The organism is Mycolicibacter arupensis, from assembly GCF_002086515.1.
GTDB classification, from domain to species: Bacteria; Actinomycetota; Actinomycetes; order Mycobacteriales; family Mycobacteriaceae; genus Mycobacterium; species Mycobacterium arupense.
On the sequence record NZ_MVHH01000005.1, the window covers coordinates 55,216 to 112,886 of the forward strand.

Here is a 57,671-nt window from a genome sequence, read left to right on the forward strand (position 1 = left end):
CAACCGCGGCCAACGTGTCGCGTACCCGCACTCCGCCCTGTAGGGCAATTTCGGTGGCGCGTGCGATGGTGGGGCCGTCCATCCCCGGGTCGGAGTACGGCACACCGACTTCGATCAGGTCACAACCGGCGTCGACCAGGGCGGTCAGCGCGGCGATCGAGCCCGGTACGTCCGGATAACCGGTCGGTAGGTACCCGATCAGTGCAGCGCGGCCTTCGGCCCGGCACGCGTCGAACAGCGGGGCCAGCCGATCGCCGGCGTGGGAGCTCACGAAGCTCCCCCCGTCTCGTCGAGCAGCCCGAACCACTTGGCCGCGGTCTCTACATCTTTGTCTCCGCGGCCGGACACGTTGACCACGATCACCTTTCCGGGCCCCAGCTCAGCGGCTAGCTTCAGGGCGCCGGCCACCGCGTGCGCGGACTCGATCGCGGGAATGATCCCCTCAGTGCGACAAAGGATTCCGAAGGCGTCCATTGCCTCGGTATCGGTGATCGGTCGGTACTCGGCGCGGCCGGTCTCACGCAGCCAGGCGTGTTCGGGACCCACCCCCGGATAGTCCAGGCCGGCCGAGATCGAGTGCGACTCGATGGTCTGGCCGTCGTCGTCCTGCAGCAGATAGGAGAACGAACCCTGGAAGGCACCCGGTGATCCGCCCGCGAAGGTCGCCGCGTGCCGCCCGGTGTCCACGCCGTCGCCGCCGGCTTCGAAACCGACAAGGCGAACCGCAGGGTCGTCGATGAACGCGTGGAAGATGCCGATGGCGTTGGAGCCGCCGCCCACGCACGCCACCACCGCGTCGGGCAGCCCACCGGCCATCTGCTGGATCTGCACCCGTGTCTCCAGCCCGACGATCCGCTGGAAATCGCGAACCATGGCCGGGAACGGGTGCGGCCCGGCTGCGGTGCCGAAGCAGTAGTAGGTGCGGTCGGCGTTGGTGACCCAGTCGCGGAAGGCCTCGTTGATGGCGTCTTTGAGGGTTTGCGAACCTGATTCGACCGAGACCACTTCGGCGCCGAGCAGCCGCATCCGAGCCACGTTCAGTGCCTGGCGACGGGTGTCGACGGCGCCCATGTAGATCACGCACTCAAGCCCGAGCAGCGCGCAGGCGGTGGCGGTGGCAACGCCGTGCTGGCCGGCACCGGTCTCGGCGATCACCCGGGTTTTACCCATGTACCGGGCCAACAGCGCCTGACCCAGCACGTTGTTGATCTTGTGAGAACCGGTGTGGTTCAAGTCTTCCCGCTTCAAAAAGATGCGGGCTCCCCCGGCGTGCGCAGTCAGGCGCTCGGCCTCATACAGCGGTGAGGGCCGACCGGTGTAGTGCGTCTGCAGGTTGTCGAGGGTGTCCAGGAACTCCCGGTCGTTGCGCACTTTGTCGTACGCCGCGGTGACCTCTTCGATGACCGCCATCAGCGCTTCGGCGACGTAGCGGCCTCCGTAGACGCCGAAGTGCCCGCGGGCATCGGGCTCGTGACGGGACGGCTCGGCAATTCCGGCGCTGGCACGCGGGAAGCTCGAGTTCGGGGTGTCTGACATCTAGCGGGCCGGCTTCGGGCAGGACGGATGCTTACCCGCACTGACCAAATCGGCAACGGCGGCCCGCGGATCACCACTGGTGACCAGTCCCTCGCCAACCAGGACGGCGTCCGCACCGGCACCGGCGTACGCCAGCAGGTCGGCGGTCCCGCGCACCCCGGACTCGGCGATCTTGACCACCTCGGTGGGCAGTCCGGGCGCGATGCGCGCGAAGCAGTCGCGGTCGACCTCCAGCGTGGTCAGGTCACGCGCGTTGACGCCGATCACCTTGGCCCCGGCGGTCAGTGCCCGGTCAGCCTCTTGCTCGGTGTGCACCTCGACCAGAGCGGTCATGCCCAGCGACTCGGTGCGGTCCAGCATCGATTCCAATGCCTGTTGCTCCAGTGCCGCCACGATCAGCAGCAGCATGTCCGCGCCGTGCGCGCGGGCCTCATGAATCTGGTACGGCCGCACGATGAAGTCCTTGCGCAGCACCGGAATTGACACGGCGGCACGCACGGCGTCCAGGTCGGCCAGCGACCCGTTGAACCGGCGCTGCTCGGTCAAGACACTGATAGCCCGGGCCCCGCCGTCGGCATACGCGCTGGCCAGATCCGCCGGGTCGGCGATGGGTGCCAGCTGACCCTTGGACGGGCTGGCCCGCTTGACTTCTGCGATCACCGCGATGCCGGGCTCACGCAGCGCCGCCATCACGTCGCGAGGTGGTGGCATGGCCTCGGCGGCGGCTTTGACCTCCGCCAGGGGCACGGCAGCCTCTCGGACGGCAAGGTCGGCGCAGACTCCTTCGATGATGGAGTCGAGGACGGATGCCGAAGTCATGCCTGCCGTTTCCTCTCCTGCGTCCGAGCGGACCTTCGTCGAAGACCTTTATCGAAGGGTAACGACTGTCGCTGCCCGCGGTGTCACCGGCCCTCGCCGTCCGGGCCGGTAGCCCGGTCATCCGGATCGCCGGTGGGGTCGCGGCCCTCGTTGAGGGCATCCCACATAATTCGCTCCGAGATCTCCGGGTCATCCTTGCCCCCGAGTTCGAGCTCTTGCGCCCGCGCGCGGCGCGCAGCGGGCGCGGCGTATCTGGTGACGGCGCCAGCGCGATGGGAGGCAGTACGCATCAACAGGACCGCCGCGGCCAGTGTGCACAGGGCTGCGGCCAGGCTCACCACCGCTCCGGTGAGATGGCGCTGCGTGCTCAGCAGCGACGTCAGCGGGACCTCGGCGATGTCCAGGGCCCGCAACGTGACATCGCGGACCACCCACACGCTGATGGCCAGATAGCCGCTCGCCAGGCTGACCACGGCCAGGACCACCGCCAACACCCGCAATTGCCAGCCGCGCACCGCCATGGCCGCCACAGCGGCAGCCAGACACAGCAGCGCCAGGGGCACCAGCGCCGTCGACCACTGCGCCCCGCTGACCGTGATCTGTTTGGGCTGCCCAAGCCCGTCGGATGAGTCGATCACCACCCAGGGCAGGCGCGACGCGCCCCAGAGGCCGCCGGCGGCCACCACCAGCAGCAGCTGAGCCGCCCGCAACGCGCGGTTGTGAGGACGGCCTTCGCCCTCAGCCATCGGTCCCCGGCGGCAACAGCGATTCAGCGGCCGCGATCGCCGCCAGCACCGCGCGGGCCTTGTTGGAGGCCTCGGTGTATTCGTAGGGGCCGTTGGAATCGGCGACGACGCCGCCACCGGCCTGGACATAGGCCGTCTCATCGCGCATCAGAGCGGTGCGGATGGCGATCGCGAAGTCAGCGTTGCCCGCGAAGTCCAGATAGCCCACGACACCGCCGTAGAGGCCGCGACGGGTCTTCTCGACCTCCTCGATCAGCTCCATGGCTCGTACTTTGGGCGCCCCGGACAAGGTGCCGGCCGGAAAGCACGCCGTCACCGCATCCAGTGCGGTCCGGTCCTGAGCCAGCTCTCCGGTCACCGTGGACACCAAGTGCATGACGTGGCTGTAGCGCTCGATGTGGCTGTAGTCCGAGACCCGCACGGTGCCTGGAATGCATACCCGGCCCAGGTCGTTGCGGCCCAGGTCGACCAGCATGAGGTGCTCGGCGATCTCCTTCTCGTCGTTCAGCAGATCCTTGGCCAGCAGCTGGTCTTCCTCCTCGGTGGCACCCCGCCACCGGGTTCCCGCGATCGGGTGCGTGGTGGCGCGACCGTCCTGAACGGTCACCAACGCCTCGGGACTGGAACCCACAATCGAAAACGCCAGATCGCCGGCGTCGTCGGGGACCTGCAGCAGGTACATGTAGGGGCTCGGATTGGACACCCGCAGCATTCGGTAGACATCGAGCGGGTCTGCCGAGGTCGTCATCTCGAAACGCTGCGAGGGAACCACCTGAAAGGCCTCACCGGCCTCGATCTCCCCGACCAGCCGCTCGACGATCTCCCCGTATTCCTCGGGGGTGCGCTGTTCGCGGTAGACCGGCGCGGGCCGCTCGAAGGTGGCCACACTGGACTCCAGCGGCTGCGCCAGCGCCGCGGTCATCACGTCCAGCCGCGCGATCGCGTCGTCGTAGGCGGCATCGACGCGTTCGCTGGTGCCGTTCCAGTTCACCGCGTTGGCGATCAGGGTGATGGTGCCCTCGTGGTGGTCGACGGCGGCCATATCGGTGGCCAGCAACAACAGCATGTCGGGCAGCGCCAAGTCGTCAATGGCCAGCTCCGGCAGGCGCTCGAGCCGGCGCACCATGTCGTAGGCGAAAAAGCCCACCAGCCCGCTCGACAGCGGTGGCAGCCCTGGGATGGCGGCCGTCTCCAACAGGGTCAGCGTGTCGCGCAGGGCCTGGAGCGGGTCTCCCCCGGTGGGTGCGCCCTGTGGGGCCGCTCCCAGCCACACCGCGTTGCCCTCGCGCACCGTCAGCGCCGACGTAGTGCCTGCGCCGATGAACGACCATCGTGACCACGATCGCCCGTTCTCGGCCGACTCCAGCAGGAAGGTGCCGGGGCGATTGGCCGCCAGCTTGCGGTATGCCGACAGCGGCGTCTCGGCGTCCGCCAGCACCTTGCGAGTTACCGGGACCACCCGGTGCTCAGCCGCCAGTGCACGGAAGTCCTCCCGGGAGGTGACCCCGGCCCTAGAAGTGCTCGTGGTTTGCACGCCCACATCTTCCCAGAACCAGCGCCGGGGGCACGCTCAGCCCTATCCCCGCCACCACGTCGGTTGCCGGAGTAGCCTGGCCGCCATGAAAACCGGTGACACCGTGGCCGACTTCGAGCTCCCCGATCAGACTGGGGCCCCGCGCCGGCTCAGCGAACTGTTGACCCAGGGGCCGGTGGTGCTGTTCTTCTACCCGGCGGCCATGACGCCGGGCTGCACCAAGGAGGCCTGCCACTTCCGCGACCTGGCCGGCGAGTTCGCCGCCGTCGGGGCCACCCGGGTCGGCATCAGCGCCGACGCGGTGGCCAAGCAGGCCAAGTTCGCCGAACAACAGGGTTTCGACTATCCCCTGCTCTCCGACGCCGACGGTGCGGTGGCCACCCAGTTCGGTGTCAAGCGAGGCATGCTGGGCCGGCTCATCCCGGTGAAGCGGACCACCTTCGTCATCGACACCGATAGCAGGGTGCTGGACGTGATCTCCAGTGAGTTCTCCATGGACGCCCATGCCGACAAGGCTCTGGAGGTGCTGCGCGCGCGACGTACTGCCTAGCGGCAGAGGGTCATTCGGGGTTGCGAAACGTGTAGACCTGGTACTGAAGAAGTCCGAGCCGGGACAACCGGTTCATCCACCGGGTACCGACGAGCATGGTCTTGCGAATGTCCGCTGACTCGTGCGCGCGGAAGAATTTCAGCAGGAACGGGTACGTGGGAAATGTCTGTTTCCGGATGTTGCGCGAGGACTCGAGGCGTAGTCCGGCGCGTGTGCCCATGCTCTTGTAGGACCGCAACGGGACACTGCCGAGCGTCCCGTAGGACTTGGCGATCCGGCTGCGGATCGCCATCCAGATCGGAGTCTTGCCGAAGAACATCGCGATCGGCACGAAGTCCGACACGGCTAGGTAGCCGCCTGGCTTGAGTACTCGCGCGGCCTCGACGAGGAACTTCTCCCGAGACGGGAAGTGGAAGATACATTCGACGGCCAGGATTCGATCAAAAGAGTTGTCCTCGAACGGCAACCGGCACGCGTCACCTTCGAACCAGGCGATGGTGTTGCCGGCGGCAGGTGTGCTCACGGCTGCAGCGGCGGACAGCTGGCGCGGGTCGATATTCAGGCCAGTGAGAGCCATGTCGGAATGCGTGGCATTGATCTGCCGGATGGTCCCGCCGAATCCGCTGCCCACATCCAGCAGCGTCTGCCCGTCTGCGACCCTTCCGGCCCCCAGGAGCACCCCGTTCATCAGCTCCATGGCTGCGACGTAGTCGGCCAGGGTGCCATCGGCGCTGTTGGGTGTCTCCCAGTAGCCCCAGTGCACTTGGTCTTCCCACAGTTGGCTCAGTTCGCCACGGGCAGGACGATCATCGATCAGGAGGTCGAAGTAAGGCAGCTCGGGCATCCGCGGCCGGTATCACGGATTACATTTGCTCCGTGAGTTAGAGGATCGGCCACCATCCTCAATAAGCTGCAACTAATAGGCGCCAAGGTTAATTTAATTAATTTGCTGGTGGGGGCTCACTCTGGGCCGGACGCCGCGTTCGCAAGCAGCTGCTGGAATCGTCAAGCACCCACACCGGAGATTTGCTCAGCGACCAGGCTCAGGCCTGCTCCGAGTCTGATCGCTTGACCACGCTCATCCGGTCGCGGCGGATGGCGGATTCGATCCGGCTCTGGATCTCACTGAGCGCACCGACCACGTCCCCGCGAACGTGAATCAGCTGCATGACCTCGGCATCGGTGCGCTCCATGATCAGCTTGGCTTCACGCTCTGCGGTGGCGATCAGCGCTGCCGCCTTGAGCCGGCTGTCCTTTTCGGTGTTGGCAATCTGGGTCTGCGCCTGTTCCCACGCCGCACTCACCTGCTTGGACAGCTCGCGCTCGCTCTCGCGTCGACGGCGCTCGCTCTCGCGGCGCCGCCGCTCGTCTTCATCAGCGAGTCGCTGCGCTGACTCCCGGCGCGCACGCTCGGCTTCCTCGGTCTCACTGATCAGGCGAGCGCATTCGGCCTGCGCGGCCACCAGCAGCTCTTCGGCCTCGGCTTTGGCCTCGGTCAGGATCTGCTCGCGGCGCAGCGAGGTCGACTCCTGAAGTTCGGCCAACGCGGCACTGGCTGCTGCGCGGTCCTGGCGAGCGGCCTCGAGCTCGTCGCGCAGGTGGCGGGTGAGCGCTTCGGCCTCTTCTTCCGCCATGGCCTTGGTGCGCCGCGCCTCATCGGAGGCGACCCGCATCATGCGTGCGATTCGGTCGGACATGCCCTCCACCGAATCAATCGGGCCGGACAGCCGGGCGATGTCACCGCGCAGCGCCTCAATCTCAGCGCGCAGCCGGGTCCGGTCGTCGTCGGTGTTGGCAAGGTCGCGCTGGGCCTCCGAGAGCTGACCCTCAAGGGCTGGGATGCGCCCTTTGAGAGTGTCGAGCTCTTGGTGCAATTGCTGGATGTAGTCCGTCACCTGGCTGCGATCGAGGCCGCGGAGTTGTGTGGTGAAGGTGGGGAGTTCTGGTTCGTACACGGAAAGCGCTGTGCTCATGGTCGAAGACTCCTAGCGGGGTTCTGTTTCATCGGGGAGTTGGGGGTCTGCAGTGGTCGGCACCAGCAGATTCGTCGGCAGGAGCTGCTGAAGCCGGGCATCCCAGGCCTCGTCGCGCTCCGAGTCGCGAACCCGGTGCGAGGCTACGGTCACTGCCCGCACCTGGCCGATCGGCTCGGCGGCCTGGTCCAGCTCGTTGAACTTGATGTAGAAGTCCCGCAGCTGTTCGGTGATGATCGAGCGGACCTTCATGAGTTCCTGCAGCTTGGCCTGGGCAGCCGCCTGCTGCGCTTCGATATCAAGCCGAACCTGGGCCAGCAGCTCCGCCGCTGTCCGCTCGGCCTCGCGAACTATGTCGGCAGCCTCGTGGCTGGCCTGCTGACGCAGGCTTGCAAAGCCTGCCTCGACTTGGCTGGCCTGCTCCTCCAGGCAGGCGCGCATCGCGACCACAGTCTCATGTTCCTTTTGTGCCTCCGCGAGGATTTCGGAGGCGCGGTCATGAGCGTCGTTGCGAATCCGTTCGGCTTCGGCTGCCGCCGACGAGAGGATCGACGTCAGCTGATCACTGAGGTCGGCAATGTCTCCGGGGATTGCTCGCGCGAGTTCGGTGTACTGCGCCGAGGTGGTCGCGAGCTCATGCCGGGACTTATCGACTTGATCTCCGAGGGTGGCGATCCGTGCCTCGCTGCGGTGGATCAGTGCAGACAGCTCGGAGAGTTCCTGCTCTTGAGCCTCGGTATGGCGATAGTTCAACCGCTCCATGTCCGCAGAAATGCGCGCGTAGATGGCGGCGGCCTGGACGTCAACGCGCTGACTCATGATCTTCGCTTGGTCCGCCGTCACGCGTGACACTATATAGCGATTAATTGACGTTAAGGAAGATTAATTCTTCGGCTTCCTGTAAGTCGCTGCAGCACTGAAGATTTCACGCTGGACTAGCACGTTCATTCGGCGATTGCGTCAGCGCCAACGGCCGAACATTCACATGGTGAAGCGATTAGCGCGAGGCCGCAGCTGGATTTGTGAACAGCGATTCGGCCGGGGCGCCGGCCAATTGCGTGAAGGGGTCAGGCCCGGTGCCACCCGGCCACGGCCACCGAATCAGTCCGCGGGGCCCAGTAACAGGTCGGCGTCGAAGCAGCTGTGGTCGCCGGTGTGGCAGGCGCCCCCAGCCTGATCGACCGTCAGCAGAACGGTGTCGCCGTCGCAGTCCAAGCGCACCGAACGGACGTACTGAGTGTGGCCGGACGTCGCGCCCTTGATCCACTGCTCATTGCGCGAGCGCGAAAAATAGGTCGCCTCACGGGTTTCCAGAGTGCGGGCCAGCGCATCGTCGTCCATCCAGGCGACCATGAGCACGTCGCCGCTGCCCTGTTCCTGAACCACCGCGGCAAACAACCCGTCGGCATTGCGCTTGAGGCGGGCAGCGATAGCCGGATCCAGTTGTGTCATCGTCGGCCGCCCCTCCTCATCGCACCACGATGCCCTCGGCCGACATCGCAGCCTTCACCTGGCCGATGGTCAGCTCCCGGAAATGAAACACACTGGCGGCCAAGACCGCATCGGCACCTGCAGCCACCGCGGGCGCGAAATGCTCAGCCGCACCGGCTCCCCCGCTGGCGATCACCGGCACGCTCACCGCGGCGCGAACCGCACGCAACATGGCCAGATCGAATCCCGCCTTGGTGCCGTCGGCATCCATCGAATTCAGCAGGATCTCCCCCACGCCGAGTTCGACGCCCCGGACCGCCCACTCGACGGCATCAATGCCCGTTCCCTGCCGGCCGCCGTGGGTGGTGACCTCCCATCCGGAGGCGGTCGGCGCCGAACCGGCGGGGACCGTACGGGCGTCGACCGAAAGGACAATGCACTGCGAACCGAACTGACGGGACAGTTCTCCCAAGAGTTCCGGACGGGCGATGGCAGCGGTGTTCACCGACACCTTGTCCGCGCCGGCCCGCAGCAGTACATCGACGTCGGCTACCGTGCGCACCCCGCCACCCACGGTGAGCGGAATGAAGACCTGATCGGCGGTGCGCGCCACCACCTCAAGCATGGTGGCGCGACCCGATGACGATGCCGTGACATCGAGGAAGGTCAGCTCGTCGGCACCCTCGGCGTCATAGGCCGCGGCCAACTCGACCGGGTCGCCGGCATCGCGCAGGTTCGCGAAGTTGACACCCTTGACAACCCGGCCTCCGTCGACGTCCAGACACGGAATGACCCGTACCGCCACATCGCTGTGCTTGTGGATCGGTTCCATTATCAGTAGTCCCCCGGTGCGCCGACTTGCTTGAGGATGTCCACGATCTGTTCGTGCACGCCCGGTGCGGCGACCAGCGTTGATTCCGATCGCGCCGTCCACGGTTCTCCGGACAGATCGGAGACGACACCGCCGGCCGCGCGCACCATGGCCACTCCGGCGGCGTGGTCCCAGATGTGGTCGCCGAAACTGATTGCACCGCCCAGTGTTCCGTCTGCGACGTAGGCCAGGTCGATCCCGGTGGCACCGTGCATCCGGGTCCGTGAGGTCACCCGAGTCAGGCCTTCGAGCACCGCGAGTCGGTAACGACCGGGCAGTCTGCCTCGCCACTCCACGTTGAAAGTGCCGATCCCCACCAGGGAGTGGGCAAGGTCGGCGGTCTGCAGCCGCGGCTGGGGTACCCCGTTGCGGATCAATGGTCCACCGGCAAAAGCGGTGTAGCGCTGGCCGGCGAACGGCAGCCACGTCAGCCCGGCGACCGGTTCGCCGTCGCACAGCAGTCCGAGCAGCATGGCAGCCATCGGCGATCCCGCCGCGTAGTTGAAAGTCCCGTCGATGGGGTCAAGCACCCAGACCAACGGGGAATCGATCGGGGGGCCGCCGAATTCCTCGCCGTGCACTCCGATTCCGGTGGCGGACACCAGGGCCTCGGTGATCTGCCGTTCCAGGGCCAGGTCGACCTCGGTGGCGAAGTCATTGCCGCCCTTGCGGACAGCCGAGTCGGCGCGGTGGCCGGCCAGGAACGGCTCCGCCGCGACATCGAGAATCTCCGACGCGGTTGCTACCAGCGCCTTAAGATCCGCGGTGTCCAGCGCCATGCCGGCCCTAGCCCCGCACCGTGGACAGCGCCTCGGGAAGAGTGAACCGGCCCGCGTACAGGGCCTTTCCGACGATCGCGCCCTCCACGCCCCGGTCCACCAGCGTGGCGATCGCCCGCAGGTCATCGAGGCTCGACACGCCGCCCGAGGCGATCACCGGGGCATCAGTGCGGTCAGCGACCGCACCGAGCAGCTCCAGGTTGGGCCCGCCCAGCGTGCCGTCCTTGGTCACATCGGTGACCACGTAGCGCGAACAGCCTTCCCGGTCAAGACGTTCCAGCACCGGCCACAGGTCACCGCCGTCGGTCTCCCAACCGCGGCCCCGCAGCCGGTGGGCACCTTCGGGGTGGCTGGGGTCGATCTGCACATCCAGCCCGACCGCCACCTTCTCGCCGTACTCGGCGATGGCACGCGCGCACCACTGCGGGTTCTCCAACGCCGCGGTGCCCAGGTTCACCCGGGCGCAGCCGGTCGCCAGCGCCGCCTTGAGCGACTCATCGTCACGGATCCCACCGGACAGCTCCACCTTGACGTCAAGGCGGCCCACCACATCAGCGAGCAGCTCGCGGTTGGAACCACGGCCGAAGGCGGCATCGAGGTCCACCAGGTGGATCCATTCCGCTCCGTCGCGCTGCCAGCCCAGCGCGGCGTCCAGCGCAGATCCGTACTCGGTCTCGCTGCCGGCTTTGCCTTGCACCAGACGCACCGCCCGGCCGTCCACCACATCGACGGCGGGCAGCAGAATCAACGCATTGCTCACAGACGTACTCACAGTGCCTCCACCCAATTGCTCAACAGCGTCGCCCCGGCATCCCCACTCTTTTCGGGGTGAAACTGGGTGGCGGCCAACGGCCCATCCTCGACAGCCGCCACGAACGGTACCTGATGGGTCGCCCAGGTCACCAAAGCCTCCGGACGGCCTTCCCAGCGCTGCGCGGCGTACGAGTGCACAAAGTAGAACCGGGTGTCGGCATCCAAGCCGGCAAACAACGTGCTGCCGGGTGCGGCATCGACGAGGTTCCACCCCATGTGCGGGATCACCGGGGCGTCCAGCCGGGTGACCGCGCCAGGCCACTGGCCGCAGCCGACGGTGTCCACCCCGAACTCGACACCGTGGGCGAACATGATCTGCATGCCGACGCACACTCCGAGAACCGGCCGGCCTGCCTGCACGCGTTCGGCAATGATCTTGTCTCCGTTGACCTCGCGCAGGCCACGCATGCATGCCTCGTACGCGCCGACACCCGGCACCAGTAGACCGTCGGCATTGGCGGCGGCGTCGGGGTCGGCGGTCACCTCAACGTCGGCACCCACCCGCTGCAGGGCACGCTGGGCCGAGCGCAGGTTTCCCGATCCGTAATCCAGGATGACCACCGTGGGCCTGGCAGAGCTGCTCACAGGGCACCCTTGGTGGACGGCACGCCGGTCACCCGGGGGTCGAACTCCACAGCCTCGCGCAGCGCGCGGGCAACGGCCTTGTACTGGGCCTCGGTGATGTGGTGCGGATCACGGCCGTAGAGCACCCGAACATGCAGCGCGATGCGCGCATTGGACGCCAGAGTCTCAAACACGTGCCGATTGATCACGGTGTGATAGGGCGCCTGGGTGCCGGCGATCGTGGTGTGCACCAAGTGGTCCGGCTCGCCGGTGTGCACACAGTAGGGCCGGCCCGACACGTCGACGGCAGCGTGCGCCAACGTCTCATCCATCGGGATGAAGGCATCGCCGAATCGGCGGATGCCCCTCTTGTCCCCCAGTGCCTCACCCAGCGCCTGCCCGAGGACGATCGCGGTGTCCTCAACGGTGTGGTGAGCCTCGATCTCGACGTCGCCGCGGGCCCGCACGCTCAGGTCGAAACTGGCGTGACTGCCCAATGCGGTCAGCATGTGGTCGAAGAAGGGCACCCCGGTGTCGATGTCGACGATGCCGGTTCCGTCCAGATCGAGTTCGACCGTGATGTCGGATTCGCGGGTGGCACGTTCCACCCGGGCGCGGCGATTGCCGGTCATGATGCTCCTCGTGACGGTTGGGCGAGTTCAGTGACCGCGAGCTGGCGGCTGGCGGCAAGCAGGGCGTCGTTCTCTTCCGGCAGTCCGGTGGTGGCCCGCAGGTAGCCGGGAATGCCGACGTCGCGGATCAGCACACCGGCGTCCAAGTAGCGTTGCCAGGTCGCGGGCGCATCGGTGAACTGACCGAAAAGCACGAAGTTGGCGTCACTGGGAATGACACGGAAACCCATGGTGGACAAAGACTCCGAGACACGGTCGCGCTCGGCGATCAATTTGGCGACGCTGCCGAGGGTGTCGTCGGCGTGCCGGAGTGCGGCCCGGGCAGCGACCTGTGTCAGCACCGACAGGTGATAAGGCAGGCGTACCAGCAGCATCGCTTCGATGACGGCCGGAGCCGCGATCAGGTAGCCCAGCCGGCCACCGGCGAACGCGAACGCCTTGCTCATGGTCCGGCTGACGATCAGCGTGGCCGGGTAGTCGTCGATCAGCGCGATCGCACTGGGCTCAGACGAGAACTCGCCGTAGGCCTCGTCCACGATCACGATCCCCGGCGCGGCATCCAGCAGGCTGCGCAGGTCGGCGAGCGAGACGCTCTGCCCGGAAGGGTTGTTCGGCGAGGTGACGAACACCACGTCGGGCCGGTGCTCGGCGATGGCGGCTCGGGCTACCCCGATGTCCAGGCCGAAGTCGGAGGTCCGGTTGGCCGCCAGCCAGCGCGTCTGGGTGCCGTCGGAGATGATCGGATGCATCGAGTAGGACGGCACGAATCCGAGGGCACTGCGTCCGGGACCACCGAATGCCTGCAGCAATTGCTGCAGGATCTCATTGGAGCCGTTGGCCGCCCACACGTTGTCCGGCCCCACCGCGACCCCGGTCTGGGCAGTCAGATAGGCCGCCAGATCGGCGCGCAACGCCACCGCGTCACGGTCGGGGTAACGGTGCAACTCCGCGGCGGCCTCCCGCACCGAACGCGCCACATCGTCGACGAGTGCGGCGCTGGGCGGGTGCGGGTTCTCGTTGGTGTTGAGCCGAACCGGAACCTCCAGCTGCGGCGCACCGTAAGCCGACTTGCCGCGCAGGTCGTCGCGCAAGGGCAGGTCCGCCAGCGTGATCCGCCCACCCTGCGCGGAGTCGATGGCGCTCACTGCTCGAACCTCCGCCGGACCGCTTCGCCGTGCGCCGGCAGGTCTTCTGCGGTGGCCAAGGCGATCACGCTGCCGCTGACATCCTTGAGTGCGGCCTCGGTGTAGTCGACGACGTGGATCCCACGCAGAAAGGTCTGCACGGACAACCCGCTGGAATACCGCGCACTACCGGCGGTGGGCAGCACGTGATTGGAACCGGCGCAGTAGTCACCGAGACTCACCGGCGCGTAGGGACCGACGAAGATCGCCCCGGCGCAGCGGATCCGGGAGGCCACCTCCGCGGGGTCGGCGGTCTGGATCTCCAGGTGCTCGGCGGCGTAGGCGTTGACCACCCGGATGCCGGCGTCCAGGTCGTCGACCAGAACGATCGCCGACTGCGGTCCAGACAGTGCCGTGGTGACCCGCTCGCGGTGCACGGTGGTCTGCAGCTGGGTGATCACCTCGCGGGCCGTGGCATCGGCCAGCTCGGGGCTGGTGGTGACCAGCACGCTGGCGGCCATCTCGTCGTGCTCAGCCTGGCTGATCAGGTCCGCTGCCACGTGGGCAGGGTTCGCGGTGTTGTCGGCCAGGATCGCGATCTCGGTGGGGCCGGCCTCGGCATCGATCCCGACCTGTGACCGGCACAGCCGCTTGGCCGCGGTGACGTAGATGTTCCCGGGTCCGGTGATCATGTCCACCGGGGCCAGCTCGCCCTGATCGATGTCGGTGCCTCCGTAGGCCAACAGCGCCACCGCCTGAGCGCCGCCCACCGCCCAGACCTCATCGACGCCGAGCAGCCGGGCTGCGGCCAGGATCGTGGGGTGCGGCAGGCCGGCAAAGGCCTCCTGAGGGGGGCTGGCGATCACCAAGGACGCGACGCCGGCGATCTGGGCCGGAACGACATTCATGACGACACTGGACGGGTAGACCGCATTGCCGCCGGGGACGTACAGGCCCACGCGTTCGACCGGCAGCCAGCGTTCGGTGACGGTGGCACCCGGGGCCAACGTGGTGGTGGTGTCGGTGCGCCGCTGGTCGGTGTGGACCAGCCGGGCCCGGGTGATCGCCACCTCCAAAGCGGCGCGCACGACGGGGTCCAGCTCGGCCAGGGCGGTGTCGAGCGCCGCAGCCGGCACCCTGACGGTGGCCGGGCGCACCCGATCGAACGATTCGCCGAACTCCAGTGCCGCGGCGGCCCCGCGCTCCGCGACCGCCTCGACGATCGGCCGCACCCGCGGCAGTACCGCCTCCACGTCCACACCTCCACGCGGCAGCACGGAGCGCAGTCGTGCCCGCGAGAGATTCGACGAAGAGGCCGACTGGTTGGTGCCGCGCAGGTCGATGCGTGCCATCAGGCCGGTGTTCACGCCGTCCATTGTCCCAGAGGGGCTCAAGTCAATATCGCAGCGCCGGGATAGCGCCGCGATGACGCGCTGTCGGGGGGCTCACCATTAGGGTGGTGCGCAGTGTGACGTCGGTGAACACCGATTTTTCGACGTTACCGCCACGCCCCACTGAGGAACGGAGTTGCCATGGCAGCCGACGACCCGTCCACGCTGCCGGCGATATTCCCGGCATGGGTGGACCGCCTGCAGATCAAGTACTTCAACCCGGTGGTCAAGCCGCTGTCTAAGTTCCTGCCGGGCACGTCGTTGATCACCCACCGGGGACGCAAGTCCGGCAAGACCTTCCAGACGGTCGTGACGAGCTACCGCAAGGACAACACCCTCGCGATCGCGCTCGGGCATGGCAAGACCGACTGGGTCAAAAACGTGATGGCTGCGGGCGAGGCGGACATCAGACTGTTCCGCACGGAACTTCACCTGGTGAACCCGCGGATCCTGCCGGCCGGCTCGGGCGACACCTCACTGCCGTTCCTGCTGCGGGTGCAGAACCGCAAGGTGGCGGTGCTGGTCACCGACATCGCCTGACAGCGGCCTCACATGTCCAGGCCGATGTCGAGCACTCGCACCGAATGTGTCAGGGCTCCCACGGCCAAGTAGTCGACGCCGGTGGCGGCGTAGGCCGCCGCGCTCTCAAGGCTGAGGCCACCGGAGGACTCCAGCAGCACGCCGGGGGCGCGGGCATCGCGCCGTTGCACCGCCATCTGGGTCTCCCAGACCTCGAAGTTGTCCAGCAGCACCAGTTCGGGCGCCTCAGCCAGCACCTCGTCGAACTGCTCGAGCGAATCCACTTCGACTTCGCAGGGCACCTCGGGCGAAGCCGCTCGGACGGCCCGCAGCGCCGCGGCCACCGAGCCTGCCGCGGCCACGTGATTGTCCTTGATCAGGGCGGCATCGCCCAGGCCCATGCGGTGGTTCACCCCGCCGCCGACGCGCACCGCGTACTTCTGCAGCACCCGCAGGCCCGGCAACGTCTTGCGGGTGTCGCGGATCCGCGCCGAGGTGCCCTCCACCGCATCGACCCAGGCCGCCGTGGCGGTGGCGATACCGGACAGATGGCAGACCAGGTTGAGCATGGTGCGCTCGGCGGTCAACAGGCCGCGAGTGTCGGCGGCCAGACTCAACACCGCCGCACCCCCGGGAACCCGGGAACCGTCGGCCACCCGATCCAGCACCCGATAACCGTCGGCGCCCAGCACCTCGTCGAGTACCAGCAGGGCCAAGTCCACCCCGGCGATCACCCCGGGCACCCGGGTGACCATGGCGGCTTCAGCGGTGACACCGGCAGGCACCGTCGCCGCGGTGGTGACGTCGGGTCCGTAGCGAAGATCTTCGTCCAGGGCACGGGAAATGACCTGGCGCGCCTCGGCGAGCTCGGTCTCGGACAGCATCACTTGACTCCCGCGGGTGTCTCGAGCGCGACGACCCCGTCGCGCAGCCGGATGGTGGAACTGCGAGCCTGCGCCGGATCTGCGCCCGGGTATTCGGACCGGTGGTGGCAGCCCCGGCTCTCGGATCGTGCCGACGCCGCCGCCACCACCACCGTGGCAACGGCTGTCAGGGCGGCATCCTCGACGCCGGCCCGATCAGTGACCGGGCGCGCGGCGGCGCTGGTGAGCAATTCCTGCAACCGGGCCAGCCCCGTCGCGTCGCGAACCACCGAGGCATCGCGCGACATGGCGTCCTGCAGAATCCGCCGCTGCAGTACCGGGCGCCCCGCGATATCGGGCGCGGTGGCCTGAACCCGGCCCACGGCTGCCGCGTGCGCTGCGGCGCCGGTTCCGGCCCGCTCGCCCACCACCAGCCCCTCCAGCAGACTGTTGGACGCCAATCGGTTCGCCCCGTGCATTCCGGTGCGGCCCACCTCGCCGGCGGCGAACAACCCGGCCAGATCGGTGCGTCCGGCGACGTCGGTGACGATGCCGCCGCAACTGTAGTGCGCGCCCGGCACCACCGGAATCGGTTGGTGCACAGGGTCGATACCGGCGCCGCGGCAGGCCGCGGTGACGGTCGGGAAGCGACCCTCGAATCCCTCTATACCGCGCGCATCGAGGTACACGCAGTCATCGCCGGTCTCGCGCAACCGGGCGTCGATGGCACCTGCGACCACATCGCGCGGCGCCAGATCCCCCATCGGGTGCACCCCGTCGGTGACCGAGACGCCCCGGGCGTCGATCAGCCTGGCGCCTTCCCCGCGCACCGCCTCGGTGATCAGCGGCCTGCGTCCCCCGCCGGCGCTGCCTGCCTCGAACAGCATCGTCGGATGGAACTGGATGAATTCCAGGTCGCTGACCGCGACGCCGGCCCACAGCGCCAGGGCCACCCCGTCGCCCGTCGCCCCACCGGGGTTGGTGGTCGCCCGGTACAGATGGCCCAATCCGCCCGTCGCCAACACCACCGACGGGGCATGAATCACGCCGATCCCGTCGGCGTTCGCCACCAGCACTCCGGTGACGCTGTCGGTATCGCGCAGCACCGCGAGCACCACGTGGCCGCCGCGGATGTCCAGCACCGTCGCCGCGTGGTCCAGGGCGCGCTGCACCTCGGCTCCGGTCGCATCGCCGCCGGCGTGAATGATCCGGCGCCGCGAGTGGCCGCCCTCGCGGGTCAGCGCCCAGTGACCCTCGGAATCCTGATCGAAGACCGCTCCTGCACCTGCTAGATCCGACACCGCGCGATAGCCGTCGGCCACGATCGAGGTCACCGCGCCGCGATCGCAGAGCCCACCACCGGCGGCCATGGTGTCGGCCACGTGGGCTGCCACCGAGTCGTCCGTGTCGGGCAGCACCACCGCGATACCGCCCTGGGCGTAGTGCGTCGCCGTCGCCGCTGATCCGGCAGCCGATTTGCTCAGCACCACCACGGTGCGCCCGGCGCGGTGCGCGGCCCGCGCCGCCGCCAGCCCGCCGACTCCGGTGCCGACGACGACGACGTCGGCACGTTGCTGCCAGGTGGGTTCAGTGGTCACTTGCTGACCGGAACGGAGTGTCCGATCGCGATCATTCGCTGCACGCTGCGGGCAGCCAGCCGGGCGGTCTCGGGGTCGACGTGAATCTCGTCGGCACCCTCGGTCAAGCTGCGCAGCAGGGCCGCCGGGGTGATCATCTTCATGTACTTGCAGGCCGCTTTGCGATTGACGGCCTCGAAGTCCACCTGCGGTGCGGCCTTGCGCAACTGGTGGATCATGCCGATCTCGGTGGCCACCAGCACCTTGCGGGCCCCGGTGCGGGCGGCCTCCTCGAGCATGCCGCCGGTCGAGAGGATCTTGACCTGCTCCGCGGGGAAGTGACCCTCGCCGACCAGATACAGCGACGATGTCGCGCAGCCGCACTCGGGGTGCACGAACAGTTCGGCGTCGGGGTTGGCGCGCGCCTTCTCCTCGAGTTCGTCGCCATTGATGGCGGCGTGTACGTGGCATTCGCCGGCCCAGATGTGGATATTGTCGCGGCCGGTGACCCGCTTGACGTGCTGGCCGAGGAACTGGTCGGGCAGGAACAGCACCTCGCGGTCCGGGTCGATCGCGTTGACCACGTCGACCGCGTTCGATGAGGTGCAGCAGTAGTCGGTGAGGGCCTTGACCGCCGCCGTGGTGTTCACGTAGGAGACCACCACCGCGTCCGGGTATTCGCTGCGCCAGGCCTGCAGTTCCTCGGCGGTGATCGAGTCGGCCAGCGAGCATCCCGCGCGGGTGTCGGGCAGCAACACCGTCTTGTCCGGGGACAGGATCTTTGCGGTCTCGGCCATGAAGTGCACGCCGCAGAACACGATGGTGTCCTCGTCGGCGGTGGCCGCGATACGCGCCAGCGCCAGGGAGTCCCCGACATGGTCGGCGATGTCTTGGATCGCGGGCAGTTGGTAATTGTGGGCCAGGATTGTGGCATTGCGTTCGTGCTTGAGCCGGAGGATCTCGGCCACCCACTCCTCGTCGGGCTCGATGCCGCTGTAACCGGCCGGCGAGTTCACGATGCGGTCGGCCAGCTTGCCCGCCTGCACACCGTTGTCGGTGAGGGTGGTCATGGGTGACTCCTTCTCAAAACAGGTTTTCGACTTATAATCGAAAACGTGGTCCATACTAGCACCGCGCATGAAGTGCTCACCGTCGTCTTCCAGGTTGGCGGCCTCGACCAGCGCCGACCGCGACTCAACGTGCTGCTCTGGGAACGCGCCCGCGAACCGCAGTTGGGCCGCTGGTCACTGCCCGGCGGCCTGCTGCGCACCGATGAAGACGTGACGGCCTCGGCCCGCCGGCAGCTTGCCGAGAAAGTCGATCTGCGTGAGATCGCCCACCTCGAGCAGCTGGCTGTGTTTTCCGACCCAGGCCGGGTTCCCGGCGTTCGCACCATCGCCTCGACATTCTTGGGCCTGGTGCCCTCCCCCGCCGATCCCGAGCTGCCCGGCGACACGCATTGGCATCCGGTCGACGACCTACCGCCCATGGCGTTCGATCACGGACCGATGGTGGCACACGCCCGCAGCCGGCTCGTTGCCAAGATGTCCTATACGAATATCGGGTTCGGTTTGGCGCCAACGGAATTCATACTTTCGACGCTTCGGGACATCTACAGCGTGGTGCTGGGGTATCAAGTCGACGCCACCAATCTGCAGCGGGTATTGGTGCGCCGCGGGGTGATCACCCGCACCGGAACCACCGCCCGATCCGGGCGCAGCGGGGGCCGTCCGGCAGCCCGTTACCGGTTCACCGAGTCCGAACTACGGGTCACCGACGAATTCGCCGCGTTGCGGCCGCCCGGGTGAGTCGACTGGAATCTTAATGCCCTCTTAGGCAGAATGCCCTGATGGACTTCGACAGCCTCGCCCGAGAACCATCTGTCGAGTGGATCGGGCAGGCCCCGCACGAGCCGCTGCAACCGGCCGCGCGCCCCCGGCTGCCCGCCGAGGATCCCTTCTACGAGCCACCGGAGGGCTTCCAGCACGCGGAGCCGGGCACCGTCTTGCGCTCCCGAGAGGTCGAGCTGGCCTTCATGGGGCTGATTCCCCAGCGTCTGCATGCCACCCAGCTGCTCTACCGCAGCACTGACCGCCACGACGTCGCTCAGGCGGCGATCACCACCGTGTTGGTGCCGGCCGACCTTGACCGAACCCGCCCCTGCCCGATCGTGTCGTACCAGTGCGCGATCGACGCGGTCGACGGCCGCTGCTTCCCGTCCTTCGCCTTACGCCGACGCGCCAAGGCGCACGGCTCGTTCACCCAGCTGGAGTTCGTGCTGATCGCCGCCATCCTGGCGCAGGGCTGGGCCGTCTCGATCCCCGACCACGAGGGCCGCGACGGCCATTGGGGAGCGCCGGTGGAGCCGGGCCACTTCGTGCTCGACGGACTGCGCGCGGCGTTGGCCAGCGAGCAGGTGGGGCTCCCGGGTGACGCCCCGATCGGACTGTGGGGTTATTCCGGCGGTGGACTGTCCACGGCGTGGGCCGCCGAGGTCTGCGGCAGCTACGCACCGGAGCTCAATATCGTCGGCGTGGCGCTGGGTTCCCCGGTGGGCGACCTGGGCAACACACTGTTACGGCTGAACGCATCATTCTGGTCCGGCCTGCCGGCACTCATGATCGCCGCGCTGCGGCGGGTCTATCCGGACCTCGACGCATTCGTCGAACAGCACGCCACCACCGATGGACGCGCGCTGATGCGGATGCTGGAGTCCACCAGCACCGCGGCGGCGGTGCTGCGGCTACATCACCGGTCCCTGAGCTCCTACATCGACAAACCGCTCAATGAGCTGGTGGAGACGCCGGTGGTCCAGCAGGTGTTCGAGGAGACCCGGCTCGGCGGCACGGCGCCGGTTCCGCCGATACTGATGCTGCAGGCCATTCACGACCAGGTGATCTCCGTTCACGACATCGACACCCTCGCCGCGGCCTACACCGCGGGCGGAGCACGGGTGACCTACCACCGCGACCCGCTCAGCGAACACATCACGTTGCATCCGGTGTCGACGCCCATGGTGCTGGACTGGCTGCGTGACCGCTTCGCCGACCGGCCGCTGCCGCAGGACCCGGTCCGTCGCGACTGGCCGGCACTGCTGAACCCCAAGACCTACGTCGGGCTGGTCCGGCTCGGCCTGGTGGCCGCACGCGTCATCACCGGTAGGTCGGCGTAACCCCACCGTCTGGGGCCGGTGCGCCCGCCAGCGGCCCTCGGGCGGGCTCGGGCGGATAACCGCCCAGGTCCTCGCGGGTGCTCCAGGTAGCGCACAAGGCGTACACCAGCGCCGCGGTGGCCGCCGGCAACAGCAGTGTGGCCGCAATCTGCAGCGGCGAGTGGCCGAAGAAGACCGGTGGCCCCTCGGCGACATAGTGCACACGTTGCTCCGGGGTCACCGGGGCCGCATCCACGTCGATGGTGCCGTAGCGCCGGTGCACCAGGAGGCTGCCAGTCAACACCGACAGGGCCGCCCCGGCAGTCAGGCCCACGGACAGGCCGGCGATCATGCCCGGTCCGCGATGTGCCCGCCACTGCCAGGCCAGGGCGGCGGCGACGACGGCCACCACTCCCCACAGCCCGAGCAGCAGGAACGGCGCGATGAAGAAGTGTTCGGCCTCATTGCCCAGATAGGCTTGGACCCGTTCGCCACCACGGGTGAGCGCCACCACGCCGTGAATGGGTGGGGCGATCCACGCCCACAGGGCTCCTACCGGCAGACCGACCGCGGTCAATCCTCCGGCGAGGACCAGGCGAGCCCGGCCGCGCGTGAGCCGCGGGGCGGGGTTGGGTGTCACCGCCGGGTGTCCAGGTCGGTCGAATCCACCAGGCCGTGCCGTGAGCACTTGGCCCACCAGCCATCCGGCCGGACCTGCACCATCATCCGGCGCCCGCACGCGGCGCAGAATCGCGGCGGCTCCAGGCCCAACTGAGCCGCGGTGGGCAGTGCCGCACCGGCGGGGTCATCGCTCTGCACGCCGGTGTAGACGTTGTAGATGCCGGCGCCCAGCGCAGCGGGCAGGTCGCGGACCATCAGAGGCTGGCGTTGAGTGCCTTGATCGGCATCTGCAGATCGTCGAGCAGTTCCAAATCGGTCTCGGCCGGACGGCCCAGCGTGGTCAGGTAGTTGCCGACGATTATCGCGTTGATGCCGCCCAGGATGCCCTGCTTGGCGCCCAGGTCACCCAGCGTGATCTCACGGCCGCCGGCGAAGCGAAGCATGGTGCGCGGCAACGCCAGCCGGAAGGCGGCGACGGCGCGCAATGCGTCGGCGGGCGGCAGTACCTCCAGGTCACCGAACGGGGTGCCGGGCCGCGGATTGAGGAAGTTCAGCGGTACCTCGTGGGGGTTCAGTTCGGCCAGGTCGGCGGCGAACTCCGCGCGCTGCTCCAGGGTCTCCCCCATGCCCAGGATGCCACCGCAGCAGACCTCCATGCCGGCTTCGGCCACCATGCGCAGGGTCTCCCAGCGCTCCTCCCAGGTGTGGGTGGTGACCACCTTGGTGAAGTGCGATCGAGCGGTCTCCAGGTTGTGGTTGTAGCGGTGCACGCCCATGGCGGCGAGCTGGTCCACCTGCTCCTGGGTGAGCATGCCCAACGAGCAGGCGATCTGGATGTCGACCTCGTTGCGAATCGCTTCGATTCCCGCTGCGACCTGGGCGAGCAACCGCTCGTCGGGACCGCGCACGGCGGCGACGATGCAGAATTCGGTGGCCCCGGTCTTGGCCGTCTGCTTGGCCGCCTCGACCAGGCTGGGAATGTCGAGCCAGGCGCTGCGCACCGGCGAGGAGAACAGACCCGACTGTGAACAGAAGTGGCAGTCTTCCGGGCAACCACCGGTCTTGAGGCTGATGATGCCTTCGACCTCGACCTCCGGGCCGCACCAGCGCATCCGCACGTCGTGAGCCAGCGACAGCAGCTCCTCGAGCCGCTCGTCGGGAAGCTGCAGCACCTCGAGGACCTGGTCGCGCCGCAATGCCTCGCCGCGCTCGAGTACCTGTTCCCGGGCCAGTGCCAGGATGTCGTCGGTCATGCGCGCCGCTCCTCCTCAAGACTTGAACGGTGTTCAGGTTAGGCTAGCGGGGTGCAGCTGCACAAACGTGACCCCAAGGACGAGATCGTCGCGGTGGCGACCGCCATCCTGGACGACTACGGCATCGCCGACCTGTCGATGCGCCGGCTGGCGCGTGAGCTCAATGTCAGCCCCAGCGCGCTGTACTGGCATTTCGCCAACAAGCAGCAATTGCTGGGCGCGGTGGCCGATCGTGTGCTGGCGCCCGCGTGCGGCGACCCGGGTCCGGGCAGCTGGCAGTGGCAGATCCAGACGCTGGGTGAGCGCCTGCGCGATGCGCTGTTGTCCCACACCGACGGTGCGGAACTGGTGTCGGCCAGCATGGCGGCGGGCCAGTCGCAGGCTGCCACCGACATTCTGGCGCTGCTGGCGCGCTCGGCCACGGCGGCTGGGGTGCACCCGGATCAGGCCGGACAGGTCGCGCGCACCGTCGTCTACTACGTCTTGGGTTTCACCGCCGACGAACAGTCCCGCCTGCAGTGGGACGCCGCCGGGGCCGCCGAGATCACGCCCGACACCGATCCCAGCAGCGCTTTCGGCTTCGGCCTGGGCCTGCTGATCGACGGGCTGGCCCTGCGGGCCGGGCTCTCCGTCGGCTAACCACCGACGATCGGGTGTTCGGTGCGTGCATCGCCATCCCACCGCCGCAGCCCGACGAACCGGCCGGCCACCGGCGAACCGGCGGCGATGCGCTGCGCCCCGGCCAGCGTGCCCGCATCCAGTCGGCGGGCCAGCGTCACGTGGGCGGTCCAGGCACCGGGCCTGACGTTGGGCAACGGCCCAGGTGTCAGGTGCGGCGCACTGAGCCGATACACCTGTTCATGCATGTCCAGCAGCGCCATCGTCGGCACCACCAGACGCGCCAGGACGCCGTGGGAGTGGCCGAAGATCAGCGTCGCGCCCAGCGTGCAGCCCAGCGGCAGCAGGTCGACAAGCGAACTCAGCTCGGCGTCCACCCGCGGGTCGATGTGCTGGGCGACCACGAGGGTGACATGAGGTCGGGCGGCCGGGTTCTGACTGGGCACTCCGGCGGCTGCCAGCTGAGCCCAGATTCGCCGGACCGACGCCTCGGTGGCGTCGTCGAAGACCAGCTCGAGCGAGTGCACCATCGCTCACCCGGCCAGGGCGCGCACCCAGTCGAGGTCGAACGCCGCGGCACTCATGGCGGCGAATTCCGCCTCCTCCAGCGCCCCGGCTCCAGCCGGGAGCACGGCACGTACCGGCGCCTGTCGGGCCAGCGCCGCGCGATTGCTGGTGGCGGCCGGTCCGGGCTGCTGGGGCCAACTGCCGATCACCAATCCGGCACACGAGAGGCCCTGCCCAGCAAGTGATTCCAAAGTCAGCGCCGTGTGGTTGAGGGTTCCCAGCTCCGCGCCCACTACCACCAGTACGGCGGCATTGAGGTCGACCGCCAGATCTCGCAGCGTCACACCGTCGGCGGCCAGCTCGACCAACAGGCCGCCGGCACCCTCCACCAGGGTCAGGCGGCCCGGGCGATCGGCGCCACGAACCAGCGACAGCAGCTCCGAACGTCTCGGCAACGCCATTCCGGCCTGCTCGGCGGCGGCGGCCGGGGCCAACGGCTCCGGGTAACGGGCCGAAGCGAACAGTTCGCTCACCCCGGACAGTCTGCCGACCTCGGCCAAGTCGTCGTCGCCGTCGGCGATTCCGGTCTGGACCGGCTTGCAGACCGCGACATCCAGGCCCGCCTGCCGTGCCGCAGTGGCCAGCGCGGCGGTGGCGATCGTCTTGCCCACCCCGGTCCCGGTACCGGTGATGATCACGACCGTCATGACGTCACGGCGGGGTGATCGCGCAACACGTCGCGCAGCACCCGCCCCGCCAGCTCCAGATCACGCTCGGTCAGGGACGCGCGCGCGGTCAGCCGTAGCCGTGACGTGCCCGCGGGCACCGAGGGCGGCCGGAAACAGCCCACCCGGACTCCGGCGTCCAAGCAGGCGGTTGCGGCGGCCACCGCCTTGTCCGCCTCGCCCAGAATGACGGAGACCACCGCGGACGGCGGCTGGTGGCGCAGGCCGCATACCTGCGCCAGCACGCTTGCGTGGCGCAGCACGTCGGTGGCGCGGGTCGGTTCGGCGATCAGGACGTCCAGGGCCGCCGAGGCCGCACCCAGGGCCGCCGGAGCCAGACCGGTGTCGAAGATGAACGTGCGGGCGGCGTCGATCAGGTGATCGCGAACCTCCACCGGACCCAGCACGGCGCCGCCCTGGCTGCCCAGAGCCTTGGACAGCGTGGTGGTGATCACCACGTCGGGCGCACCTGCCAGTCCCACTTCGTGCACCAGCCCGCGGCCGCCGGCACCGCGCACACCCAGCGCATGTGCCTCGTCGACGATCAGCAGGGCCCCGTGCCGCCGGCAGATCTCATGCAGGTCACGCAGCGGGGCCAGTGCGCCGTCGGTGCTGAACACCGACTCGGTGAGCACAACCGCGCGTTCCTCGGCCCGTTCGGCCAGCGCTGCGGCGACGGCGTCCACGTCGCGGTGTGCGGTGACGGCGACCCGCGCCCGGGACAGTCGGCACGCGTCCACCAGGGACGCGTGGCAGTAGGCGTCCGAGACCACCAGCGAGCCGGGTCCGGACAGGCTGACCACCGCCCCCAGATTGGCGGTGTAGCCCGAGGAGAACACCAGGCCCGCAGGTGCACCGGTGAAGTCGGCCAGGCGCTGCTCGAAGTCCTGGTGCAGTTCGGTGTTACCGGTCACCAGCCGCGATCCCCCGGCGCCGGCGCCCCAGGTCTGCAGCGCCTCGATGCCGCCGGCGATCACCTCGGGGTGGGTCGCCAGGCCCAGGTAGTCGTTGGAGGCCAGGTCCAGCTCGCAGGTGACGACCGGCCGCACCCGCAGAGACCGCCGGAGGCCGGCCTGACGACGCCGCTGCTCCACCTCGGCCAGCCAGGCCAGTGGTGACACATCGGTGCGGTTCACACGGCACTCCCTGCGCGGTAGTGGGATGACTTGAACACCGTTCAGGCTAAGGCATGCACCGCGCTCACCATCGCGCTGCCGATCCGGGCGATCTCCTCGGGTGTGCAGACATAGGGCGGCATGGCGTAGATCAGGTTGCGGAACGGGCGTAGCCACACCCCGTGGGCCAGCGCGGTCTCGGTGGCAACGGCCAGGTCTACCGGTGCGCGGCATTCGATGACACCGATGGCACCGCAAACCCGCACATCGGCCACCCCGGGCAGCTCACGGGCGGGCGCCAGGGCGGCCGACATTCCCTCGCTGATGCCCGCCACCGCAGCACGCCAATCGTGGCCCAGCAACAGCTCCGTGCTGGCGACCGAGACGGCGCAGGCCAGCGGATTGGCCATGAAGGTGGGGCCGTGCATCAGCGCGCCGGCCTCGCCGCCGCTGATGGTGTGGGCGATCTCGGTGCTGCACAAGGTGGCGGCCAGGCTGAGGTAGCCGCCGGTCAGGGCCTTGCCGACACACATGATGTCGGGGCTGACGCCGGCGTGGTCGGCGGCGAAGAGCTCGCCGGTACGGCCGAAACCGGTCGCGATCTCGTCGAAGATCAGCAGCACGCCGTGGCGGGTGCAGGCCTCGCGCAGATCCGCCAGGTAGCGCGGATCGTGGAAGCGCATCCCGCCGGCACCCTGCACCACCGGTTCGACGATCACCGCCGCCACCTCGTCACGATGCCGCTCGAGCTGCGCGTCGAACGCCGCGCTGTAGTCCGGGTCATAGTCGCGCGGTACCTGCGGGGCGAAGAGCTGGGCCACCAAGACATCACGCCACAGCGAATGCATCCCGCCCTCGGGGTCGCAGACGCTCATCGGAGTGAATGTGTCGCCGTGGTAGCCGCCGCGCCAGGTCATCAGCCGATGTTTGGCCGGGCGGCCGCGCGCACGCCAGTACTGCAGCGCCATCTTGACCGCGACTTCGACCGACACCGATCCAGAGTCGGAGAAGAACACCGTGTCGAGCCCGGCCGGGGTGATCTCCACAAGCAGCTGCGCCAGCCGTGCTGCGGGCTCGTGGGTGAGTCCGCCGAACATGACGTGACTCATGTTCTGCAGTTGTGCGGACAGCGCGGCGTCGAGTTCGGGGTGGCCGTGACCGTGGATGGCGGTCCACCACGAACTCATGGCATCAAGCACGTCGGTCGGCGCACCGGCGAGGGACAGGGTCAGGTATGCGCCGCGGGCGGCCAGCGCCACGCGCGGAGCCCAGGACTCGGCGCCGATCGTGCTGTAGGGGTGCCACAGGTGCGCGGCATCGATGGCGCTGATCTGGTCGGGACTCAACGCGGGCATGCCTGAGGACAGTAGTGGGCCCGGGCGTAACCGTTGGGTCACAGGTTGCGCAATTTCTCTCCCGTGGCCGTAGGCGGCGCGTATTCGCCGGTAGTCTCTGTGACAGAAGTGACGAGTGATACTGCCGTGATTATCGGCCGAGAAGGGGTTTGTTCCTATGAAACGCGTCTGCGCCACCGCGATCGCACTGGCGGCGACACTGGCCCCCGCGCTCAGTGCTGCGCCCGCGTACGCCGACCCGCTGTCCCAGACCGGCCAGAACCAGCTCATCGAACGCGTGATCCAACGTGCGCTGTCCCAGCGCGGGGTCCCCTTCGTCTATGGCGGCGGCGACGTCAACGGGCCCACCAACAGTGCACGAGCCCGTGCGGCGACCACCCGCAGCTCACTGACCGACATCGGCCGCGCCGGCCTCCCCACCGGACCGGTACCGGCCGCCGGCGCCACCCCCGGGCTGCCAGGCCTGCCAGGGACCACGCTCGGGCCCTCCGAGGAGATCCCGGACACCACCACCGTGGGATTCGATGCGTCCGGGCTGATCCAGTACGCCTACGCCGGCGCCGGCATCAGGATGCCGCGCACCTCGGGCGAGCAGTGCAGCGTCGGGCAGAAGGTGCCGCCGGCGCAGGCTCGCCCCGGCGACCTGCTGTGCTACGGCCCCGGCGGAACGCAGAGTGTTGCGCTGTATCTGGGTAACAACCAGATGATCGAGGGCACCAGCCCAGCTGTCGCCGTGTCCCCGGCCCGCACCTCAAACATGGTGCCGTACCTGACCCGCGTACTGCCCTGACGACCGACTCGGGCGACATCACAGCGCTTGAGAATGCGGTTTTGCCAGGCCGTTAGGTAGATTGTCGGGCGATCATGATTGCCCTGTCCCCGCCCCGAACGGCGGTAACACCTGTTGCGGGACCCGCATCCGGATCCGTTCCGACGCCTGCGTCGGCCACCGCGATGGGCACGCGCAAAGAGGGCTTCTACCGCCACGACCTGGACGGTCTGCGTGGCGTCGCGATCGCGTTGGTGGCGGTCTTTCACGTCTGGTTCGGGCGGGTGTCCGGCGGGGTGGATGTCTTTCTGGCGCTCTCGGGTTTCTTCTTCGGAGGCAAGCTGCTGCGGGTCGCGCTGAAGCCGACATCGTCGCTGTCGCCGATCCCCGACGTGACCCGTCTGGTTCGCCGGCTGCTGCCCGCCCTGGTGGTGGTGCTGGCCGCCTGCGCGCTGCTCACCATCTGGATACAGCCGCAGACCCGTTGGGAGGCCTTCGCCGACCAGAGTCTGGCCAGCCTCGGTTACTACCAGAACTGGGAACTGGCCCGCAGCGCCGCCGACTACCTGCAGGCCGGTGAGGCGGTCAGTCCCCTGCAGCACATCTGGTCGATGTCGGTCCAGGGCCAGTTCTACATCAGCTTCCTGCTGCTCATCTTCGGGTTCGCCTACCTGTTCCGGCGCGCGCTCGGCTCGCATCTGCGGACAGCCTTCGTCATGTTGCTGATCGCACTGACAACGGCCTCATTCTGGTACGCGATCATCGCGCATCAGGACAATCAGTCGCTGGCCTACTACAACAGCTTCGCCCGCGCCTGGGAGCTGTTGCTCGGCGCACTCATCGGTGCGCTGGTGCCCTACATCCGTTGGCCGATGTGGCTGCGGACCGCCGTGGCTACCGTGGCACTGGCAGCCATCCTGAGCTGCGGGGCACTGATCGAAGGGGTGCGCGAATTCCCCGGACCGTGGGCATTGGTGCCGGTGGGCGCCACCGTGGCGTTCATCCTTGCCGGGGCCAACCGCCAGGCGCAGCCCAGCACCAGCGCCCAGCTGCCCTGGCCCAACCGATGGTTGGCGGCGGCCCCACTGGTGACGCTGGGTTCGATGGCCTACTCGCTGTACCTGTGGCACTGGCCGCTGCTGATCTTCTGGCTGTCCTACAGCGGGAATCGGGAGGCGGGCCTGCTGGACGGCGCGCTGATCCTGCTGCTGTCCACCGTGTTGGCCTACCTGACCATGCGGTTCGTCGAGGACCCGCTGCGCTCGCGCAAGCCGGCCGCCGGCGCGGCTCCGGTGGTGCGGCCACGGTGGCGCAGGCCCGCCGCGGGCTGGTGGCGCCGCCCGACATCGGTGCTGGGCTCGACCGTGGTGCTGCTCGGTGTTGCACTGACGGCGACGTCCTTCTCCTGGCGAGAGCACGTCACCGTGCAGCGCGCGAGCGGCACCGAACTGGTCAAGCTCAGCAAGGACGACTACCCCGGGGCCCGTGCCCTGCTCAAACACCGTCGGGTGCCCAAGCTTCGGATGCGCCCCACCATCCTGGAGGCCAAGAAGGACCTGCCGCGCTCCACCCGGGACGGCTGCATCAGCACCTTCACCGATCCGAACCTGATCAACTGTGTCTACGGCGACCCGGAGGCCACCCGGACGGTGGCGCTCGCCGGCGGATCGCACGCCGAACACTGGCTGTCCGCGCTGGACATCCTCGGCCAGCGCCACCACTTCAAGGTGGTCACCTACCTCAAGATGGGCTGCCCACTGTCCACCGAAAAGGTGCCGCTGGTGATGGGCAGCAACGCCCCCTACCCGCAGTGCTACCAGTGGGTGCTCAAGACCATGGACAGGTTGGTCGCCGACCACCCCGACTTCGTCTTCACCACCGCCACCCGGCCGTGGAACATCAAACCCGGCGACGTGATGCCCGCGACCTACATCGGCATCTGGAAGCAATTGTCGGACAATCACATTCCCATCCTGGGAGTCCGCGACACCCCGTGGCTGCTGCACGACGGCGACCCGTACCAGCCGGCGGACTGCCTGGCTTCGGGCGGCGATGCGGAATCGTGCGGCGTCAAACGCTCCGAGGTGCTCGTCGAGCGCAATCCGACCCTGGACTTCGTCGGCAGATTCCCGCTGCTCAAGCCGTTGGACCTGTCCGACGCCGTCTGCGACAAGGAGATCTGCCGGGCTGTCGAGGGGAATGTGCTGATCTATCACGACTCTCATCACCTGTCGGCGACTTACATGCGCACCATGACCGGCGAGCTCGGCCGTCAGATGGGTGCGGCCACCGGTTGGTGGTGAGCCCGGACACGCTCGGCGGCAGACGGCGCACAACCGGATAAGGTCAAGCGATGTCGTCGGCTGAGCCGGTACCCGCGCCCACCCCGGAGCCCGCCGCGCCCACGGTCTGGCCCGGCAACAGCTACCCCCTCGGCGCGGTCTACGACGGAGCCGGCACCAACTTCGCGGTGTTCTCCGAAGTCGCCGAGCATGTCGAACTCTGCCTGATCGACGACCGCGACCACACCGAGACCCGCATCGGCCTCGATGAGGTGGACGGCTACGTCTGGCACGCCTACCTGCCCGGCGTCGGGCCCGGGCAGCATTACGGCTTCCGGGTGCACGGACCTTTCAACCCGTCCGCGGGACAGCGCTGCGATCCGAGCAAACTACTGCTGGACCCGTATGGGAAAGCCTTCCACGGTGCCTTCGACTTCGGTCCGCAGCTGTTCTCCTACGATCCGGCCGATCCCGACAGCGGTGCTGCGCCCCCGGCGCAGGACTCCCTGGGCCACACCATGACCAGCGTGGTGATCAACCCCTACTTCGATTGGGCCGCCGATCGGTCACCGTGCACGCCCTACCACCAGACGATCATCTATGAAGCGCACGTCAAAGGCATGACCCAGACCCATCCGGGCATCCCGGCCGAACTGCGCGGCACCTACGCCGGGCTGGCGCACCCGGTGATCATCGACCATCTCAAGTCACTCAACGTGACGGCGATCGAACTCATGCCGGTGCATCAGTTCCTGCACGATCAGCGACTGTTGCAGCTGGGACTGCGGAACTACTGGGGATACAACACCTTCGGGTTCTTCGCGCCGCACAACGAGTACGCGGCAAGTCGACAGGCCGGCGGCGCCGTTGCCGAATTCAAAGCCATGGTGCGGGCCTTCCACCAAGCCGGCATCGAGGTGATTCTCGACGTGGTCTACAACCACACCGCCGAAGGCAATCACCTGGGCCCCACCCTCAATTTCCGCGGTATCGACAATGCCGCCTATTACCGGCTGGACGAAGGAGATCTAGCGCACTACACCGACTACACCGGTACCGGCAACAGTCTCAATGCCCGTCACCCGCACACCCTGCAGCTGATCATGGACTCACTGCGCTATTGGGTGACCGAGATGCACGTCGACGGCTTCCGCTTCGACCTGGCATCCACCCTGGCCCGGGAGCTGCATGACGTCGATCGGCTGTCCGCGTTCTTCGATCTGGTGCAACAGGATCCGGTCGTCAGCCAAGTCAAGCTGATAGCCGAGCCGTGGGATGTCGGCGAAGGCGGCTACCAGGTGGGCAATTTCCCCGGATTGTGGACCGAATGGAACGGAAAATACCGGGACACCGTGCGTGACTACTGGCGCGGTGAACCCGAGACACTCGGCGAGTTCGCCTCTCGCCTGACCGGTTCCTCGGACCTCTATGAGGCGACCGGGCGGCGCCCCAGCGCCAGCATCAACTTCGTCACCTGCCACGACGGCTTCACGCTGGCTGACCTGGTGTCCTACAACGAGAAACACAACGAGGCCAACGGCGAGGACAACCGCGACGGTGAAAGTCACAACCGGTCGTGGAACTGCGGTGTGGAAGGACCCACCGAGGACCCCGAGATCCTGGCGCTGCGGGCCCACCAGGTCCGCAACATCATGGCGACCCTGCTGATCAGCCAGGGCACCCCGATGATCTTGCACGGCGATGAGATGGGCCGCTCGCAGCGCGGCAACAACAACGTCTACTGCCAAGATTCCGAGCTGTCCTGGATGGATTGGACGCTGATCGAGCGCAATGCCGACCTGCTGGCCTTCACCCGGGCCCTGACCACGCTGCGCACCACTCATCCGGTGTTCCGGCGGCGCCGATTCTTCAAGGGGCGACCGATCCGCGGCGGCGACGAGGTGCGTGACATCGCCTGGCTGACCCCAGCGGGTCACGAGATGACCCAGGAGGACTGGGGCAGCGAATTCGGCAGGTGCGTCATGGTTTTTCTCAACGGCGAGGCGCTGCCGGAGCCAGACGCCCGCGGACAGCGGATCGTCGATGACTCCTTCCTGTTGTGCTTCAACTCCGGTGACACCTGCGTGGATTTCATTACGCCCAACACCGAGTACGCGCAGGTCTGGACCGCGGTGATCGACACCGCACACCCGGACGGCAGCACCGATCTGGTGGTCGATGCCGGAGCGGCCATCACCGTGATCGGACGCTCACTGACCGTGTTGCGCAAGAGCCGGTGAACCGATGGCCTCCCCGGTGCTGTCGACGTATCGGTTGCAGTTGCGCGGCCCCGCCGGTTGCCGTCTGACCTTCGCCGACACCGAGAACCTGCTCGACTATCTGGACGAGCTCGGCATCAGCCATCTCTATCTCTCCCCCATCCTGACGGCTACCTCGGGGTCCACCCACGGCTATGACGTCACCGATCCCACCACGGTCGCCGCCGATCTGGGCGGACCCGACGGCTTGGCCCGGCTCTCGGCGGCAGCGCGGTCCCGCGGGATGGGCCTGATCGTCGACATCGTGCCCAACCATGCCGGCGTCGAGGTGCCCGTAGAGAACCCCTGGTGGTGGGATGTGCTGCGGCACGGGCGATCTTCGGACTATGCCGCGTTCTTCGACATCGACTGGGACCTGGGCGCCGGACGCATCATCTTGCCGGTGCTGGAGTCCGAACGGGATCTGACCGGCCTGACCCGCCGCGGCGACACATTGGCCTTGGGCGAGCTGGTGCTGCCGATCGCCCCGGGCACCGGTGCCGGCGACCCGCACCAGGTACTCGATCGTCAGCATTACCAGCTGGTGGACTGGCGCAGCGGGGTCTGTGGCTACCGCCGGTTCCTGACCATCAACACTCTCGCCGCGCTGCGGCAGGAGGATGAGCAGGTTTTCACCACGACCCACCGCGAGGTGGCTCGCTGGTTCGCCGAGGAGATCGTTGACGGCGTCCGCATCGACCACCTCGACGGACTGTCTGACCCGGTCGGCTATCTGTGCCGGCTGCGCGCCCTGATCGGCCCCCGGGCCTGGATTGTCGTGGAGAAGAATCTGGCCACCGGCGAAACTCTGGACCCCGGCCTGCCCGTGGCCGGCACCACCGGCTACGACGCGCTGCGGCTGATCGGCGGGCTGTTCGTCGACCCCGAAGGTGCCCCCGGGCTGACCGCGTTGGCGGCCCCGACGGCGGTGGGCCCACTACCGGCGCTGCGGGCCACGACCGCCGCGGCCCTGACCAACGACGCTCAGCGACTGCTGCGTTGTGTCACCGCCTCGACCGGATCCAGCGAGCCCCGGCTGGCCGAGGCGCTCGCGGCACTGCTCGGCCAGGTCGGTGTGTACCGCTGCGACTACGCGACGACCGAGCCGATACTGCCCGCGGCGATCGCCCAAGCCGCCGCGGCGGCGCCGGAGCTGGCCGGGCCGCTGGGCGTCATCGGTGCCGCCGTCGCCGACGGCAGCGAAGCCGCGGTGCGGCTACAACAACTGTGTGTGACAGTGGTGGCCGGCGCGGTCGAGGGCCGCCTGTTCCATCGCTATGCGCGCCTGGTGTCGCTCAACGAGTTCGGCGGCGACCCGCTGCGATTCGGCTGTACCAGCGGCGAGTTCCACACCGCCGTGGCAGGCCGCGCCCGGCACTGGCCGGAATCGATGACCACGCTGTCCACCCACGACACGATGCGAGGAGAAGACGTCCGAGCGCGCATCGGGGTGCTCTCTCAGCTGCCCGAGCGCTGGGCCGGCACCCTCGAGCGCTGGGAGACCCGTGTCGGATGCCCGGACGCCGCGACGGGACTGTTTCTGTGGCAGAACATCTTCGGCGCCTGGCCGGAGGACGGCATCGTCACCGAAGAACTACGCGCCCGGCTGCACGCCTACACGCGCAAGGCGATCCGGGAGGCCGGCGGGCGCACCTGCTGGCGTGACCCGGACACCGCATTCGAGCACGCCGTCGCCGAGTGGTTGGACGCGGTGCTGCACGGTCCGGTAGCCGGCGAACTCACCGAGTTGGTCCGCGAGCTGGCACCGCACGCCCACAGTGACGCGGTGGCCCAGAAGATGCTTGCCCTCACCGTTCCCGGCGTGCCCGACGTCTACCAGGGCACCGAGTTGTGGGAGGACAGCCTGGCCGATCCGGACAATCGCCGGCCGGTCGACTTCGCCGCCCGCCGTGTCGAGCTCGGCGCGGCGACACATCCGAAAATGCGCGTGGTCCATGCTGCCCTGCGTGCCCGCCGTGAGCTCCCGGACGCCTTCCGGCGGGGGGCCTACCGGCCGATGCTGGCCGCCGGACCCTCCGCCGATCACGTGGTGGGATTTCGGCGTGGTGACGATGTGGCGGTGGCGGTGACCCGCTGGACGGTGCGGCTGGCACGGTTCGGTTGGGGCGACACGGCGATGCCACTGCCCGAAGGCACCTGGACCGACCGCCTGACCGGGCGAAGCTGGTCGGGGGCCATCTCGGCCGCGGAGCTGTTCGGCGAGCTGCCCGCCGTCCTGTTGGAGCGCCACCGCCCCTGAGCCTGGCTGGCCAGCCGTGGCGGGGCTCAGAGCAGGTAGCGATATGCCGGCGAACCGGGCTCTAGGGGTTCGACGTGGATCTGGCAGGTCTGCATGCGCGACAGCAATCCGTCGAGATCGGCCGCCGACCCCAGCTGCACCCCGACCAGTGCCTCGCCGGTCTCGCGGTTGTTGCGTTTGACGTACTCGAACAGCGTCACGTCATCGTTGGGGCCGAGGACTTCATCGAGGAACCGGCGCAGGGCGCCCGGCTCTTGGGGAAAGTCGACCAGGAAATAGTGCTTAAGACCCAGGTGCACCAATGAGCGCTCCAAGATCTCGCCATAGCGGGAGACGTCGTTGTTGCCCCCGGAGATCAGACACACCACCGTCGATCCCGGTTCGATATCTGCCTCCACCAATGCGGCCACCGACAGCGCGCCGGCCGGCTCGGCGATGATCCCTTCGTTCTGATAGAGGTCGAGCATCGCGGTGCAGACCGCGCCTTCGTCGACGGTGGTCACCGACACCATGTCGCCGGCCCCGGACAGCACGGCATACGGCAGGGCTCCGGCGCGCCTGACGGCGGCCCCATCGACGAACTGGTCGACGTGGTCCAGACTGACCAGCTTCCCGGCCGCCAGCGCGGCCATCATCGAGGCGGCCCCGGCCGGCTCGACGCCCAGCACCGCGGTGGTGGACGTCCGCTCCGCCAGATAGGTCGTGATGCCCGAGATGCAGCCGCCCCCGCCCACCGGAACGATCACCAGATCCGGCGCCGTGTCGAGCTGGTCGAGTATCTCGACCGCGATGGTGCCCTGGCCTGCCATCGTGCGCAGGTCGTCGTAGGGGGGCACCAAGGTGGCTCCAGTGCGGGCAACATCAGCCGCAGCGGCCTCGGCGGCCAGATCGTAGGTCGCCCCGCCAACGATCAACTCGATGAACTCGCCGCCGTGGTAGCGGATGCGATCCCGCTTCTGTTTGGGGGTCTTGGCCGGCACGTAGACCCGGCCGTGGACACCCAGTGCGCGACAGGCGTAGGCGAACCCCTGTGCATGATTGCCGGCCGACGAGCACACCACGCCTGCGGCCAACTCCGCCTCGGTGAGCTGAACCAGCAGGTTGTAGGCGCCGCGCAGCTTGTAGGACCGCACCGACTGCAGGTCTTCGCGCTTGAGATAGACCTTGGCGCCGGTGAGCTCGGAGAGCCGATCGCTGTACAGCAGCGGGGTCGGTGCAACCACCCCGGCAATGCGCTTGGCCGCCGCGTCGATGTCGGCCGCGGTCAACGGGCCGTTCAAGGAGCCACTTCGGTTCTGGCGCAGTTCGGCGGACACCGGAATATGGTGCCACCCAGCTGCGTGTTCAGCCCACCGGGGTCAGCACAAACACCGGGATCTGGCGGTCGGTCTTCTCCTGGTAATCGGCGTAGTCCGGGTAGGCGGCCACCGCTCGCTCCCACCATCGCGCCTTCTCGTCGCCGAAGACCTCTCGGGCGTCGTAGTCGCCGGTGACGGGGCCGTCCTGGAGCTCGACCCGGGGATTCTTGACCACGTTGTGGTACCAGACCGGGTTCTTCGGGGCCCCGCCCAGTGATGCGACGATCGCATACTGGCCATCGTGTTCGACCCGCATCAACGGGGTTTTGCGCAGTTTGCCGGTCTTGGCGCCCACCGTGGTGAGCAGCACGACGGGCATGCCCTTCATCTCGGTGCCCTCGGTGCCGCCAGAGGCCATGTACTGCTCGGCGTTCTCCCGCGACCAATCCCACGGGCTGGGTGCATATTCTCCGCTCAGTGGCATGCCACCAAGCCTAGACCGACACCACGCCGGGACCACCCCGAAATATGTTTCGGCTGGCCTAACAAATAGTTGTCACGTACCGTTGACCTATGGCCACCGTCGAGCGCTCCCGGCAGCACATCGCCATCGCCGGCGTGCCGTGGCCGACTTACAAAGTGGTCGCCCTGACGCTCGGGATGCTCACCCTGCTGGCAGTCGGTGTACTGACATCCAGCGCGGCCGCCGCGGTTCTGACCGCCGCCGCCGTAGGCACCGCAGCCTGGCTCGTCCTCGGCCTCATCGGCGACTGACCCGCTCCACCAGGGCCTCGATCGCGCCTGCGCATGCCGCTGCCCGCCATCGCCTACGGTGAGCCCATGTCGATTGCCGTCACCGAGCTCAGCCTGGTCGAGCAGACCGCGTTCCTCACCGCGTACGCCCGTGCGCTCGACTGCCAGTCCCCCACCCCGATCCTCAACGACGAGTTCTCTGAGCGGGTGGTCGGCCTGATCGACTACGACTTTGCCGCCTTCCGGATTCCGGCGAGCGTGGTGCGTCAAACCGCCCTGCGCGCCAAGCTGCTCGACGAGCGGGTCCGCACCTACACCGCGGCCAATCCTGAGGCGGTGGTGGTCGACCTGGGTTCCGGGCTCAACGAGCCGTTGGCGCGGGTGAGTCCGCCCGCAGGCGTCGACTGGTACAGCATCGATCTTCCGCGGGTGATCGCGCTGCGCGAGACGGTGGTGCCGGCCCAGCCCGCCGAGCACCGGATCGCCGCCGATCTGACCGGTGGCGACTGGGCGGCCGGCATTCCGGTCGGGCGGCCCACCATGGTGATCGCCGACGGATTGTTCGCTTTCCTCACCCAGCCTCAGGTCATCGGCGTGATCGGACAGGCCATCGATCACTTCGGCACGGGCGAACTGGCATTCAACGACTACGGCAAGGTCGGGGCGTTGAGCTCGCTGGGCATGAAGCTGGCACCGCGAGGAATGTTCAGCGTGCTGCGGCACGTGTGGGCCAACCCCGGATTCACCGATCCGCGCACACCGGAGCGGTGGGACCCGCGCCTGCGCCTGGTCGAGCAGGCCTGCCTGGCGCATGCCGCGGAGGTGGACGCGTTTCCCAACCCGGCCCGCACCCTCACCCGGCTCGCCGGCCGATTCTCGTCACTGGCCGGCAAGGCCCGGGTGCTGCGCTACAAGTTCTGAGGCCCTACCGCGGATGGATTCCACAGCTGCAGGAATCGATGGAGGGACAGGTGCACCGCAGGCCCCATTCGATCACCTCGCGAGCGCGCGTCAGTGATTCCAGCTGAGCGTCAATGTCGGCCAGCTTGGCCCGAGCCAGAGCGCGGCTGGCTGGACGCCCGGCGGCGTCATCGGCGAACAACACACGGATCTCGTCGAGGGAGAACCCCGCTGCTTTACACAGGCCTATCACCTCGAGCCGGGTCAGCGTCGCGTCGTCATAGCGGCGCTGCCCGCCACGGCGAGCCGGGGCTGCCAGCAACCCGACCTGCTCGTAATAGCGCAACGTGGTAGCGGTGACCCCACTGCGGCGGGCCACCTCTCCGATAGCCATCAGGCCAGACACCTAATACCTCCGAGGGCTTGACTTAAAGTCAACTCTAAGTGATTGCCTGGGGATATGCACCCTCACATCACGCTCCCCGACGAACTGCTCCACAGCCGCTACGCACTGCTGCGCACCTTCCGCCGCGACGGCTCACCCGTAGACACCCCGGTGTGGTTCGCCCTCGACGACGGCTCCATCGTTTTCCGGACCAGGATCGGTCCGAAGACAGGCAGGATCACCCGATGCCCGTCAGTCGAACTGATCCCCTGCGACTATCTCGGCCGGCACAGCCACAGCGCGCCAGCCCTCGGCGGCCGGGCCACCATCCTGTCTGGCGACGAGGCCGAGACAGCCAATCGCGCCCTGCACCGGCGCTACGGCTGGCAATGGAACATCGTCCCGATGATCCCGGTACCCGGGGTGAACAACGTGCACCGCGACCTGCCGATCCGGGAAAAGCTGCGACGCACCAGAGTTCGCAGCCTCTGGCCGGACAGCGTGATCGTTCGAGTGGACCCGGTCGGGTCTTAGACACCGCGCGAGGCCCGATACGGCGGCGCCCGAGCGCTACCCGCCCAGGCAGCCCGGCCCGAGCAATGCCTTCAGGTCCCCCATCAGTGCCGAAGACGGCGTCACCCGCAGGGAGGGGTCCAATTCCAGCACCGTGATGCGCTCGCCGCTGATGAGTCGCAACTGCACCTGCGCGGTGCCGGGATGACGGGTCAGCACCTGCTTGAGTGCGCTGACTTTGTCCATGGTGCATTGGCGGGTCGGAAGGCTTACCGCCAGCGGCCGGTCCGCGGCACTACCGGAGAAATCGGGCACCACCAGCTCATTGGCGATCAGCGATATCCGGTCGTCGCGAATATTGACCTTGCCGCTGACCAGCACCACCGCGTCATCGGCAACCTCGGCGCCGTAGGCCGAGTAGGTCTGCGGAAAGAACATCACCTCGATACCACCGGTGAGATCTTCCAATTGCGCTGAAGCCCAGGGTAGTCCGTTCTTGTTGACCCGACGGTTCACCGACGCCAGGATGCCGCCGACCCGGACCTGGGTGTCGGCGGCGATATCGCCCTCCAGGATCGCCGGGATCTGAGTGTCGACCTGGGCGGCCAACAGGTGTGCGATGCCGTTGAGCGGGTGGCCGGAGACGTAGAGCCCCAGCATCTCCCGCTCCAGGGCCAGTTTGTGCTTGTCGGCCCATTCCTCGTCGGGAACTTTGATGCCGAAGACGGCATCGGTTCCGGCGCTTTCGCCGTCTCCCCCGCCGAACAGGTCGAACTGCCCTATCGCCTCGGCCTTCTTGGTGCCCAGCACCGAGTCGACCGCGTCGGTGTGCACCAGAAACAGACCCTTGCGCGGATGCCCCAGCGAGTCGAAGGCACCGGCCTTGATGAGGGATTCGGTGACCTTCTTGTTGCAAGCCGCGATGTCGATCTTGTTGAGGTAATCCGAGAAGTCGGTGAAGCGGCCCTTCTGGGTCCGGGTGTTGATCAGTGAGCCGACGACATTGGCGCCGACGTTGCGTACCGCACCCATCCCGTAGCGGATGTCTTCGCCCACCGAGGCGAAGTTCAGCTCGGATTCGTTGACATCCGGAGGTAGGACGGTGATTCCCAGCCGGCGGCAGTCGGCCAGGTACACCGCGGCCTTGTCCTTGTCGTCACCGACCGAGGTCAGCAGGCCCGCCATGTATTCGGCCGGATAGTTCGCCTTGAGATAGGCGGTCCAGTACGACACCAGGCCGTAGGCGGCAGCATGCGACTTGTTGAACGCATACCCGGCGAAGGGAAGGATGGTGTCCCACAAGGCTTTCACGGCCTTCTCGGAGAATCCGTTGGCAGTCATCCCCTCATAGAAGCCCTTGTACTCGGCTTCCAGCACTTCAAGTTTCTTCTTGCCCATGGCTTTACGCAGCGCATCGGCCTTACCCATGGTGTAGGAGGCCACCTTCTGGGCGATGAACATGATCTGCTCTTGGTAGACGATCAGGCCGTAGGTCTCCGACAAGATGGTGCGCAACGGCTCCTCAAGCTCGGGGTGGATGGGCTTGATGACCTGGCGATTGTTCTTACGGTCTGCATAGTCGTTGTGGGCGTTCATGCCCATGGGGCCGGGCCGGTACAGCGCCAGCACCGCGACGATGTCGTTGAACTCGGTGGGCTGCATGCGGCGCAGCAGGTCACGCATCGGTCCACCGTCGAGCTGGAACACACCCAGGGTGTCACCGCGACCCAGCAGTTCGTACGTAGCCGGATCATCAAAGGGCACGGTGTCCAGGTCCAGGTCGATGCCCCGGTTGGCCTTGATGTTCTCCAGGCAGTCGCCGATGATCGTCAGGTTGCGCAGGCCCAGGAAGTCCATCTTCAGCAGGCCGATTTCTTCACACGAGGGGTAGTCCCAGCCGGTGATGATGGCGCCGTCCTGCGGGCGCTTCCACAAGGGAATCGCCTCGATCAGCGGCTCGGAGCTCATGATCACCGCACAGGCGTGCACGCCGGCGTTACGGACCAGGCCTTCCAGGCCGCGGGCCGTCTCGTAGATGGTGCGTACGTCGGGATCGGTATCGATCAACGCCCGAACCTCTGCGGCCTCCTTGTACCGCTCGTGGTTGGGGTCGGTGATGCCCGACAGCGGAATGTCTTTGGCCATGATCGGCGGCGGCAGCGCCTTGGTGATCCGGTCGGCGATCGCATAACCGGGCTGGCCGTAGTGCACACGGGCGGAATCCTTCAGCGCCGCCTTGGTTTTAATGGTACCGAAGGTGATCACTTGGGCGACCCGGTCACTGCCCCACCGCTCGGCGGCATAGCGCACCATCTCGCCGCGGCGACGGTCGTCGAAGTCGATGTCGATATCGGGGGCCGACGGGCGTTCGGGGTTGAGGAAACGTTCGAACAGCAGCCCGTGCGGGATCGGGTCGATGTTGGTGATGCCCAGCGCGTACGCCACCAGAGACCCGGCGGCCGAACCTCGGCCGGGGCCCACCCAGATGTTGATCGACCGGGCGTAATTGATCAGGTCGGCGACGATCAGGAAGTACGACGGAAAGCCCTTGCCGCAGATGACGTCGATCTCGTAGGCGGCACGATCGGTGTATTCGCTCGGCACGCCGCCGGGAAATCGGCGCTGCAGCCCGGCCAGCACCTCGTGGCGCAGCCACGAGCCCTGGTCGTGGCCGTCGGGAACCGGAAAGACCGGCATCCGGTCGCGGGGCGCCCACACGTCGGCATAGGACTGCACCCGCTCGGCGATCAGCAGCGTGGAGTCGCAGGCCCCAGGCAGCTGGTCGTCCCAGAGCGCGCGCATCTCGGCCGCTGACTTCAGGTAATAGCCGTCGCCGTCGAACTTGAACCGGGTGGGATCGGAGAGCGTCTTGCCGGTCTGAATGCACAGCAGCGCCTCGTGATTCTGCGAGGCGTCGCGGGTGACGTAGTGGCAGTCGTTGGTGGCCAGCGTCGGAATGCCGAGCTTGCGGCCGACTTCCAGCAGGCCCTCGCGTACCCGGCGCTCGATGGACAGGCCGTGGTCCATCACCTCCAGGAAATAGTTCTCCGCACCGAAGATCTCCCGCCATTTCGCGGCCGCTTCCAGCGCCTCGCGCTCGTGGCCCAGCCGCAACCGGGTCTGCACCTCCCCCGACGGGCACCCGGTGGTGGCGATGATGCCCTCGGCGTGCTCGGCGATGATCTCGGCGTCCATCCGCGACCACTTGCCCAGTTGGCCCTCGAAGGAGGCCAATGAAGACAGCTTGAAAAGGTTGCGCAGCCCGGTGGCGTTCTCGGCGACCATGGTCATGTGGGTGTAAGAACCGCTGCCGGAGACGTCGTCACTCTTCTGGCCCGGGTCGCCCCAGTGGATCCGGCGGGTGTCGAACCGCGAGGCGGGGGCGATGTAGGCCTCTACCCCGATAATCGGCTTGATGCCGACCTTGGTCGCCGCGTTGTAGAACTCGCTGGCGCCGAACATGTTTCCGTGGTCGGTCATCCCGATCGCGGGCATCTGCAGGCGCTGCGCCTCGGCCAGCATCGGGGCGATCTTCGCCGCGCCGTCGAGCATCGAGTACTCGGTGTGGTTATGCAGGTGCACGAAGGACCGCGACGATGAACTGTCCATAGGACCGCCAGTCTATGGCGCGGCACTGACGCTTTCGCGCGTGTCGCCGTCCGTGTCTTCTCGGCTGTCGTTTCCCGGGACAGCGGCGGCCGCCGTGCACTACGTTGAGGTTCGGCTGAAGCGGAGGAGAGTCATACATGAGCGTGTACCGGGTGATCGATATCATCGGGACCAGCCCCTCGTCCTGGGAGAACGCCGCGGCCGAAGCGGTGCACCGGGCCAAGCAGACCATCGACGACATCCGCGTCGCCCAGGTCGTCGAACAGGACCTCACCCTCGACGACAAGGGCGGGATCATCTACCGCACCAAGCTGCGCATCTCGTTCAAGATCCGGCCGCCGAAGTCGTCCAAGCCCGCCGACGAATCGAGCTGACCGCCTCGATGCCCGGAAGCTTCGAGGAGCTGGTGGCCGAAGCCGCCGCTGCACCCGTCGACGGTTGGGATTTCTCCTGGCTTGACGGCCGCGCCACCGAGCAGCGCCCCTCCTGGGGCTATCAAAGGCTCATGAGTCGGCGTCTCGCCACGGCCACGGCTGGTCTGGACCTACAGACCGGCGGCGGCGAAGTTCTGGCCGGGGCCGAGGCGTTCCCGCCCACCATGGCCGCAACGGAGTCGTGGCCGCCCAACGCCGCGCGGGCCACCCGGCTGCTGCATCCGCGGGGCGTCGTGGTGATAGCCACCCCGGATAACCCGCCGCTGCCGTTCGCCGATGAGGCGTTCGACCTGGTCACCAGTCGACACCCCATCGTGGTGTGGTGGTCGGAGATCGCCCGGGTGCTCAAGCCCGGTGGCAGCTACCTGGCCCAGCACATCGGGCCAGGCACCGTCGGTGAGCTGGCCGACTACTTCGACGCTCCGCCCGCGGCCCGGCACGCGGCGTCGGATGTGGCCGGCCAGGTGGCCGCGGCGCAGGCGGCGGGCCTGCAGCCGGTGGACGCCCGCATGGAGCGGCTGCGCGTCGAGTTCTTGGACGTCGGGTCGGTGATCTACTTCCTGCGCAAGGTGATCTGGATCGTGCCGGGCTTTACGACCGAGGGCTATCTCGATCAACTGCGCGCGTTACATGAGCGCATTCAGGCCGACGGACCGTTCGTTGCGCACGCCACTCGGGTGCTGATCGACGCCATAAAGCCGGAGGTCTGACTCAGCCCCGCAAGACGTCCAAGGCGTGTTGCAGATCGGCGGGGTATTCGCTGGTGATCTCGATGCGCCGCCCGTCACCCGGATGCGCGAACGCCAGGGCGCGGGCGTGCAGCCACTGACGTTCCAGCCCGAGCTTGCGTGCCAGCGTCGGGTCGGCACCGTAGGTGAGGTCGCCACAGCACGGGTGCCGCAGCGCCGAGAAGTGCACCCGGATCTGGTGGGTGCGGCCGGTCTCCAGGTGCACATCGAGCAAGCTGGCGGCCACGAACGCCTCGACCGTGTCGTAGTGGGTGATGCTGTGCCGTCCATCGGCGGTGACGGCGAATTTCCAGTCCGGCCCGTGATGGCGCCCGATCGGTGCGTCGATGGTGCCGCTGGATGGATCCGGATGGCCCTGCACCAGAGCGTGGTAGCGCTTCTCCACAGTGCGCGCCTTGAACGCCCGTTTGAGGGCGGTGTAGGCGCGCTCGGAGATCGCCACCACCATCACCCCGGAGGTCCCGACATCGAGCCGGTGCACGATGCCCTGGCGCTCGGGGACGCCCGACGTGGTGATCCGGTAGCCGGCCGCCGCCAAGCCCCCCAGCACGGTCGGCCCGCTCCAGCCCACGGAGGCGTGCGCGGCCACCCCGGCGGGCTTGTCGACGGCGACGATGTCGGCATCGGAGTACAGGATCGTCATGCCCTCGACCTCGGCCGGGGTGTTCTGCGGTGGCGCCGGCGGTTCGGGCAGTCGCACCTGAAGCCACGCCCCGGCCACGAGCCGATCGGATTTGCCGGCGGCCACACCGTCCAATTCGACGTCGCCGTTCTCGGCCAAGGTCGCGACCACGGTCCGCGACAGGCCCAACAGGCGGGCCAGACCGGCATCGACGCGCAGGCCGGCCAGCCCCTCGGGGACGGGCATGGATCGTTCGGTCACAGCCGCCTCAGGGTTATTCGTCATTGTCGGGGTCGTTGCCGGCGCGCCGACCCACCACATCGAAGTCGAAGCCGAACACCGACAGCGTCACCAGCAGGATCGCGCCGCCCACCACGGCGGGGTCGGCGACATTGAACACCGGCCACCAGCCGATCGAGAGAAAGTCCACCACGTGGCCCTGAAGGTGACCGGGTGCCCGAAAGAACCGATCGACCAGGTTGCCCAGCGCACCACCGAGGATCATGCCCAGCCCGAGTGCCCACCAGGGCGATACCAGGCGGCGCGACATCCAGATGATGCCGAGCACCACCGAGCTGGCGATCAGCGTCAACACCCAGGTGTAGCTGGTGGCCATCGAGAAGGCAGCACCGGAGTTGCGCACCAGGGTCCAGGTGACGGTGTCGCCGATGATGGGCACCGGTTGCCCGGGGGTCAGCATCTTCACCGCGAGCACCTTGGTGACGACGTCGGCGATGAGCACCACGGCTGCCACGGACAGCAGCAGTCGCAGCCGCCGGGGAGCTGGCGCCGGCTCGGGCTCAGAGGCCGGGACCGGGTCCACCGCCGTCTCGGTCGAGTCGGTTGTCTCGTCAGTCACGCTCCCATCATCCCCCAACCCACGTGGGGCATGATCGCGGCATGCAGTCCACGCGCGTCACCGTCATCACCACCGGCGGCACCATCTCCTGCAGTACCCAGGGCGACGGCACGTTGCGCCCCGCCCGCAGCGGCTCGGAACTGCTGGACGACAGCGGCGCCGCCGACGTCACCGTGGTGGATCTGATGGCCCGCGACAGCTCGGAGCTCGGCCCCACCGAGTGGGCGCGGCTCCTGCACGCGGTCACCACCGCCGTGGACGGCGGTGCGGACGGTGTGGTGGTCACCCACGGCACCGACACCTGCGAAGAGGGCGCGCTCTGGCTGGAACTGGGCTACACCGGAGAAGCGCCGGTCGTGGTGACCGGGGCCCAGCGCAGTGCGGATGCTCCCGACGCCGACGGCCCGGGCAATCTACGGGACGCGCTGCTGGTGGCTGCCGATCCTGCGGCCCGCGGGCTGGGTGTGCTGGTGTGTCTCGCAGGCCGGGTTCTGGCACCGCTGGGTATGCAGAAGGCCACGCTCACCGGATTGACCGGCTTCACCGGCCCGCTGGTGGGCACCGTCGCCGACGGCCGGGTGGCGCTGAGCGCCGATAAAGTCCGGCCCCACCTCGGTGCGCCGAGCAATGTGCCGCGGGTGGACATCGTCGCGCTGTACGGAGGCGCCGACGCCGTGGCCCTGGATGCCTGCGCCGCCGCGGGTGCCCGGGGGGTGATCCTCGCCGGCCTCGGGTCGGCCAACGCCCCGACGGCGGTGACCGATGCGGTGCGCCGGCACTGCGGGGACGGACTGGCCGTCGTGGTCTCCAGCCGGGTGCCCGAGGGGCTGATCGGCGCCGATTACGGTCCGGGGCGGGCGCTGGTGGAGGCCGGGGCGGTGCTGGTGCCCCGGCTGCGGCCACCGCAGGCGCGGATCCTGCTGATGGCAGCGCTCGCGGCCGGTGAGTCCATCGGTGAGGTCATGGACCGGTGGGGCTGATCTGTGCCTCGTCGTGGGCTCGCGCCTCCAGCGCGTAGTCGGGCCAGTCGAGGCTGTCCAGGGCGTCGGCCCGGCTGAGCGCGGGCTCGTCGTCGGAGAAGGTCCGCACCGGTCCGGGACCCGAACTGCGGGTTTCGAAGCGCACCGTCACCACGCCGTGGCCGGCCCCCTGCACCCAGCCGTGCCCGAGATCGCGATGGCTGACGTCATCACCGACTCGCCAGTGCGCCGCCGCCGGCAGCGAAAGCGGCTCCCGTGCAGTGGTTTCCGGAACATCCGACGCCGTATCGGGCAACTCCAGATCGGGGAAGAGCGACTCCTGCCGAACCTCGGTCAACCCCGAGAATCCGATCCCGAGCAGCCTGATCGGGCCGATCTCCCGCGGATCGAGCAATAGCCGTCCGGCCGCCGAGGTGAGCGCCGCCGCGTCGGTGGTCGCATAGGGCAGAGTCGCCGAGCGAGTCAGCACACTCATGTCGGCGCGCTTGAGTTTCACCGTCACGGTCCGGGCGCCTCGCCCATCGCGCAGCAGCCTGCGATAGGCGTGCTCGCCGATCGGTCCGATCTCGGCCCGCAACTGTTCCAAAGTCGTCAGGTCGGCGGCAAAGGTGGATTCGGCGCTGATCTGCTTGGCCTCCGCGCGTTCGGCGACCCGGCGGTCGTCGATCCCCCGAGCCAGTCGGTGCAGCGCAGGGCCGATCGTGGCACCCAGAATGTCGGCGGCCTCGGTGTCGGTCAATGCGGCGAGCTGCCCGATGGTGTCGATACCCAATCGGTGCAGCTTCTCCTCGGCGACGGGGCCGATCCCCCACAACCGGCGGACCGGGAGCCCGTCCAGCAGCAGCCGCTCCTCGGCCCGGCTGACCACCCGCACGCCATTCGGCTTGGCCAGATCCGAGGCGATCTTGGCTATCTGCTTGCCCGAGCCGGCCCCGACCGACGCCACCAAACCGGTCTCCTCAAGCACCCGCCGACGCAGGTGCTCGCAGAACCGGAGGACATCGGCGTCGCCGGCTCCCGCCAGTTCGGCGGGCTCGCCGAAGGCCTCGTCGAAGGACAGCTGCTCCACGACCGGGATCTGGGCGCGCACCGTCTCGAAAACCCGTCGGCTCGCCAGCCCGTAGACGGAACCACGCGGCGGCAACACCACCGCCGGGGCACCCACCAGCCGTCGCGCCTGGTGCATCGGCATCGCGGAGCGGGCCCCAAAGGCCCGTGCCTCGTAGCTGGCCCCGGCCACCACACCGCGGCCCCCGAGCCCGCCGACCAGAACCGGGCGCCCCCGCAGGGTCGGTCGGGTCAGTTGCTCGACAGACGCGAAGAACGCGTCCATATCCAGGTGCAGGACCCATCGCGCGTCCACGGCTCCAGCCTATGGGGCGCCGCGCGATCCGGCCGCATCCGACCGTTGATGGCCTGACGGGCCAAGTAGCCCCGACCTGGGTTCACTTCGACCCGCCGCCACCTTTGTTGAGCTGCTGCGGGCAGTAGGTCTTCGCCGCCATGGCGGCGAACCGTGCCGCATCGGGAACGCTGAGCGCCGGGTTGGCATCGGTGATATCGGTCAGCAGTTCTAGGCCTGCTTCACCATTGGCCGCAAGACCGCAGAGAACTTGGGCGGCCTCCACGGCTTGATTCGGGTCGGCAAAGGAGATCCCCACCTGATGCAGCTCTGAGACGAACTCCGCATTGTCGACCTCATTCGGCTCAAGCGTGCCGGGGTAGGCGTGCCCGGGCACGGCGAGTGCGATCGCCGCGGCGATGACGGCCGGAACGACCGAAAGCTTCATTGGAGTCTCCTGGGGTGAGTACGCATGCGTCGGATCGGCAGCGGTGTCAGCCGAGTGCGGAGTTCGAGCCAGCGAGCTCACTGACCTCGTCTTCGAGGACGTGCACTGCGTGAATGCCGGGCTTCAAGGACAACTTGGCGACCAGTTCGTCGAGACCGGCCTGGTCGACGTTCCAGTGCTGGACCACGTCCGGTGTCTGCTGCAGCTGGGCGATCACCTGGTCCAGTGGTACCGGCGCCTCGCGGTCGGCGATGTTGGTCGACACCACCCGGGCTACCGGGGCAATGGTCCGGGTGCGGGCCGCCGGAGCGCCCAGCGCGCCTCCGGCCGCGCTGCCCAGGGCTGCCGGGGCGAGCATGCCCGGCACCGACCCGGCACCGGGTGCGGCGGCCAGGGCGGCCTCGGGCAACGATGTGGATGCCAGTTGAATCGCCGAGGTGGCGCTGGCCCAGTTCGGCGGCACCGACAGCGCACCCACCCGCATCGCGCTGGCCGTGCTGGCACCCGCAGCCGCGTGCAGGCCGGAGCCCGCGGCCAATCCAGTGCTGGCCAGTCCGCCACTGAGTCCGGCCTTCGGAACCGCTGGAAGCACCGCCTTGTAGCCGCTGCGGAATTGGGTTATGCCCATGTTGGTGCTGCCGTTGGTCACATTGACCCAGGCAGTTTGGCTGACCGTACTGCTGACCGCACTGAGGTGGATCTCCCAGAAATCTGAGGTCTCGTCGGTACCGGTGATGAAGTCGAGGAAGCTCCGCCATGCGTTGTTATAGCCGTTTGCCAGCCCATTGATCTCTTTGAGGATGGCTTGCAAGACGTCGTGCGGCGTCGTAGCAGCAGCTGCCGACGGGGCATTACTGCCATCACCTTGGGTGGTCTGCGGCGGCTCGGCGAACGCACTGAGGTTCGCGGCCGCTGCCGACGCTCCCGCGTATCCGAGCATGGCCGCGACATCCTGTGACCACATCCGACCGTATTCGGCTTCAACCGCGGCAATCTCGGTGCTGTTCTGCCCAAGGAGGTTACTGGCCACCAGCGAAGCCAACAGACTGCGATTGGCCGCGATAGCTGGCGGCGGCACGACCCCGGCAAACGCGGATTCATAGGCGCTGGCTGCAGCTCTCGCTGCGGCCGAGGTCTCCTCGGCCTGTGCTGCCGTGGCAGACATCCACGTCACATAGGGAGCGGCCGCCGCCGCCATGGCAGCTGCGGAGGGGCCCTGCCAACCACCGCTCAAACCCGCCAGGGCCGCGGTGTACGACGAGGCCGCCGCGTGCAGTTCCGTGGCCAATCCCGACCACGCCGCTGCAGCGGCAAACAACGGGTCCGCACCTGGACCGGTATACATCTGCCCCGAGATGACCTCGGGGGGCTGCGCCGCAAAACTCTGAAAGACCATGACCGCGTCCTGCTTTCGTTATTTGGCGATCGGAGGGATGACGATAACGGTGGCGGTGGTGGCGATGTCCGGAGCCGTCTGGGTGTTGGTGACGTGGCTGACCGCACTGATCGCACGGGTGGCGCCGGCACCGGCCGCCTGACGTACCGGGGTACCCATGGCACGCCCCGCCAGGCTGGCGAGTGCCATCTCGCCAGCCATCAGGCTCTCGCCGTTGGCCGCCAGCGCCGGAGCCGCCTCCAACACGCTCGCCTGCAGTGCCAGCGTCGCCGTCTTGACCGTCGGAACAGCGGTGGCCCAGCTCGCCGGTACCGACATCGACCCGATCAGGCCCGCGCGGCCGACCGCCCCCGATACCGCGGACGGGATGCTGTGCGAACCGGTCAGCATCGAGCTGGACATCAGCGGTGCCAGGGCGCCCACGATCGGCTTGGGGCTGAGCGTGGTGCCCAGATTCCCGAGCGCGTTGTACACGGCCGGGATGCTGATCGCCATCTGGTAGGCACCGCGCGCCGCGTTGAGGGATCCGACACCGTATGGCCCGTTGACGGTGCCGATAACCGTTGAGAAGGTCTTCACGATGTCCTCGTAGTCATGGAGGATCTCGGCAGCCCATGCGGGCAGTGCAAGGGGATTGGTAGACAGGCCCTGCAGTGTGGTGGGAATTTCGGCGAGCAGGTCCGACAGCGTCGACTGCGCACTGGAGGCCGCTGCGGACTGCGCCGCGCTGGTGGCCGCCGACTGACCGGCCTGTCCACCGGCGTTGGTGGTCTCCGGCGGGGTGCCGAACGGGTTCAATTGAGCCGCGACGGCCGAAGAACCGGAGTAGGCGTACATCGCGGCCGCGTCCTGCGCCCACATCTGGCCGTACTGCGCCTCAGTTGCGGCGATGGCCGGCGCGTTCTGCCCCAAGAAGTTGGTCGCCACCAGCGTGGCCAGCAGGGCGCGGTTGGCGGCGATCACCGGCGGAGGCACCGTAGCGGCGAAGGCCGCCTCGTAGGCACCGGCTGCGGCCGCGGCTTTCAGCGCGGTTTCTTCGGCGACCACCGCGGTGGCCTTCAACCACGCTGCATACGGAGCCGCGGCCGCCGTCATCGAGGCCGCTGAGGGACCCTTCCACGCCGAGCCGGCCAGGTCGGTGATCACCGAGGCGAACGACGTCGCCGTGTAGTCCAGCTCGGTCGCCATCGCCGACCAGCTCGCCGCGCGGCCAGCAACGGCGCCGACCCGGGTCCGGCATACATTCTCGCGGAGTTGACTTCCGGCGGGAGCGCCCCGAAATCCATGAATCCCCTGCCCCTCTAAGCCGAGTAACGAACCGACCCACCCGATGTGTTGCCCCGCTGTGGGGGCAATTCGGGTGGGCCAGAACCAACCGCGAACAACCGTTCGTATGGCGTGGAGATTAATCGCGAACGAACGGTCGCCGAAAAGAGGTCAGTGCCCCGTCGGGGCCGCAATACGGGCGGATCGGGCGCCGCGAGAGGCTGGGCGGCGGCGAGCCCGGGGAGGCATTTTTCCACTTCCGATCTGCACAAATGTCACTGTTCAGACAGTTATGCGGCACTTGCCAGGCGCCGCGGACTGGTCCCCGACGGACTTAAGAATCTCGGCGCGAGAAAGTCGGCCCTGGCTAGACGCGGTTTCCGACGCCGACCTTTCACGCCTTAGCGATGGACACGCGCACTCCGTCGCCGATTTCGGTGGCATCGACCGGCTCGCCGAATTCGAAGTGGGTGGCCAGGATTTCTCCGGCGATCAACTCGGCGTGCGTCTGCGCCCACCCCCGCCGTTGTTCCGGTACCGAGATCACCACGGTGATCCGGTCGGAGACTTCCAGTCCGCTGCTTTTCCGTAGCTCCTGCAGTTCGCGGATCCGGTCCTTGGCCCAGCCCTCGGCCTCCAACTCAGGCGTGACGGCACTGTCGAGCACCACCAGGCCTGCGCCGTCGGGCAGCGCAACGGTGTACTCCGGATCTGCGGCCACCAGTTTGGAGGTGTATTCGCTGGCCAGCAGCACCACCGGTCCGGCGCTCAGGGAGCCGTCCGGGTTGACGATGCCCTCCCCGGACTTGACCGCCTTGATCGCGGCCTGCACATCCTTGCCCAGTCTGGGTCCGGCCACCTTCGCGTTGACGGCCAGATCGAACCGGCCGTAACGGGCGATGTCGTCGGTGAGTTCGACGGCCTTGACGTTGAGCTCGTCGGCGATCAGGTCGGTGAAGGGCGCCAGCCGCTGCGGGTCCTCGACGGCGACGGTGAGCTTCGGCAGCGGCAGCCGAACCCTGAGCTGGTGCGCCTTGCGCACCGACGACGCCGCGGAACAGACCTCGCGGACCTGGTCCATCGCCGACACCAGTGCGGCATCGGCGGGCAGGGCGTCGGCCTGCGGCCAGTCGGTCAGGTGCACCGAGCGTTCCCCGGTCACTCCGCGCCAGATCACCTCGGTGGTCAGCGGCAGCAGCGGCGCGGCCAGCCGCGCCGTGATCTCCAGCACCGTGTGCAGGGTGTCGATCGCGTCGGGGTCCTCGTCCCAGAAGCGCTGACGAGAACGTCTGACGTACCAGTTGGTCAGCGCCTCGGTGAACTGTCGCAGTTGCTCACAGGCCCCGGAGATGTCACACACGTCCAAGGCGTGCGTCAGGTCGTCACGCAGCGTTGCCAGCTTGGCCAGGATGTAGCGGTCGAGCACGTTCGTCGAATCGGTGCGCCAGACACCGGGCTTGGGGGCATACAGGGTCAGGAAGGTGTAGGCGTTGGTCAGCGGCAGCATCACCTGCCGCACGCCCTCACGGATGCCCGCCTCGGTGACGATCAGGTTGCCCCCGCGCAGGATCGGCGAGGCCATCAGGAACCACCGCATGGCGTCGGAACCGTCGCGGTCGAATACCTCGTTCACATCCGGGTAGTTGCGCAGCGACTTGCTCATCTTCTGCCCGTCGCTGCCGAGCACGATGCCATGCGCCACACAGGTTTTGAATGCCGGTCGGTCGAACAGTGCGGTCGCCAGCACATGCATCATGTAGAACCAGCCGCGGGTCTGGCCGATGTATTCGACGATGAAGTCGCCCGGATAATGGGCTTCGAGCCCGCCTCCGCCGTCAAACCATTGCTGGTTCTCAAACGGATAGTGCACCTGGGCATACGGCATCGAACCCGAGTCGAACCAGACGTCGAGCACATCGGGGATGCGCCGCATGGTCGAACGGCCCGTCGGGTCGTCGGGATTGGGCCGGGTCAGCTCATCGATATAGGGGCGATGCAGGTTGTCCGGGCGCACCCCGAAGTCACGCTCCAGGTCATCCAGGCTGCCGTAGACATCGATCCGCGGATAGGCCGGGTCGTCGGACTTCCACACCGGGATCGGGGTGCCCCAGTAACGGTTCCGGGAGATCGACCAGTCCCGCGCACCGCGCAGCCAGTTGCCGAAGATCCCGTCCTTGATGTGCTCGGGGTACCAGGTGATCTCCTCGTTGAGCTCGACCATCCGGTCCCGGAACTGCGTGACCCGGACAAACCACGACGACACCGCCTTGTAGATCAGCGGGTTGCGGCAGCGCCAGCAATGCGGGTACGGGTGCTCGTAGGTCTCGTGACGCACCAGCACCGCGCCGTTGGCCGCGGCCGGCCCGGTGCCGTTCTTCAGGTCGGCGATGATCGCCTTGTTCGCGTCGAACACATGCTGGCCGACATAGTCGGGCACCGTCGCATCGAAGCGGCCCTTGGCGTCCACCGGGGTGACCGGGGTGATACCCGCCGGGTCCGTGGTGTTCTTGTCGTCCTCACCGTAGGCCGGCGCCAGGTGCACGATGCCGGTGCCGTCCTCGGTGGACACGAAATCCGCGGCGAGCACCCGAAAGGCGTTCTCCGAGTCCATGAAATACGGGAACGGCGGCGCATACCGCAGACCGAGCAGCTCCGATCCTCGGTAGCTGCCCAGCAGCTGCGGCTCCTGCTCCTGCCCCAGGCCGAGCTCGCGGGCGTAGGCACCCAACCGCGCCTCGGCCAGCAGGTAGCGCCGCTCCCCCGCGGCCACCACCACATAGGTGACATCCGGGTTGACCGCGACCGCCTGGTTGGACGGCAGTGTCCACGGTGTCGTGGTCCACACCAGCAGGTGGGCGCCGTCGAGCTCAGGGGGCTGCGCGCCGACCACCCGGAACCCGACGGTGAGCGCCGGGTCCTGGCGGCTCTTGTAGACGTCGTCGTCCATCCGCAGCTCGTGATTGGACAACGGGGTCTCGTCGCGCCAGCAGTACGGCAGAACTCGGTAGCCCTCGTATGCCAGGCCCTTGTCCCACAGCTGCTTGAACGCCCACAGCACCGACTCCATGAACGGCAGGTCCAAGGTCTTGTAGTCGTTGTCGAAGTCAACCCAGCGGGCCTGCCGGGTCACATAGGCCTGCCATTCAGACGTGTAGCGCAGCACCGATTCCCGACACGCCTGATTGAAAGCCGCGATACCCATCGCGTCGATCTGCGACTTGTCGGTGATGCCGAGCTGACGCTCGACCTCGAGCTCGGCGGGCAGACCGTGGGTGTCCCAGCCGAAGCGGCGATCCACCTTGTAACCGCGCATGGTGCGGTAGCGCGGGACGATGTCTTTGACGTATCCGGTGAGCAGATGCCCGTAGTGCGGCAGTCCGTTGGCGAACGGTGGACCGTCGTAGAACACGTACTCCGGCGCACCGTCGCGACGGTCAACGCTGGCCCGGAAGGTGTCGTCGGCCGCCCAGTAATCCAGAACAGCGGCCTCGGCCGCCGGGAAGTCGGGGGCGCCGGCGGTCGGCTTCGGATAGCTGCGTTCGCTCACTTCAGTGTCGTCTCCCAAGGGCCCGGCCCGGGGACGACGCTGCGCGGTTGCGCAAGCGCCGCGGTACCACCCCGCTTGCCGCACACCCATGCCGAGGCGCGACCGCTCGATGTGAGGCTGTGACGGGCCGTCCCGTTCGGTTCTACTGGGCCAGCGCGTGGCCGTTCTTCCGAAGGCTCCCCGGTGATTGCCGGTTCAGTGCCGTTGCAGGTCAGTCTAAGGCCCCGCATCAGCGCGGTGTGCACAGGGCTGAGGCTCAGGACCGCTCAGCGGTCGGTATCTTCCTCCGGTGGCTGAATCGCCGCCAGCACTTCGGTGGGACGGTCGTCGGTGCGCTTGCCGGGCCGTCCGGACAACTCCGGGAACGCCGTGGCAACCATGTCTTCGAAGGTCTGGTCGCTTTTCTCGGTTGCGGTCTCTGCGGCGGCAGGCGGTCCCGTCGGCCGTGCCCGCGCAGGGTGCTCGCGCACGTTCAGCGGCCACCAGAACCACCGCCCCAACAGGGCCGCCATCGACGGCATCATGAAGGAGCGCACCACCAGGGTGTCGAACAACAGACCGAGCCCGATCGTTGTGCCCACCTGACCTACCACCCGCAGATCGCTGACGAGCATGGACGCCATGGTGAAGGCGAAGACCAGCCCGGCGGCGGTCACCACTTTTCCGGTGCCGCCCATGGTGCGGATGATGCCGGTCTTGAGCCCGGCACCCATCTCCTCCTTGAACCGGGCGACCAGGAGCAGGTTGTAGTCACAGCCCACCGCCAACAGGATGATCACCGACATCACCATCACCAGCCAGTGCAGGTGGATGCCGAAGATGTACTGCCACAGCAGGACCGACAGACCAAACGATGCGCCCAGCGATGCCAGCACCGTACCGACGATCACCACCGAAGCGATGAAGCTGCGGGTGATCAGCAGCATGATGATGAAAATGATTGCCAGGGATGTGATTCCGGCGATCAGAAGGTCATAGTCTGCGCTGCCCTGCAAGTCGTTGAAGAGCGCTGCGGTGCCGGCGACGTAGACCTTGGCGCTCGACAGCGGCGTACCTTTCAGGGATTCGGTGGCGGCCTTCTTGATCAGATTGACCCGTGCCATGCCTTCGGGAGTCGCCGGGTAGCCGTCGTGGGTGATGAAGAATCGGGCCGCGTGTCCGTCCGGTGACAGGAAAAGCTGCACCACCCGTTTGAAGTCGGGATTGTCGAACGCTTCCCGGGGCAGGTAGAACGAGTCGTCGCTCTTGGCCGCGTCGAAGTCCTGACCCATGGCTGCCGAGCCGCCACCCACCTCCTCGATCTGCGTCATGATCCCCGACATGGTGCTGTGCAGCGTCAGCATCATGGTCTGCAGGCTGCGCATCGCGGCGATCTGCGCGGGCATCATCTCCAGCAGCTGGGGCGTCACCGCGTCGATATTGCTCATGTCGGGCGCCAGCTCGTCGAGTTTCTCGGTGAGCAGGGTGGTGCCGTCCATCGACGCATACGCCGCCCGCAGTGACAGACACGTGGTGTCGCCGCGGCAGTCCTTCCCCTCGACGGATTCACGCAGCGACTTGGAATTTGCGTTCAAATCGGCCATGTTGCCGCGCACCTGCGCGGCCAGGTCCCTCGCCTCGTCCGAGACGCCTGCAGCATGATGCGTGTTGGCGGCCATCTGCTGCATCAGCCCGTACATGCGCTGCAGCGAGGCGATGGTCTCCTCAAGGTCGTCGGCCTGGCGGCGCATATCGGCCACCCGGTTCTTGACGAAGTCCAGATTCTGCATCTGCCCGGCGTTTTGCATGCTCAGCAGGAAAGGGATCGAGGTGTGCCCCAGCGGGGTGCCCTCGGGGCGGGTCACACCCTGGACCATGGCGACGCCCTCGACGGCGAAGACGGCCTTTGCCAGCTTGTTCAGTATCAGGAAGTCCGCGGAGTTGCGCATATCCCGGTCGGACTCGACCAGCAGGACCTCGGGCAACAGCCGTGCTTCCGGGAAGTGCCGCGACGCGGCCGCCCAGCCGAGGTTGGCCGGGGTGTCCTGCGGAATGAACGAGGGATCCTTGTAGCTGACCTTGTATCCGGGCAGCGCGAGCAGGCCCACGAGCGCCACCGCGCAGGCGGCGACGAATATCGGTCCCGGCCAGCGCACGATCGCGGTGCCCACCTTGCGCCACCCGCGGTCGGACATCTTGCGGCGGGGTTCGAGCAGGCCACGCCGCGTGGCCACGGCCAGGACCGCGGGCACCAGCGTGAGCGAGATGGCCACCGCGACCAACATCCCCACCGCGCAGGGCACGCCCATCGTCTGAAACACCGGCAGCCGGGTGAAGCTCAGGCAGAACGTGGCTCCGGCGATGGTCAGGCCCGAGGCCAGCACCACATGGGCGACGCCGCGGTAGGTGGTGAAATACGCCGTCTCCGGGTCTTCACCGGCATGACGGGCCTCGTGATAGCGGCCGATGAAGAAGATGCCGTAGTCGGTCCCGGCGGCAATCGCCAGGGTCACCAGGATGTTGATCGCGAACGTCGACAGTCCGATCAGCCCGTGGTGGCCCAGGAATGCCACGACCCCGCGTGCGGCGGCCAGTTCGACCCCGACCACGGCCAACAACACCGCGACGGTGCTGAACGAGCGGTAGAGCAGCAACAGCATCAGTGAGATCACCGAGACGGTGGCCACCAGGATCTTGAGCACCGCCCGGTCACCGCTGGTGTTCATGTCGGTGACCATCGGCGCCGGGCCGGTGACGTAGGCCCGCACCCCCGGGGGCGCCGGCGTGCGGGCCACGATGTCGCGAACCGCTTCCACCGAATCGTTGGCCAGGGCCTCGCCCTGGTTACCGGCAAGGTTGAGCTGAACCAGTGCAGCCTTGCCGTCGGGACTCTGCGCGCCGCCCGCCGTCAGCGGGTCGCCCCAGAAGTCCTGGATGTGCTGAACGTGTCGGGTATCGGCGTTGAGCTGGGCGATCAGTTCGTTGTAGTAGTGATGAGCGGGGTCGCCAAGTGGCTCGTCACCTTCGATGACGATCATCGCGGCACTGTCGGTATCGGACTCCGCGAAGTCATGTCCAAGCCGCGCCATCGCCTGAATCGACGGCGAATCTTTGGCGCTCAACGACACCGGGTGTTCCTTGGCGACCTGTTCCAACGGCGGCACGGCAACGCTGACCAGCGCGGTAAGAGCGACCCAGCCCACGATGATCGGAATCGCGAAGCGGCGCACGAACTGCGCCGCCGACCACTGGCCGTGGCCCAGTTGATGTCTACTCGTCACTTCTCGAGACCCCCCAGCGGACAAAATGCCCAAACGATCACTGTAACCCCCTGTTCAGGACCGTGGCAGCCGAAGCTATCCGATCTGGTAGTCCGACAGCGGGAAGTGGTCCTGCTCCTTCACGGCGCTGCGCACCGAGGTCGGCCGGAAAAGCGGGGCCTCGCCCGTGCTCTGGTTGAACCAGTAGGAATTCGATGTCGCACAGTTGCCCCGGTGGAACACCGAGCTGTCCAGCAGGCCCATCATCCGCTCGTAGAAACGGGTGTTGGCCTCCTCGGTGACCTCGAAGGTCTGTGCCTGGCGCCGCTGCACCTCGCCGAACAACCGCTTCATGTGCCGCGTCTGGTATTCGACGGTGTTGAACCACGACAGCCCGACCCAGGAGAACGGGCTGGCCATGTTGATGAAGTTCGGGAACTGCGGGGCGGTCATCCCCTGGTAGGCCTGGAATCGAGTCTCCCGCCACCACTTGCCGAGGTTGCGGCCGCCGCGGCCGATCACCTCGATAGCCGGCAGGTTGCCCTCCCAGACGTCATATCCCGTCGCCAGCACCAGGGTGTCGATCTCGCGCTTGACGCCGTCGCGCGACACGATCCCGTCGGGCTCGATGCGCTCGATTCCCTCGGTCACCAGGTGCACGTTGGGCTTGGCGAACGTCGGGTAGTAGTCGTTGG

General features: G+C 67.7%; 53 protein-coding genes and 1 pseudogene (2 of these 54 only partly in view). 15 read left to right on the plus strand and 39 right to left on the minus strand.

Going from position 1 to position 57,671, the window contains the following annotated elements:
- The 5 genes from trpA to BST15_RS04210 form a co-directional block, all read right to left on the minus strand.
- Positions 1-271 carry the 5' end (the start) of a tryptophan synthase subunit alpha gene (trpA, locus tag BST15_RS04190; protein ID WP_046188254.1) on the minus strand. Its footprint begins 536 nt before the window's first position, so only the first 271 of its 807 coding nucleotides appear in the window; its start codon is at positions 269-271; its stop codon lies off the left edge, out of view.
- On the minus strand, positions 268-1,536 hold the full coding sequence (trpB, locus tag BST15_RS04195) for a tryptophan synthase subunit beta (protein WP_046188253.1): 1,269 nt from the start codon (positions 1,534-1,536) through the stop codon (positions 268-270). Before trpB ends, trpA begins: the two co-directional genes overlap by 4 nt.
- Positions 1,537-2,355 carry an indole-3-glycerol phosphate synthase TrpC gene (gene trpC, locus BST15_RS04200; RefSeq protein ID WP_046188252.1) on the minus strand — a complete coding sequence of 273 codons (819 nt, stop codon included), beginning with the start codon at positions 2,353-2,355 and terminating at the stop codon, positions 1,537-1,539.
- Between the two features lie 83 nt (positions 2,356-2,438).
- Positions 2,439-3,101 carry a TIGR02234 family membrane protein gene (locus BST15_RS04205; protein WP_046188251.1) on the minus strand — a complete coding sequence of 221 codons (663 nt, stop codon included), beginning with the start codon at positions 3,099-3,101 and terminating at the stop codon, positions 2,439-2,441.
- Positions 3,094-4,635, minus strand: a complete 1,542-nt coding sequence (locus tag BST15_RS04210) for an anthranilate synthase component I (protein ID WP_046188282.1) — start codon at positions 4,633-4,635, stop codon at positions 3,094-3,096. Before BST15_RS04210 ends, BST15_RS04205 begins: the two co-directional genes overlap by 8 nt.
- A gap of 85 nt (positions 4,636-4,720) precedes the next feature.
- Between BST15_RS04210 and BST15_RS04215 the strand changes: the two genes are divergently transcribed.
- Positions 4,721-5,185, plus strand: coding sequence for a peroxiredoxin (locus tag BST15_RS04215; RefSeq protein WP_046188250.1), 465 nt, complete (start codon positions 4,721-4,723; stop codon positions 5,183-5,185).
- 10 nt (positions 5,186-5,195) lie between these two features.
- Here the strand turns inward: BST15_RS04215 and BST15_RS04220 are convergent, their stop codons facing one another.
- The 11 genes from BST15_RS04220 to hisD all read right to left on the minus strand — a co-directional run bounded on the left by BST15_RS04220 (position 5,196) and on the right by hisD (position 14,748).
- The gene (locus tag BST15_RS04220) at positions 5,196-6,029 is read right to left on the minus strand and encodes a class I SAM-dependent methyltransferase (RefSeq protein ID WP_046188249.1); all 834 of its coding nucleotides are present in this window, start codon (positions 6,027-6,029) and stop codon (positions 5,196-5,198) included.
- Positions 6,030-6,228: 199 nt separating this feature from the next.
- A complete protein-coding gene (locus BST15_RS04225; protein ID WP_046188248.1) occupies positions 6,229-7,158 on the minus strand; it encodes a coiled-coil domain-containing protein in 930 nt (309 codons plus the stop codon).
- 12 nt (positions 7,159-7,170) lie between these two features.
- On the minus strand, positions 7,171-8,001 hold the full coding sequence (locus BST15_RS04230) for a coiled-coil domain-containing protein (protein ID WP_046188247.1): 831 nt from the start codon (positions 7,999-8,001) through the stop codon (positions 7,171-7,173).
- A 258-nt stretch (positions 8,002-8,259) separates the two neighbouring features.
- Positions 8,260-8,610, minus strand: coding sequence for a phosphoribosyl-AMP cyclohydrolase (hisI, locus tag BST15_RS04235; RefSeq protein ID WP_046188246.1), 351 nt, complete (start codon positions 8,608-8,610; stop codon positions 8,260-8,262).
- Positions 8,611-8,626: 16 nt separating this feature from the next.
- Positions 8,627-9,412 carry an imidazole glycerol phosphate synthase subunit HisF gene (gene hisF / locus BST15_RS04240; protein WP_046188281.1) on the minus strand — a complete coding sequence of 262 codons (786 nt, stop codon included), beginning with the start codon at positions 9,410-9,412 and terminating at the stop codon, positions 8,627-8,629.
- Between the two features lie 11 nt (positions 9,413-9,423).
- A complete protein-coding gene (locus tag BST15_RS04245) occupies positions 9,424-10,239 on the minus strand; it encodes an inositol monophosphatase family protein (protein ID WP_046188245.1) in 816 nt (271 codons plus the stop codon).
- Between the two features lie 7 nt (positions 10,240-10,246).
- Positions 10,247-11,011, minus strand: a complete 765-nt coding sequence (gene priA, locus BST15_RS04250; protein ID WP_370759842.1) for a bifunctional 1-(5-phosphoribosyl)-5-((5-phosphoribosylamino)methylideneamino)imidazole-4-carboxamide isomerase/phosphoribosylanthranilate isomerase PriA — start codon at positions 11,009-11,011, stop codon at positions 10,247-10,249.
- Positions 11,008-11,637 (minus strand): imidazole glycerol phosphate synthase subunit HisH, encoded by a 630-nt coding sequence (hisH, locus tag BST15_RS04255; RefSeq protein WP_188108789.1) that lies wholly within the window; start codon positions 11,635-11,637, stop codon positions 11,008-11,010. The genes priA and hisH overlap by 4 nt, the downstream gene beginning before the upstream one ends.
- On the minus strand, positions 11,634-12,248 hold the full coding sequence (hisB, locus tag BST15_RS04260) for an imidazoleglycerol-phosphate dehydratase HisB (RefSeq protein ID WP_046188243.1): 615 nt from the start codon (positions 12,246-12,248) through the stop codon (positions 11,634-11,636). Before hisB ends, hisH begins: the two co-directional genes overlap by 4 nt.
- On the minus strand, positions 12,245-13,384 hold the full coding sequence (locus BST15_RS04265) for a histidinol-phosphate transaminase (protein ID WP_046188279.1): 1,140 nt from the start codon (positions 13,382-13,384) through the stop codon (positions 12,245-12,247). The genes hisB and BST15_RS04265 overlap by 4 nt, the downstream gene beginning before the upstream one ends.
- Positions 13,385-13,389: 5 nt before the next feature.
- Positions 13,390-14,748, minus strand: coding sequence for a histidinol dehydrogenase (gene hisD, locus BST15_RS04270; RefSeq protein ID WP_046188242.1), 1,359 nt, complete (start codon positions 14,746-14,748; stop codon positions 13,390-13,392).
- A gap of 156 nt (positions 14,749-14,904) precedes the next feature.
- Between hisD and BST15_RS04275 the strand changes: the two genes are divergently transcribed.
- On the plus strand, positions 14,905-15,303 hold the full coding sequence (locus BST15_RS04275) for a nitroreductase family deazaflavin-dependent oxidoreductase (protein ID WP_046188241.1): 399 nt from the start codon (positions 14,905-14,907) through the stop codon (positions 15,301-15,303).
- A gap of 8 nt (positions 15,304-15,311) precedes the next feature.
- Here BST15_RS04275 and nadC read toward each other — a convergent pair whose 3' ends face one another.
- From nadC to nadA, 3 genes are read right to left on the minus strand one after another with little or no spacing between them, the layout of a single operon-like run.
- Positions 15,312-16,166, minus strand: coding sequence for a carboxylating nicotinate-nucleotide diphosphorylase (gene nadC, locus BST15_RS04280; RefSeq protein WP_046188240.1), 855 nt, complete (start codon positions 16,164-16,166; stop codon positions 15,312-15,314).
- Positions 16,166-17,743: an L-aspartate oxidase gene (locus BST15_RS04285; protein ID WP_046188239.1), complete on the minus strand. Its 1,578-nt coding sequence runs from the start codon at positions 17,741-17,743 to the stop codon at positions 16,166-16,168. Before BST15_RS04285 ends, nadC begins: the two co-directional genes overlap by 1 nt.
- Positions 17,740-18,792, minus strand: a complete 1,053-nt coding sequence (gene nadA / locus BST15_RS04290; protein ID WP_046188238.1) for a quinolinate synthase NadA — start codon at positions 18,790-18,792, stop codon at positions 17,740-17,742. Before nadA ends, BST15_RS04285 begins: the two co-directional genes overlap by 4 nt.
- 45 nt (positions 18,793-18,837) lie before the next feature.
- Between nadA and BST15_RS04295 the strand changes: the two genes are divergently transcribed.
- Together BST15_RS04295 and BST15_RS04300 are read left to right on the plus strand one after the other, a co-directional pair.
- Entirely contained in the window at positions 18,838-19,530 is a 693-nt protein-coding gene (locus BST15_RS04295) for an NUDIX hydrolase (RefSeq protein WP_046188237.1), read from the plus strand.
- Between the two features lie 38 nt (positions 19,531-19,568).
- Positions 19,569-20,894: a lipase family protein gene (locus BST15_RS04300; RefSeq protein WP_409366515.1), complete on the plus strand. Its 1,326-nt coding sequence runs from the start codon at positions 19,569-19,571 to the stop codon at positions 20,892-20,894.
- Here the strand turns inward: BST15_RS04300 and BST15_RS04305 are convergent.
- Genes BST15_RS04305 through bioB form a run of 3 tightly spaced genes read right to left on the minus strand, consistent with a single transcriptional unit; the run spans position 20,875 to position 22,747 of the window.
- Complete coding sequence (locus BST15_RS04305) at positions 20,875-21,513, minus strand: DUF2567 domain-containing protein (protein WP_046188235.1); 639 nt, start codon at positions 21,511-21,513, stop codon at positions 20,875-20,877. The genes BST15_RS04300 and BST15_RS04305 overlap by 20 nt on opposite strands.
- On the minus strand, positions 21,510-21,749 hold the full coding sequence (bsaP, locus tag BST15_RS04310) for a biotin synthase auxiliary protein BsaP (protein ID WP_082103943.1): 240 nt from the start codon (positions 21,747-21,749) through the stop codon (positions 21,510-21,512). The genes BST15_RS04305 and bsaP overlap by 4 nt, the downstream gene beginning before the upstream one ends.
- Entirely contained in the window at positions 21,749-22,747 is a 999-nt protein-coding gene (gene bioB / locus BST15_RS04315) for a biotin synthase BioB (protein WP_046188233.1), read from the minus strand. The genes bsaP and bioB overlap by 1 nt, the downstream gene beginning before the upstream one ends.
- Positions 22,748-22,798: 51 nt before the next feature.
- On the opposite strand from bioB, the gene BST15_RS04320 reads away from it, so the two are divergent.
- Positions 22,799-23,386, plus strand: a complete 588-nt coding sequence (locus BST15_RS04320) for a TetR/AcrR family transcriptional regulator C-terminal domain-containing protein (RefSeq protein WP_046188232.1) — start codon at positions 22,799-22,801, stop codon at positions 23,384-23,386.
- Here the strand turns inward: BST15_RS04320 and BST15_RS04325 are convergent.
- The 4 genes from BST15_RS04325 to BST15_RS04340 are packed head-to-tail and all read right to left on the minus strand — an operon-like array spanning position 23,383 to position 27,067.
- Entirely contained in the window at positions 23,383-23,895 is a 513-nt protein-coding gene (locus tag BST15_RS04325; RefSeq protein ID WP_046188231.1) for a 2'-5' RNA ligase family protein, read from the minus strand. The two genes, BST15_RS04320 and BST15_RS04325, sit on opposite strands and share 4 nt — an antisense overlap.
- Positions 23,896-23,898: 3 nt before the next feature.
- Positions 23,899-24,579, minus strand: coding sequence for a dethiobiotin synthase (gene bioD / locus BST15_RS04330; protein ID WP_046188230.1), 681 nt, complete (start codon positions 24,577-24,579; stop codon positions 23,899-23,901).
- On the minus strand, positions 24,576-25,733 hold the full coding sequence (locus tag BST15_RS04335; RefSeq protein WP_046188229.1) for an 8-amino-7-oxononanoate synthase: 1,158 nt from the start codon (positions 25,731-25,733) through the stop codon (positions 24,576-24,578). The genes bioD and BST15_RS04335 overlap by 4 nt, the downstream gene beginning before the upstream one ends.
- A 41-nt stretch (positions 25,734-25,774) precedes the next feature.
- A complete protein-coding gene (locus BST15_RS04340) occupies positions 25,775-27,067 on the minus strand; it encodes an adenosylmethionine--8-amino-7-oxononanoate transaminase (protein WP_046188228.1) in 1,293 nt (430 codons plus the stop codon).
- Positions 27,068-27,224: 157 nt separating this feature from the next.
- Here BST15_RS04340 and ripD point away from each other — a divergent pair, with 157 nt between their 5' ends.
- The 4 genes from ripD (at position 27,225) to treY (ending at position 34,636) form a co-directional block, all read left to right on the plus strand.
- Positions 27,225-27,857 (plus strand): NlpC/P60 family peptidoglycan-binding protein RipD, encoded by a 633-nt coding sequence (ripD, locus tag BST15_RS04345; RefSeq protein WP_046188227.1) that lies wholly within the window; start codon positions 27,225-27,227, stop codon positions 27,855-27,857.
- A 74-nt stretch (positions 27,858-27,931) separates the two neighbouring features.
- Positions 27,932-30,139 carry an acyltransferase family protein gene (locus BST15_RS04350; RefSeq protein ID WP_198528283.1) on the plus strand — a complete coding sequence of 736 codons (2,208 nt, stop codon included), beginning with the start codon at positions 27,932-27,934 and terminating at the stop codon, positions 30,137-30,139.
- A 50-nt stretch (positions 30,140-30,189) separates the two neighbouring features.
- Positions 30,190-32,358 carry a glycogen debranching protein GlgX gene (gene glgX, locus BST15_RS04355; RefSeq protein ID WP_046188225.1) on the plus strand — a complete coding sequence of 723 codons (2,169 nt, stop codon included), beginning with the start codon at positions 30,190-30,192 and terminating at the stop codon, positions 32,356-32,358.
- A 4-nt stretch (positions 32,359-32,362) separates the two neighbouring features.
- Positions 32,363-34,636 carry a malto-oligosyltrehalose synthase gene (gene treY / locus BST15_RS04360; protein ID WP_046188224.1) on the plus strand — a complete coding sequence of 758 codons (2,274 nt, stop codon included), beginning with the start codon at positions 32,363-32,365 and terminating at the stop codon, positions 34,634-34,636.
- A 26-nt stretch (positions 34,637-34,662) separates the two neighbouring features.
- Here the strand turns inward: treY and ilvA are convergent, their stop codons facing one another.
- Both ilvA and BST15_RS04370 read right to left on the minus strand, forming a co-directional pair.
- Positions 34,663-35,952 carry a threonine ammonia-lyase IlvA gene (gene ilvA / locus BST15_RS04365; RefSeq protein WP_046188223.1) on the minus strand — a complete coding sequence of 430 codons (1,290 nt, stop codon included), beginning with the start codon at positions 35,950-35,952 and terminating at the stop codon, positions 34,663-34,665.
- 28 nt (positions 35,953-35,980) lie between these two features.
- A complete protein-coding gene (locus BST15_RS04370) occupies positions 35,981-36,418 on the minus strand; it encodes a nitroreductase family deazaflavin-dependent oxidoreductase (RefSeq protein WP_046188222.1) in 438 nt (145 codons plus the stop codon).
- 89 nt (positions 36,419-36,507) lie between these two features.
- Here BST15_RS04370 and BST15_RS04375 point away from each other — a divergent pair, with 89 nt between their 5' ends.
- The gene (locus tag BST15_RS04375) at positions 36,508-36,708 is read left to right on the plus strand and encodes a hypothetical protein (RefSeq protein WP_046188221.1); all 201 of its coding nucleotides are present in this window, start codon (positions 36,508-36,510) and stop codon (positions 36,706-36,708) included.
- A 66-nt stretch (positions 36,709-36,774) separates the two neighbouring features.
- On the plus strand, positions 36,775-37,608 hold the full coding sequence (locus tag BST15_RS04380) for a class I SAM-dependent methyltransferase (RefSeq protein ID WP_046188278.1): 834 nt from the start codon (positions 36,775-36,777) through the stop codon (positions 37,606-37,608).
- Positions 37,609-37,612: 4 nt separating this feature from the next.
- Here the strand turns inward: BST15_RS04380 and BST15_RS04385 are convergent, their stop codons facing one another.
- Positions 37,613-37,984 carry a helix-turn-helix domain-containing protein gene (locus tag BST15_RS04385; protein WP_109370714.1) on the minus strand — a complete coding sequence of 124 codons (372 nt, stop codon included), beginning with the start codon at positions 37,982-37,984 and terminating at the stop codon, positions 37,613-37,615.
- A gap of 63 nt (positions 37,985-38,047) precedes the next feature.
- On the opposite strand from BST15_RS04385, the gene BST15_RS04390 reads away from it, so the two are divergent.
- Entirely contained in the window at positions 38,048-38,506 is a 459-nt protein-coding gene (locus BST15_RS04390; protein WP_046188219.1) for a PPOX class F420-dependent oxidoreductase, read from the plus strand.
- 36 nt (positions 38,507-38,542) lie between these two features.
- Here the strand turns inward: BST15_RS04390 and dnaE are convergent, their stop codons facing one another.
- The gene (dnaE, locus tag BST15_RS04395; protein WP_046188218.1) at positions 38,543-42,094 is read right to left on the minus strand and encodes a DNA polymerase III subunit alpha; all 3,552 of its coding nucleotides are present in this window, start codon (positions 42,092-42,094) and stop codon (positions 38,543-38,545) included.
- Positions 42,095-42,231: 137 nt separating this feature from the next.
- Here dnaE and BST15_RS04400 point away from each other — a divergent pair, with 137 nt between their 5' ends.
- Entirely contained in the window at positions 42,232-42,468 is a 237-nt protein-coding gene (locus tag BST15_RS04400) for a dodecin family protein (RefSeq protein WP_024443139.1), read from the plus strand.
- A gap of 8 nt (positions 42,469-42,476) precedes the next feature.
- Positions 42,477-43,238: a class I SAM-dependent methyltransferase gene (locus BST15_RS04405; RefSeq protein ID WP_207572044.1), complete on the plus strand. Its 762-nt coding sequence runs from the start codon at positions 42,477-42,479 to the stop codon at positions 43,236-43,238.
- 1 nt (position 43,239) lies between these two features.
- Here the strand turns inward: BST15_RS04405 and BST15_RS04410 are convergent, their stop codons facing one another.
- Positions 43,240-44,160: an RluA family pseudouridine synthase gene (locus BST15_RS04410; RefSeq protein WP_046188216.1), complete on the minus strand. Its 921-nt coding sequence runs from the start codon at positions 44,158-44,160 to the stop codon at positions 43,240-43,242.
- A gap of 13 nt (positions 44,161-44,173) precedes the next feature.
- The gene (lspA, locus tag BST15_RS04415; RefSeq protein ID WP_046188215.1) at positions 44,174-44,758 is read right to left on the minus strand and encodes a signal peptidase II; all 585 of its coding nucleotides are present in this window, start codon (positions 44,756-44,758) and stop codon (positions 44,174-44,176) included.
- A 41-nt stretch (positions 44,759-44,799) separates the two neighbouring features.
- On the opposite strand from lspA, the gene BST15_RS04420 reads away from it, so the two are divergent.
- A complete protein-coding gene (locus BST15_RS04420; RefSeq protein WP_046188214.1) occupies positions 44,800-45,738 on the plus strand; it encodes an asparaginase in 939 nt (312 codons plus the stop codon).
- Here BST15_RS04420 and BST15_RS04425 read toward each other — a convergent pair.
- The 7 genes and pseudogenes from BST15_RS04425 to BST15_RS04455 form a co-directional block, all read right to left on the minus strand.
- Positions 45,719-47,101 carry a DNA polymerase IV gene (locus tag BST15_RS04425; protein WP_046188213.1) on the minus strand — a complete coding sequence of 461 codons (1,383 nt, stop codon included), beginning with the start codon at positions 47,099-47,101 and terminating at the stop codon, positions 45,719-45,721. The genes BST15_RS04420 and BST15_RS04425 overlap by 20 nt on opposite strands.
- Before the next feature lie 82 nt (positions 47,102-47,183).
- Positions 47,184-47,528 carry a DUF732 domain-containing protein gene (locus BST15_RS04430; protein ID WP_046188212.1) on the minus strand — a complete coding sequence of 115 codons (345 nt, stop codon included), beginning with the start codon at positions 47,526-47,528 and terminating at the stop codon, positions 47,184-47,186.
- 46 nt (positions 47,529-47,574) lie between these two features.
- Positions 47,575-48,924: a PPE family protein gene (locus BST15_RS04435; RefSeq protein WP_083070826.1), complete on the minus strand. Its 1,350-nt coding sequence runs from the start codon at positions 48,922-48,924 to the stop codon at positions 47,575-47,577.
- Positions 48,925-48,942: 18 nt separating this feature from the next.
- Positions 48,943-50,210, minus strand: a pseudogene (locus BST15_RS04440) (PPE family protein).
- A gap of 374 nt (positions 50,211-50,584) precedes the next feature.
- Positions 50,585-53,737: an isoleucine--tRNA ligase gene (gene ileS, locus BST15_RS04445; RefSeq protein WP_046188379.1), complete on the minus strand. Its 3,153-nt coding sequence runs from the start codon at positions 53,735-53,737 to the stop codon at positions 50,585-50,587.
- 266 nt (positions 53,738-54,003) lie between these two features.
- On the minus strand, positions 54,004-56,997 hold the full coding sequence (locus tag BST15_RS04450) for an MMPL/RND family transporter (protein WP_083070827.1): 2,994 nt from the start codon (positions 56,995-56,997) through the stop codon (positions 54,004-54,006).
- Between the two features lie 75 nt (positions 56,998-57,072).
- Positions 57,073-57,671, minus strand: the final stretch of a protein-coding gene (locus BST15_RS04455; protein ID WP_046188350.1) for a flavin-containing monooxygenase. The gene runs 898 nt beyond the window's last position; only the last 599 of its 1,497 coding nucleotides appear in the window; its start codon lies off the right edge, out of view; it ends in the stop codon at positions 57,073-57,075.

Coding starts and splice junctions, on each gene's coding strand:
- BST15_RS04390 (WP_046188219.1), top strand. CDS start 38,048: ATGCACCCTCACATCACGCTCCCCGACGAACTGCTCCACAGCCGCTAC.
- nadA (WP_046188238.1), bottom strand. CDS start 18,792: ATGACCACCCTCACCGACAACGGTGTGCAGGCGGGCAAGCTGGCCGAC.
- hisB (WP_046188243.1), bottom strand. CDS start 12,248: ATGACCGGCAATCGCCGCGCCCGGGTGGAACGTGCCACCCGCGAATCC.
- BST15_RS04420 (WP_046188214.1), top strand. CDS start 44,800: ATGCAGTCCACGCGCGTCACCGTCATCACCACCGGCGGCACCATCTCC.
- BST15_RS04380 (WP_046188278.1), top strand. CDS start 36,775: ATGTCGATTGCCGTCACCGAGCTCAGCCTGGTCGAGCAGACCGCGTTC.
- BST15_RS04430 (WP_046188212.1), bottom strand. CDS start 47,528: ATGAAGCTTTCGGTCGTTCCGGCCGTCATCGCCGCGGCGATCGCACTC.
- bsaP (WP_082103943.1), bottom strand. CDS start 21,749: ATGGTCCGCGACCTGCCCGCTGCGCTGGGCGCCGGCATCTACAACGTC.
- hisD (WP_046188242.1), bottom strand. CDS start 14,748: ATGGACGGCGTGAACACCGGCCTGATGGCACGCATCGACCTGCGCGGC.
- BST15_RS04245 (WP_046188245.1), bottom strand. CDS start 10,239: ATGGCGCTGGACACCGCGGATCTTAAGGCGCTGGTAGCAACCGCGTCG.
- ripD (WP_046188227.1), top strand. CDS start 27,225: ATGAAACGCGTCTGCGCCACCGCGATCGCACTGGCGGCGACACTGGCC.
- bioD (WP_046188230.1), bottom strand. CDS start 24,579: ATGACGGTCGTGATCATCACCGGTACCGGGACCGGGGTGGGCAAGACG.
- BST15_RS04340 (WP_046188228.1), bottom strand. CDS start 27,067: ATGCCCGCGTTGAGTCCCGACCAGATCAGCGCCATCGATGCCGCGCAC.
- BST15_RS04405 (WP_207572044.1), top strand. CDS start 42,477: ATGCCCGGAAGCTTCGAGGAGCTGGTGGCCGAAGCCGCCGCTGCACCC.
- trpB (WP_046188253.1), bottom strand. CDS start 1,536: ATGTCAGACACCCCGAACTCGAGCTTCCCGCGTGCCAGCGCCGGAATT.
- BST15_RS04225 (WP_046188248.1), bottom strand. CDS start 7,158: ATGAGCACAGCGCTTTCCGTGTACGAACCAGAACTCCCCACCTTCACC.
- glgX (WP_046188225.1), top strand. CDS start 30,190: ATGTCGTCGGCTGAGCCGGTACCCGCGCCCACCCCGGAGCCCGCCGCG.
- BST15_RS04275 (WP_046188241.1), top strand. CDS start 14,905: ATGGCAGCCGACGACCCGTCCACGCTGCCGGCGATATTCCCGGCATGG.
- BST15_RS04205 (WP_046188251.1), bottom strand. CDS start 3,101: ATGGCTGAGGGCGAAGGCCGTCCTCACAACCGCGCGTTGCGGGCGGCT.
- BST15_RS04325 (WP_046188231.1), bottom strand. CDS start 23,895: ATGGTGCACTCGCTCGAGCTGGTCTTCGACGACGCCACCGAGGCGTCG.
- hisI (WP_046188246.1), bottom strand. CDS start 8,610: ATGACACAACTGGATCCGGCTATCGCTGCCCGCCTCAAGCGCAATGCC.
- BST15_RS04400 (WP_024443139.1), top strand. CDS start 42,232: ATGAGCGTGTACCGGGTGATCGATATCATCGGGACCAGCCCCTCGTCC.
- BST15_RS04435 (WP_083070826.1), bottom strand. CDS start 48,924: ATGGTCTTTCAGAGTTTTGCGGCGCAGCCCCCCGAGGTCATCTCGGGG.
- BST15_RS04220 (WP_046188249.1), bottom strand. CDS start 6,029: ATGCCCGAGCTGCCTTACTTCGACCTCCTGATCGATGATCGTCCTGCC.
- BST15_RS04215 (WP_046188250.1), top strand. CDS start 4,721: ATGAAAACCGGTGACACCGTGGCCGACTTCGAGCTCCCCGATCAGACT.
- bioB (WP_046188233.1), bottom strand. CDS start 22,747: ATGACCGACGACATCCTGGCACTGGCCCGGGAACAGGTACTCGAGCGC.
- BST15_RS04370 (WP_046188222.1), bottom strand. CDS start 36,418: ATGCCACTGAGCGGAGAATATGCACCCAGCCCGTGGGATTGGTCGCGG.
- BST15_RS04375 (WP_046188221.1), top strand. CDS start 36,508: ATGGCCACCGTCGAGCGCTCCCGGCAGCACATCGCCATCGCCGGCGTG.
- nadC (WP_046188240.1), bottom strand. CDS start 16,166: ATGCTGTCCGAGACCGAGCTCGCCGAGGCGCGCCAGGTCATTTCCCGT.
- treY (WP_046188224.1), top strand. CDS start 32,363: ATGGCCTCCCCGGTGCTGTCGACGTATCGGTTGCAGTTGCGCGGCCCC.
- BST15_RS04350 (WP_198528283.1), top strand. CDS start 27,932: ATGATTGCCCTGTCCCCGCCCCGAACGGCGGTAACACCTGTTGCGGGA.
- trpC (WP_046188252.1), bottom strand. CDS start 2,355: ATGACTTCGGCATCCGTCCTCGACTCCATCATCGAAGGAGTCTGCGCC.
- dnaE (WP_046188218.1), bottom strand. CDS start 42,094: ATGGACAGTTCATCGTCGCGGTCCTTCGTGCACCTGCATAACCACACC.